Source organism: Candidatus Agathobaculum pullicola, assembly GCF_052117205.1.
Lineage (GTDB): Bacteria > Bacillota > Clostridia > Oscillospirales > Butyricicoccaceae > Agathobaculum > Agathobaculum pullicola.
In genome coordinates this window covers 1-57,671 of the sequence record NZ_JBQKJP010000011.1, presented here as the reverse complement: position 1 = coordinate 57,671, position 57,671 = coordinate 1, and the positions used below count along the sequence as shown (strand labels likewise).

The following is a 57,671-nucleotide window of genomic DNA, read 5'->3' as shown; positions in this document are numbered from 1 at the left end:
CCGGCATGATGCTCCTCAGCAGGAACGCAGCTTTGCGGAGCAGGTCGCAGAGGATGCAGAACGGCTTGCCGCAGAGCAGCCGTCCGCCTATGAGCGGTTCAGCGTGATCGAAACGGACGACGGCTACGCCGTCTGGGACGATATTCGGGACGAAATTTATGTTGACAGCGAGGGCGTCCGTGAGACCTTCCCCAGCGAGTGGCAGGCTGAGGATTATCTGGAGCAGGTCAGAAAGGCGGTCAGCGAAAAGGAAGCGGCGGAATGGCTCTATGTGGAGCGCGCCAAAGACACCGCCGCAGAGCAGCCGGTCGAGCCTGCCACGCAGCCAGCAATCACCGACGCAGAATTTGCGGCACAAAATCTTGTTCCCGGTGAAACGATATTTGAGATCGACGGCAGGACCTTCCTTGTGGATCGCGTGGATACCGCGCACGGCGTTGTCAACTTTCAGGACATCACCTTTGTCCAAAAGGTCGGCTTTCCCATCTTCCGCACGGAACCGATCTCCTTTGTTCGGAAAATTGTGGAGCAGGCGGACCCAGCTGCGCTGGCCCCGCCGCAGCCGCAGACGGACGAGCCGCCTGCGGTACTCACCCCGCCGAAAAAGAAAAAGCAAAACGCGCTTGCCTATCCGCTGGACGCGGATGGCCGGAACTACCGCATCACCGATGACCATATCGGAGAGGGTGCGCCGCTGGAGCGTTTTCAGCGCAATCTGGACGCAATCCGTACCCTGAAAACCGTGGAGGCGGAGAACCGAGCCGCCACAGCGGAGGAACAATCCGTGCTGGCACAGTATGTGGGCTGGGGCGGTCTTGCCGATTTCTTTGACGAAAAGAACCCGCGATACAGTGAGCTGAAAGAGCTGCTGACCGATGCCGAATACGCCGCCGCCCGCGAATCCACGCTGACGGCGTTCTTTACGCCGCCTGTGGTCATCCGCAGCATCTATGCCGCCCTGGGGCAGATGGACTTCACGCAGGGCAACATTCTGGAGCCGTCCTGCGGTATCGGCAATTTTCTCGGTATGCTGCCGGAAAGCATGAGCGGCAGCAAGCTCTATGGCGTGGAGCTGGACGATCTGTCTGGCCGCATCGCCCGCCAGCTTTATCAGAAAAGCAGTATTGCGGTGCAGGGCTATGAGAAAACCGCCTTCCCGGATAACTTTTTTGATGTTGCCATCGGCAATGTCCCCTTTGGACAGTTCCATGTAGCGGATAAACGCTATGACCGGCTGAACTTTCCCATTCATGAGTATTTCATCGCCAAGGCGCTGGATCAGGTCAGACCGGGCGGTGTTATTGCCGTTGTGACCTCCAGCTACACCATGGACAAGCGCACCGCCAGCGCGCGAAAATACATCGCGCAGCGAGCGGAACTGCTGGGGGCCATCCGCCTGCCCAACAATGCGTTCAAGGCCGCGGCGGGTACCGAGGTTGTTTCAGACATTCTGTTCCTACAAAAGCGGGAACGAATGGTGGATATTGAGCCGGAATGGGTGCATCTTGCCACCAACGAGGACGGCATCCAGATGAACAGCTACTTCATCGACCACCCGGATATGATCTTGGGCGAGATGAAGATGGTGTCCGGGCCGTTCGGCCCCACGCCCACCTGTGAGCCGTACCCGGAGCAGCCGTTGGAAGCGCTGCTGGCGGAGGCCGTTCAGAATGTCCACGGTGAGATCACCGCTTATGACCGGGAGGAAGAATTGGAGGGCGAGGATCATTCCATCGAGGCCGATCCCGCTGTCCGCAATTTTTCCTATACGCTGGTGGACGGCCAGATCTACTACCGTGAAAACAGCCGGATGAACCCCGTGGAGGTATCCAAGACGACGGAGAGCAGAATCCGCGGCATGATCGAGCTGCGGGACTGTGTGCGGACGCTGTTGGAATACCAGACCGAGGACTATCCCGATGAAGAAATCAAGGCGCAGCAAGCCAAGCTGAATGCCCTCTACGATGCCTTTACCCGGAAATACGGACTCATCAATTCCCGCGGCAACGCCATCGCGTTTGACCAGGACAGTTCCTATTTTCTGCTGTGTTCACTGGAAATTCTGGACGAGGACCGGAACCTGAAACGGAAGGCTGACCTGTTCACCAAGCGCACCATCCGCAGCCACAAACCCGCTGAAAAGGTAGATACAGCGGTGGAGGCACTGGCGCTGTCCATCGGCGAAAAGGCCCATGTGGATATGGAATACATGGGGAAGCTCACCGGCAAGGACGAGGAGACGCTGTTTTCTGAGTTGACCGGCGTGGTGTTCCTGAACCCCGCTTACACCGGCGAGAACGATGGGCATGAGAAATACCTGCCCGCAGATGAATACCTCTCCGGCAATGTGCGTCAGAAATTGGCGGTTGCTCAAGGCAAGGCGGAGCAGGACACGCAGTATCAGATCAACGCCGAGGCATTGGCGCAGGTGCAGCCCACCGACCTCACCGCCAGCGAGATCTCCGTCCGGCTGGGCGCTACATGGCTGGACACTGAATATGTGCGCCGATTTATTTTTGAAACGCTGGGTACACCCCGCAGCGCACAATGGGGCATGAAGGTCCACTATTCTAAAATCACCGGTGAATGGCGCATCGAGGGTAAGAGCAAGGATCGCGGCAATGTCAAGGCCATTAGCACCTACGGCACACAGCGCATCAACGCCTATGAAATCATCGAAGTTACCTTGAATCTGAAGGATGTCCGCATTTTCGATTATGTGTACGATGACGATGGCAGGAAAACCGCTGTCCTCAACAAGAAGGAAACCGCCATCGCCCAGAGCAAGCAGGAACTCATTAAAGATGCCTTTGCTGAGTGGATCTGGAAAGACCCGGACCGGCGCGAAGCCATCTGTAAGACCTATAATATTCTGTTCAACAGCAACCGCCCCCGTGAGTATGATGGCAGTCACATCAGCTTTTCAGGCATGAACCCGGAGATCACGCTCCGCAAGCACCAGGTCAACGCCATCGCGCACATTCTCTACGGTGGAAATACGCTGTTGGCACACGTTGTCGGTGCCGGCAAGACATTTGAAATGGTCGCGGCGGCGATGGAGTCAAAGCGGCTGGGCCTGTGTCAAAAATCTCTCTTTGTGGTGCCCAACCACCTGACAGAGCAGTGGGCCACTGAGTTTTTGCAGCTCTATCCGGCAGCGAACATCCTTGTCGCTACCCGCAAGGATTTTGAGACCAAAAACCGCAAGAAATTCTGTGGCAGAATCGCCACCGGCGACTATGACGCCGTTATTATCGGGCATTCGCAGTTCGAGAAGATCCCTATGAGCGTAGAGCGCCAGCGGGTCATTCTGGAACAGCAGATCGACGAGATCATGGTGGGGATTTCCGATGCCAAGCGAGAAAAAGCCGAGAACTTCACCATCAAACAGATGGAGAAAACCAAGAAGGGCCTGCAAGCCAAGATCGACAAGCTGAATGACCAGAGCCGCAAGGACGATGTGGTCACCTTTGAGGAATTGGGTGTTGACCGTATCTTCATTGATGAGAGCCATTATTTCAAAAATCTCTTTCTTTACACGAAGATGCGCAATGTGGGAGGTATTGCCCAGACCGAAGCGCAGAAATCCAGCGATTTATTTATGAAGTGCCGCTACCTCGACGAGATTACTGGGGGACGCGGCATTGTCTTTGCCACCGGCACCCCCATTTCCAACAGTATGGTGGAGCTTTACACCATCCAGCGTTACTTGCAGATGTCGGCGCTGGAGGAACAGGGCTTGCAGCACTTTGACGCATGGGCGGCGAACTACGGCGAGACCGTCACCGCAATCGAGTTGTCTCCGGAGGGTACCGGCTACCGGGCCAAGACGCGCTTCGCCAAGTTTTATAACCTGCCAGAGTTGATGTCCGTTTTCAAAAATGTGGCGGACATCCAGACGGCGGATATGCTCAAGCTCCCCGTGCCGGAGGCGCATTACCACAACATCGCCCTGAAACCCTCCGAGTATCAGAAAGAGATCGTGGCGTCGCTGGCGGAGCGCGCTGAGAAAGTCCGCAACCGCGAGGTGGACAGCAGCGTGGACAATATGCTGATGATTACCAACGATGGCCGCAAGCTGGCGCTGGATCAGCGACTGGTCAACCCCATGCTTCCCAGCGATCCCAACAGCAAAGCCGCCAAGTGCGCCGAAAATGTGTTTGAGATCTGGCAGCGCACCGCTGGCCAACGCTCCACCCAAATGATTTTTTGCGACCTCAGCACACCGAAGGATGACGGCACCTTCAGCGTTTATGATGATATTCGCGCGAAATTGCTGGAATTGGGCGTTCCCGAAAACGAGATCGCCTTCATCCACAACGCCAAGAGCGAGGTACAGAAGAAAGACCTGTTCGGCAAAGTGCGGAGCGGTCAGGTGCGTATCCTGCTGGGCAGCACCCAGCGCATGGGCGCTGGCACCAACTGTCAGCAAAAACTCATCGCACTCCACCATCTCGATTGCCCGTGGCGTCCGTCCGACCTTCAGCAGCGGGAGGGCCGCATCATCCGGCAGGGCAATGAAAACCCGGAGGTAGACATTTACAGCTATGTCACCGAGGGCACCTTCGATGCCTACTTGTATCAGTTGGTAGAATCCAAGCAGAAATTTATATCGCAAATTATGACCAGCAAATCGCCTGTCCGCTCCGCCGAAGATGTAGACGAACAGGCGCTTTCTTATGCCGAGATCAAGGCGCTGGCCAGCGGCAACCCCATGATCAAGGAAAAGATGGATCTTGACATTGAGGTGTCCAAGCTGAAGCTGCTGAAAGCCAACCACCTTTCTCAGAAATACGCGCTGGAGGACGCCATCAGCAAGGGCTTTCCGAAGCAAATCGCGGAAGCACAGGAACGGATCACCGGGTATGGCGCGGATATTGCCACGGTCAAGGAGAATACCCATCCCAATGAGGACGGCTTCTCTCCGCTTACACTGGCGGGCGTCACCCATGCCGACAAGAAGGAGGCGGGCGCGGCGCTGCTGACCATGTGCCAAACGATGCTCTCCCCGGAGGCGACACAGATCGGCAGCTATCGCGGCCTGACACTGGAACTGTCCTTTGATACCTTCGCGCGGGAATACCGCCTGACCATGATCGGGCAGCTCCGCCACACGGTCACGCTGGGAACCGATGTGTTCGGCAATTTGCAGCGCATGGACAATGCGCTGGAGGGACTGCCCATCAAGGAGCAAACCTGTCGCGAGCAGCTTTCCAATCTGCAAACGCAGCTGGAAACTGCAAAGGTAGAAGTACAAAAGCCGTTCCCCCGCGAGGCAGAGCTGAACACCAAAACGGCACGGCTGGAGGAACTGAACGCCCTGCTGAACATGGATAATAAAGCGCCAGAACCGGTGCAGGAAGAAAAATGCAAACGCAAGGAGGAACTTGAACGATGAATACGACCGAAGAACGCGCCCAGATGCTTTATGACAAGGCGCTGACCGAACTGAACACCTATCTGGAGGATATGAAAACCAAACCGCCGCAGGAGATTATCAACAGTGCCTATCAAATCGTGAATAAGCAGGACTTGCTGATGATTTTGGAAAGTGCGGAGTTTACGCCAGCGGAACTCAATGTGCTGAACGAACTGGAGCATCCTCTGCAAGTGATGTATGAGGAATGGCTGCCTGTGGAGGACAGGCACATGGAGGAGCTGCGCGACTCTGTACAGAGCTATCTCGACACTCGCCTGCAACATCGGGCAGAGAAACTGTACGCTGACCCGTCTGTGTTCCGTTACGAAGGCTCGTACTCGGAAGCACGCGAAAAGGGCGAGGTACATCTCTACCGTGCCAACCGAAAACGTGACCGTGCGTGTATCGACGCTTTCACAGAGAATATCAGCGATGCCAACGAAGCGCGTAGGATGCGCGAGTTCGTGCAGGAGTGGACACAGGAATTTGGACATGACCGCTGTAAATTTCTTCTTGGATACACGGTGCAGTGCGCCGACTGGGACGGACGGTACTCTGCTGCATCCAAGCGTGAAGCCGCCAAAACGGACTATCACATTACGCCAGAACATGATCCGTTTTCGGAGTTCCACACGAACGCGCATCCCTGCCTGGTAAACTATGCTTATGAATTGCTGATTGAGCAGGAGCGTGACAAGAAAAAAAACGCACCGAAGCACGACGAGCCGGAGAGGTGACGAGATGGGGTATCAAGAAAGCTGGCTGTATGTACAGCCGCAGATGTGTTTTTCTAATCTGATCCGTGCCTACGAAAAGACAGCCAGAACGGATTATTACCGCACGATGGGTGCTGAACCGATGTCCGTTGTCATCCTAAAACGCCCGTTTGGTGAAGTGCCGAAAGGTGTGAAACTTCTCTGGGTATGCGGCGACCGCTGTTTCCATACGCCGGTCGGCGTATTTAACGGCAATCTGAAATCTCCGGCAAAGCTGTGTTTTATTCCGGTGGAACAAGTTCTTGACCCGGATGACTACAGGCTAAAGGGAATCGACCTGAACAGCCGTGCGCCCAGTGAAAACGCCTATATGAAGCGGTACAGTGTGGAGGATTATATTGTGCGAACCAAAGCAGAACGAGAAAGATAGGAGGTTTACCCATGCCCTACGCAACCAAAGCGCAGATCGAGCGCGCCCGTCAGCCTGACCTGCTGACCTTTCTCCGGCGATACAAGCCGGATGAACTCATTCCCACCGGTCCCGGAGCGTACAAGCTCCGTAGCCACGACAGTCTGAAAATCTCCAACGGAAAATGGTGCTGGTGGTCCCACGATAAAACGGGTGGTGTCAACGCGCTGGAGTATCTGATCAAAGTCGAAAATATGAAATTTCCCGATGCCGTACAGCTTGTCAATGAGCAGTGCGGCTTTTTTGATGCTCGCGAAGTGCAGTCTGCGCCCGTCAAACAGAAAGAAACGCCGAAAGCAGAATTTCTTCTGCCGGTACGTTTCCAGAACAACAAGCGTGTGACCGCCTATCTGCTTTCACGCGGCATTGACATGGCGATACTCGACTACTGCTTTCAGCATGGACTTCTGTATGAAGCCGCCGACTATCACAACGCTGTCTTCGTCGGCTATGACGGCAAAACACCACGGTACGCTACACTGCGCGGAACACTCTCCGGCAACGGCTTCAAGCGAGATGTGACCGGCAGCAGCAAGCAATTCTGCTTTTCCATCACCGGAAAAGGCAATGGAAAACTGAATGTGTTCGAGTGTGCCATTGACGCGCTCTCCTATCTCACACAGGTAAAAATGCAGGGTGCGGACTGGCGGCAGGAGTCCGTTCTTTCTCTCGGCGGCGTTTACAAATCCACTCCCAACGAAGTTCCCAAAGTCCCGGTAGCACTGCAAGGCTATCTGAACGCTCATGCCGATGTTTGCGAAATTGTGCTGCGGCTGGATAACGACGCGGTAGGCCGCGGCGCGGCCAGTGCTATCTCGCAGGCAATTACTAACCTGCCCGTATCGGTGGAACTGCCCGCTGATGGCAAGGACTACAATGAATGGCTCATGCGTCAGAAAGGCATCTCTCCGCGACCGAGGGCGAGAAACGAGCCGGAACGGTAAGCCGCAGGCGGCTTGAAATTCGGTGCGGCTCTGTCCGCTCCGAATTTCCTTGCAAGCATAGCAAAATGACAGCATTTTGCGGAATACGCCGTTCGTAACCGAACAGTGCGGCTTGTCAGGGAGCGCCCTGAAACCCCGATTTATTACAATCCCGATAGGAGGAAAACATGAAACTGAGAGAACGAAAAATCACCGTCCGTCTGACGGACGCAGAACGTGGCCACCTGCTGGAGCAGGCAGAGCTGGCTGGACTGAAGATTGAGCCGTTTGTCCGCAATGTGATCCTCGGTGTGCGGATGCAACCGCGTCCCAAAGAGGAGTGGGCGGAGCTGCTGCGGCAGACCTCCGGCATTGCCAACAACATCAATCAGATCACCAAGCGCGTCAACTCCGGCGAGCCGGTGACGGAGGAAACTCTGCGCCTCATCGCAGATATGCAGTCGCAGATCTGGGAAAAACTCAAGGCGTTCTGACATGGCGATTACCAAAGTGTTCGCCATACGAAGCCGATTTGAGAAAACCGTTCAATACGCCGCAAACGAAGAAAAGACCTCCCTTTCCGGCATGATCGAATACGCCGTCAACCCGGACAAAACCGAGAAGCGGCTGTTTGAAAGCTGTCTAAACTGCGTGAGCGTCGAAAATGCCGCACGGGATATGGAACGCACCAAGCGGCGTTACAACAAGACCGGCGGCATACAGGGCTATCACATTATCCAATCCTTTCAGCCGGGTGAGATTACCCCGGAGCAGACCCACGCCATCGGTGTAGAGTTTGCGCGACGGCTGTTCGGAGAGCGGTTCGAGATAGTTGTTGGAACCCACCTCGATAAACACCATCTGCACAACCACATAGCGGTCAATTCCGTGTCCTTTCTGGACGGCAGGAAACTACGCTGCAATATGAAAACCTACTTCAAAGAAATCCAGAAGGTGTCGGACGACCTGTGCCGCGAATACGGTCTGTCCGTCATTCTGCCGAAAGGCAAAGGAAAAAGCCATCAGGAATGGCAGGCGGCGAAGTCCAAACAGCCTACCATCCGGGAGCAGATACGCCGGGACATTGATGATATAGTCGGGCAATCGCTCAACTTTACGACCTTTCTGGACGGTCTGCGAAAAGCCGGTTATCAAATTCACGCTGGGAACCGAAAACACACCGCTGTCAAGCCGCCCTACGGAAAGGGCTTCATCCGGCTGGATAGTCTGGGCGAAAACTACACCGATGGCGCCATCGAGCAGCGCATTTTGTCGCAGCATTGCTGGAGCAAACCGAAAAAGCCGCCTGTACCGCGCCGCTATGTCTGTAAAGGCCACTTGAAGAAGTACCCCAAAGCACATGGCTTCCGTGCATTGTATTTCCGCTATGTCTACCTGCTGCGCGGGGCGGTCAAGGGACGCGGATCGAAAAAGGTCAGCCGGTATCTTTGGGAGGACACGATACGGTTTGAGCAATACCTGAAGCAGCACCGGTTTCTGTGCGAACACCATATCGACACCGCCTCAGACCTGCAAAACACGAAACACACCCTCACAGAGCGGCTTGAAGTCGCGCTGCTTGAGCGAAAACCACTTTATGAAGAAAGAAGGCGCGCCGATGAAACACAAAAACAAGTGCTGTCGCAGGAGATCAGCACGCGCACCGCCCAGATCAAGTCGCTCCGCCGAGAACTGCGGCTCTGCGCGCAGATCGAAGCGGACGCAGAACGGGTGCAGACCCGTGTTCACGAAGCTACATTGATACAGAAGGAGGAACGATACCATGAGTCAAGGCAGCGAAGCCGCCGAGCAGATGACGCGCGAAGCCATCCAGATTTCCGAAGCGGCGGCAAAGTTGGCGGCGCTGGGTGCGAAGAACCTTGCGGCTCTGTGTCTAGCACTGGCCAACGAGAACCAGAAACTGCGCGGCAAGACCCACATGAACGCCCTGCTTCGCAGCGGTAAGGAGCTGCGGGTGTTTGACCTGAAAGAACCGGACTTAGCCATTTTCAAGCAGGAAGCGAAGAAATACGGCGTTCTGTTCAGCGTCATCAAAGACGGCGCAAACGGAAACGGTCATGTGGACATCCTGGCGAAAGCCGAGGATGTGTCCAAGCTGAACCGTATTTTCGAGCGCCTGCACTATGCCGCGCCGGAGCGTGCAAAATCGGAGGACGAGCCGTTAAAAAAAGCCGAGTCCCGTGTTCTGCAAGAGAACAGATCCGCCGAGCGCGGGACTGGCTGGAAGCAAGAGAAAGCGGAGATTGAAGAACCGCTGTCTGTTATCGCACGGATACGGCAATATAAGCGGCAGGAACGGCAGACGCCGCCTCTGCCCGGAAAGGAAAAAGAGAGATGAAGAAAACAATCACGATTCTTGCGGTGTTGCTGCTGCTCAGCACGACTACTGCGTTTGCAGCAGAATACCCATCACAAGTCAGCTATAACCTCTATAACGGCATCTTTGAAGTCCGAAAAACCTATGAGATGCAGGTAAATCAGGAACCGTCCGCACAGGTGAAGCAAGGTTTTGAGCAGGACGGCTATTCGTTTGTCCTTACGGATATGCTCCGGCAAGAGCTGCCCGAACAGCAGAGCAAAGCATACACCGAAACTGTTACGGTCAACAGTGGCAGCAAGGAACTGACGGCCATTCTCCCTTTGCTTGCGGACACCAAAGAAATCACGACTGAGGACGGTTTCACTGGCACACTCAAACTGGATACCAGCACGATTACCGTAGAACCCGCTGGCTACAAGAACAATTCGTGGACAGTTTCGGCCACACGAACCTACCCCAATCTCAGCAGCATGGACTTGGAGTATGTCCCTAAGACTACGACGGAAAACGGGCGTACACTGAACTTCTCGACTGTGGACTGGCAGACGGATAATACGGAAAATGTGGACGATGATACCATCGGCAACCGATTTTCCGCCATCGTCACCTACACGGGAACAGCGTCCAGCCGCAATGTGACCGGCTACACGGTCACGGCGCAATACAGCGGCGAGGTGGAGAAGGTATCACTGGATAAGGTGCAGTATGTGGCGGTTTTTCACGGAACACCGCTTGTCGTGCCGGAGGTGGAAGCCCCCGAAGTTCAGACGATGGACTGGCGGTATCTAGCCATTCCGGGAGGACTGGTCCTGCTCTGCCTGGCAGGTTTTATCGCAGCCAAAATCAAGAACAGAAAGAAAGGACAGAACGAGGATGAAACGATCTATGACGCAGATTACAAGGTTGTCAAAAGCAGCAAGGATGCTGGGACTGACGCTGGTGGCAGCGACAGCGATGAGCATTACCCCGGCGTTAGCTCTTGAGTACACAGAAGCCGATGCTCCGGCAGGCAGCTTTGGTAAGTCCACCAGCATCGAGCCGGTGACGGTGGTTGGGGGAACAAATATCTTTGAAACTGATGTGAGCAAGAACGCCGCCTATATTCCGCCTGCATTTGGCAGTCCGATGGCAGATATGCCCGGTTCTGGTGAGCGGCTGACACCCAATCTGCTGACCGGTGGGTATCTGGAAAGCGGCACGGCAAGTAGCGGCACTACTGGCACTGCTACGGTCATGCCGCCTGCCGCAGAAACGCCCTCGAACAGCGGCACTACTTGGAGCAGCGGTTATACCACTGTGACCAGCAGCCTGTATTACAAGGATGGTTCCCTTGGTACGCTCTCTGCGCCTGCCATTGGACTGAGCGCCAAAATCTATCAGGGGACGGATAGCACCGCAATGAGAAAAGGCGCAGGCCATTTTACCGAAACTTCTATCTGGGACGGCAATGTGGCTTTCGCTGGACATAATCGCGGCGTAAACAACCATTTCGGCAAGATACACACGCTGAAAAATGGTGACACCATCACGCTGACCACCACACTCGGAACACGCAGATATTCCGTCTATTCGGTGCGAAAGGTATCTGTGAATGATGTGAGTGTACTGAATCCGTCCGATGAGAACATGGTAACGCTGGTGACCTGCGTAATGAACCAGCCGGACTACCGCTGGTGTGTACAGGCTCGGCAAAAATAATATCGATGTGAATCACTTTACAGCGGCACAAACCTGAAAAATGGTTTGTGCTGCTACTGTTTTCAGGAGGTATTTATGCGAAAAAGAATGATAGCGATGCTTCTGTGCATCGCAACGATGCTGAGCCTTTGCACGGGCTTCGCATCGGCGGCCAGCAGCACCATCGGCGGTGCGCTGGGCGAGGTGAATATCACCAACGGCGGCTATAAAATGTCCTATCTCAGCATGAACGGCGTTGTCCGATCCCAGTCCTATACCTACTTCAATTTCAAGTCGGCCAGCGGCGCGATCAAGGAAATCCCGGCCTACTGCATCAACCCTACAACAAAGGGTGTGCCGCAGTCGGTCAGTCCCGGCACGAGCATCAAATATATTGCAAACGAGGCCAGCAACGACCCGAAGATCGTCGGAATCATCGCCAATGGCTACCCTCATCGCGGTCTGTCTGAACTTAAGCTGGACAATAAGTATCAGGCGTACTACGCCACGAAGATGGCGCTCTGGTGCTATCTCATCGACGGCTGGAGCATTGACCGGTTGAAGGTCAACCCGTCCCTGTCCGGTGTGGAGAAGGAACGCGGCGAAAAACTGCTGGCGGCGGCAAAGGACATCTACAAACGCGGTATCTGGTGGAACCGTGTGCCGCAGCCTACCATCACAGTGACAGCCGATAAAGATTCGGCCTATCCCGTCACCATAGACGGCAAGGAATACTTGCAGCAGGTGTTCACGGCGGATTCGGAAACATGGGTTTGCGACTATGACATCGACATCGGATTCACCATGCCGGATGAAGTGCCGGAGGGCACCCGTATCGTAGACATGAATAACAACGACATCACCAAAATCAGAACCTCGCCCAACGGGGCCAGCTATGCCGGTCAGTTCAAGGTGCTGTATCCCAAGGACAGCGTAAATGACCAGACCGGCGCGGTGCAGATGTCGCTGCACGCCAATGTCTACAAGTATGCCATCTACTACGCGCTGTGCGCGGAAACCAGCAAATACGGCACCTTGCAGCGGTATATGTGCGACACCGACCCTACCACTGAAATTCGGCAGTCCACTTTCAGCCGCTATTCTTCTACGCCGTCTGATACCCCGGACGAACCGGAAACGTCCACAGAAACTACCCTTATCATTAAAAAGGTAGAAACCGGAACGAATACGCCCCTTTCTGGCGCAACTTTCGAGGTAAAGGCACCGGATGGGACGGTCCTCGGCAGCTTTGTCACGGATACCAGCGGCAAGATCATTATTCCGCTGACCCTCTCCGGCCAGTATGTCATTACAGAGAAAGCAGCGCCCAAGTGGCACCTGCTGGGCACGGAAACTACCAAGACCGTTTCCGTGGACTACGGCAATACCGCGACTGTCACCTTTGAAAACGCACCCTACGGCAATCTGCGCGTGGACAAGATCGACGCGGACAGCGGCGCTTCTCTCGCCGGTGCGACTGTGGAGATCAAGCACATCGAAAGCGGTGTCACCCAGACCGGCACCACCGACCTCGGCGGCAGCGTGTACTTCGACAAGCTAAAACCCGGTGCATATCAGGTGCGCGAGGTGTCTGCCCCCGGCGGCTATGTCAAGGACGACCAGACCTACACCGTGAATGTGACTTCCGGCACGGAAACCAGCTTTGTGCTGAAAAATCAGGCCAAACCGGGTCTTATCATCACCAAGTACGATGAGCAGACCCATGAAGTCCTGCCCGATGTGACCTTTGAAGTTACCCGCGATACTGTTCTCATCGGCTCGTTCTCCACGGACGAGATGGGACAGATCCGCCTGACCGACCTCCAGCCGGGAACCTATCTGGTAAAGGAGGTTTCCACCAGTGCAGGTTATGTGCTGGACAGCACGCCGCAGCAGATCGAACTCACCGCAGGCGGCGGTATCAAAACACTGACTTTCTTCAACACTGTCAAGCCCGGTATCCACATCATCAAGGTGGACAGCCGCACGATGGAGCCGCTGACCAATGTCAAGTTCCGCATTTCTCTGGTAGGCGGCACTTTCTCCAAGGAATATGTGACCGACAAGAACGGCGAGATCGACCTGACCGCGTTGGAGCCGGGCGCATATACCGTGGAGGAAATTACCGCGCCGAATGGTTATCTGATGGATGATGACAAGCGCGTTATCCAGATCAATGCCGGAGAAAATGCTCGTTTCGTGTTCACCAATACGGAAAAGCCGGTCCTGTCCGTGGTGAAATACGACGCGGAGAACGACAGCTATCTTGCTGGTGCAACTTTCCGTATCGCAAAGATCGAGGACGGCAGCCACTACCTCGACCGCGTGACCGACACCAACGGGCGCATCTCCATCTCTGATTTGGAACCGGGCGTGTACTCGGTCAAGGAGATCGCAGCGCCCAGCGGCTATGTGCTGAATGACACGGAATACCATGCAGAGCTGTTTCCCGGCAAGGACAGCACGCTGGTGGTGAACAATGAGAAGAAGCCCAATCTCAAAATCGTAAAGACTGACGCCGTGACGGGCGCACCGCTGGCCAGTGTGACCTTCACCGTCAACAAAGCAGACAGCAGCACGCTCACCACCGTCAAGACCGATGCCAACGGCGAGGCTCTGCTCACCGCCCTTGACCCCGGTGTGTATGTGGTGCGTGAAACCAGTGTGCCGGACGGTTATCTGCTGGACAGCGAGGCGCAGACCATCACCCTCGTTCCCAATAAAACGGGTACGGTGCGTTTCCGCAATTATCCCAAACCTACCCTGACCATCGACAAGGTGGACAGCATTACGAAAGACCCCATCAAGGGCGCAAAGTTCCACATCACCTATGCCAGCAACAACAGCTTCACCGGAGAACTGAACGACCTCGGCACCTATTTCACCGATGAAAACGGTCAGATCAAACTCAGCAAGCTGCGCGACGGCTGGTATCGTGCGACCGAAGTGGAACCGGCTGCGGGCTACGCCATCAAAGACCCGGCCACGCAGGACTGTTTCATTCAGGCAGGCACCGGCAAAGTGCTGACCTTTGAGAACACGCCGCTTTCGGCGCTCATCATCAAAAAGGTGGACGCGGACAGCGGAGCCATGCTGCAAGGCGCAAAGTTCCGTGTGCGCTATCTGGGCGGAACCTCCGGCACCGGCGGCACGGTCATCGGAGAATACACCACCTCGGCCAACGGCACCATCGTCATTACCGGGCTGAAGGCTGGAACCTATGTCGTTGAGGAAACGAAAGCCCCCACAGGCTATGAGATCGACGACACGCCGCAGACCGTCTATCTCTCCGGTAAGGAGCAGGATGTGGTGACGGTGGAGTTTTCCAACGGCAAACACGGCGATCTTATCATCGACAAGATCGACAGCGTGACCAAGCAGCCGCTTCCCGGCGCACAGTTCAAAATCACGACCTCAGATGGTTCGTTTGTCGGAAACTACGGCGGCACGGTCACTTCTAATGGCATTTACACCACGGACAGCAACGGCCAGATCAAGCTGGTGGACCTCAAACCGGATACTTATGTGGTAACGGAGATCAAAGCGCCGGACGGCTATGTGCTGGACAGCACCTCGCAGACCGTTAAGGTCGACCGCAACGACACGCAGACGCTGACCTTTACCAACACGCCCATCGGCGGCGGTCAGATCATCAAGGTGGACGCGGACAGCGGTGAGCGCATCAAGGGTGTGCAGTTTGAGATCGCTAAGATGAACGGCGAGCGCATCGGCACCTACACCACCGACAGCAACGGCGTTATCACGCTCCCGCAGCTTGCGGACGGCTGGTACACCGCCACCGAGATCAAAGCTGCAAAGGGCTATCTGCTGGACAGTACGCCCCACAATTTTGAGGTGAAAGCTGGTAAAACGACCTCGCTGACCATCGAGAACACGCAGGCCAGCTCCATGCTCATCCACAAGATCGATAGTGTGACCGGCAAGGGCATTTACGGCGTGACTTTCCTCGTTTCGGACAGCAAGGGAAATCCCATCGGCCAGTACACCTCCGACCAGAACGGCTATGTCTATATCGACAAGACGCTGACGGACGGAAAGTACCTGGTGCGGGAAATCCAGGCGGCGGACGGTTATGTGCTGGATACCACAGTCAAAACCTTCTATGTGGAATACGGCGGCACTTCTACGATCACATGGAAGAACACGCCCACGATGGGACAAATCCAAATCACCAAGAAATCCGCAGACGATAACCCATTCAATGCGCTTGTGGCCGGAACTCTTTTGCCCGGTGCGACCTTTGAAATTTATAATCGTGCCGGTGATTTGGTAAATACCGTTGTTACTGATAAGAATGGTGTTGCGAAATCGGATACCCTGCCTTTGGGTCGCTACACCATCCGCGAAACCAAAGCACCGGTATTCTACAGCGCCACCACACAGCCTATCGAGGTGGAGATCGAATTCTCCGGCCAGATCGTGCGCGTGGAAGTGCTGAACCAGAGCGTTTACACCAATGTTTCCGTGACCAAGCGCGGCTACAAGCAGGTTACGCCGTCCCAGACTATCCGCTACGACTTCAAGAACATCGCCAACAACTCCACCGTACCGCTGAACAGCTTCTACTGGCGCGACACACTGCCGACTTCGGCGGTACGCCTGACCAAGATCATTACCGGCACATGGAACCAGAAACTCAGTTATAAGGTGGTCTACAAGACCAATCTGCATGACTACCGCACGCTGGCGGACAACCTATCCACTATGAAGAACTATTCGCTGGACGCTTCGCCTGCGGCACTGGGACTGGCCTCCAACGAGTATATGACCGACTTCATGTTTGTTTTCGGCACGGTCAAGGCTGGCTTTGCACAGGTGGATGCACCCTATATTCTCTGCTGGACAAATAGCTGGCTGAACAACGGTTACCAGTTTGCAAATCGCACCGATGTAGGCGGCCTGCACGGCGGACAGTGGATCATGGCGACTGACCGCTGGGTAACAACGGTCTACAAGCCGGGTGTTACTACTCTGCCTAAGACCGGCTACTAAGCCGTGAAGCGCGATTCCAACGGAAGCGCCGTCCTGCTTTGGGCGGCGCTTGCCGTTTTCGTGGTCTGGCTGGCACTGCTGGGCGGTGGGTGCTGTGGTGAAGGTCTTGGGCTGTTTGAATGGCTGAACGCCTTTTCCGCTGCATTGGAAACCCCGTTTTCCATCCACATTACGCCGTACACAAAGAAATTTGTGCTGATTGCGCTGGCGTTCTATGGCTTTGCCGTGGTGTGGTACTACTCCGAAAAGGGCAACCGCCGACCGGGTGAGGAACACGGCTCTGCCTACTGGGGGCGTCCGCAAGAGGTATGCGCCCACTTCCGAACCAAGAAGAACGACCGCTATCTGCTCATTTCCAAGCATATCCGTATCAGCATGAATGTCCGGGCACTGCCGCCGCAGCATCAAGTGAACGCAAACATTCTGGTGATTGGCGGCTCCGGCGCAGGCAAGACACGCTTTTTCATCAAGCCTAATCTCATGCAGGCGGAGTGTTCCTACATTGTATGCGACCCAAAGGGCGAAACCTACCGTGCGGTCGGCGGCTTGCTGGAAAAGATGGGTTATGAAGTGATGATCTTCAACCTTATCGACATGGCGCACTCGGACTGCTATAACCCCTTTGCTTATCTGCACACCGATGTGGACGCATTTCGACTCATCAACACCCTCATTCAAAACACCACGCCGCAGAAGTCGCAGACTTCGGACCCCTTCTGGGACAAGGCCGAAACCGCTTTCCTGTCCGCGCTTATTCTCTACCTGTTCCACGAAGCGCCGGAGAGCGAGCGCAACTTCGGAACCCTGATGTACATGGTCATCAACGCCGAAGCGCGTGAGGAGGATGAAAGCTACCGCAGTCCGGTAGATCTACTCTTTGACGACCTGGAGCGTGTGGACGAAGATCATATCGCGGTGAAAAACTGGAAGGTGTTCAAACAGGCCGGGCCGAAAACCGCAAAATCCATTCTGGTATCTGCATCCACCCGACTGGCGGCGTTCAACACGGAAGAAATGGCGCACCTGACCAGCCGCGATGACCTGTCGCTCGGCACACTGGGCGACCGCAAGCGCGTCATTTTCGCCGTTATTCCCGATGAGGATACCACTTTCAACTATCTTGTGGGTCTGATGTACTCGCAGGCGTTCCGCGAACTGTACCATGCCGCAGACAATAAATACGGCGGTAGACTGCCTGTTCCGGTGCGCGTGCTGATGGACGAGTTCGCCAATGTCGCTTTGCCGGAGGATTTCGAGCGCGTGCTGGCGACCTGCCGCAGCCGTGAAATCTCCATCAACATCGTCATTCAGAATATGGCGCAGCTCAAGAAGCTGTTCAAGGACAGCTGGGAGAATGTGACCGGCAACTGCGACACACTGCTCTATCTGGGCGGCAACGAGGCCAGCACCCATGAATACATTTCTAAGCTGCTGGGCAAGGCCACCATCGACACCCGCACGCGCGGCGTGACGAAGGGACGCAGCGGCTCCAGTAGCACCAATTATCAGAACGCAGGGCGTGAACTGCTCATGCCGGATGAGGTTCGGATGCTGGATAACCGCAAGGCGCTCGTCTTCATTCGCGGCGAACGCCCGGTGATGGATGACAAGTATCCTATCCAAAAACATCCAAACTATCGTTTTTCTGCGGACGGCGGACAGCCGCCGTATGAAAAGCGGTTTGACATTCCCTGCTATGAGCGAAACGACCTGTCCCATGAAATCGACATCAAAAATCTCGAAATACTGGAGGAAACACAATATGAAGAAGAAACCCATTCTGACCTCGGACGAGAGGACGCGCAAGGCAAAGCGCCGCTATTTCACCGCTGCACTGACCTGTGTTCTCGCCTGCGCCATCTGTACGCCCGCTTTCGCCGCCGGTGATGACCCGCTGACTGCCATCAACAACCTGTCCACCTTCGTCTTTTCCGCCATCAAAGCCATCGGCGTGATCTTGCTTGGCTGGGGCGTGGTGCAGATTGGCCTGAGCTTGCAGTCCCATGACCCATCGCAGCGCAGCACCGGCTTCCTGACCTTTTTCGGCGGTCTGGTCATCGCGTTTGCAAAGGAAATTCTGGATCTGATCTTGAAGTAAAACACACAAACAGCTTTCAGCCGCCTGCTTCCAGTGAAACAGGCGGCTGACCTTTTCTGGGAGGTGATAACTTGGACGACAACTGGATCGTAGAAAATCTGGAGGGTGCATTTGCCACATGGAACTCCAAGCTGACCGAGATATGGTCACTGGTAAGCGAAACACCGCAGCATTTCAAAGGCGGTGCAATATGGGAGCTGTGCCAGAATATCAACACCGCATTACAGGCTATCGGCTACGGGCTGCTCATTCTGTTTTTCGCCGTCAGTATTTTCCGCAGCACGGCAAATTTTCAGGACTTCCGTAGACCCGAACAGGCGCTCCGATACTTTATACGCTTTGTCGCAGCAAAAACCGCCGTGACCTATGGCATGGACATCATGACTACGCTGTTTACCATCTGCGGCGGTATCGTCAGTTCGGTAGCGGGCAATCTCGGCAATCTCACTGGCGCATCAGTGGCGCTCCCGGAGGAAATCAAAACCGCCATTGATGAAGTGGGGTTCCTGGCGAGTATACCGCTGTGGCTGGTAACGATACTGGGCAGTGTGTTCATCACGGTGCTGTCCTTTGTGATGATACTGACCGTGTACAGCCGATTCTTCCGGCTCTATATGTATACGGCGCTTGCGCCTATCCCACTGTCCACCTTTGCGGGAGATATGACTTCAAACACCGGGCGTACCTTCATCAAAAGCTATCTTGGCGTGTGCATGGAGGGCGCGGTCATCGTGCTTGCCTGCATGATATTCTCCGCATTTGTCAGCGGCGGTTCACCTGGCATTGCCGACCCGAATGCTTCAGCGGTGACGATGGTATGGAGCTATCTCGCGGAAACAATCTTCAATATGTTGGTGCTGGTGGGATTGGTCAAGGGCGCAGACCGCATTGTGAAGGAAATGATGGCACTGTAAAAGTACAGATTATGGGACAGATATGGCGCTAAACTGATAATGAAGATTTCACAGACCAACATTTTTTGCGGAAACTTCCAAACTGCGCTATGCTGAATTCATAGGAGGTGCTGACTATGTTCCATCAAATTATTTTCCCGCTTTTGCTCATCCTGTTGCTTCCCGTATGGCTTCGCCTGCTCGTCAGACTGAGATTGGGGCCGGCGCTTATCTATGTGGTGCTAGGCAATACGGTGTGGCTGGACTGGGCCGCGCATCATACCGCATTGGCAGACGGTATCCTGTATACCATCTTAGGTATAACGGCACTGAGCTGGGGCGTGACCTTTTACCATCGAATCAGAGAAAACTACATCAAATAAACCGGAGGGGGGTGCATTGTGCATCCCTCTTTTGCTTGGAGGTTACACATGGAAATACGCATCAATCGTGAGGTGCGAAACTATCACGAATCCATCTTCTTCGGACTGTCCGTACGGCAGTTCGGCTGCTCCCTCGGCGCTGTTGCAGTTGCCGTGGGAGCTTATTTTTTACTCAAAGGTACGGTCGGAAAAGAAACGGCAAGCTGGCTCTGTATGCTCTGTGCGGCACCGCTGGCCTCCGCAGGCTTCTTCAAATATAACGGTCTGACCTTTGAGCGCCTGCTTTGGGCGATGTTCAAGACACATATCCTGTGTGCCGGACGGCGGCTCTACAAAAGCGAAAACCTGTATGACAAGCTGCTGCACACGCCGACAAAGAAAGGAAGGAAACGCAAGTGAAGAAAGCACCCTTGAAGCCGAAAAAGGAACGCGCCTCCGTTCGTCTGCCGAAAACTGCCCAGCAGTCTATTCCTATTCGCCGCATCTATCGGGACGGTATCTGGGAGGTGGACAGCAAATTCAGCCGTTGCTGGCGGTTCACCGACATCAACTACGCTGTATCGGACGAGGAAGATAAGAAAGACACGCTCATCAAATACTGTGCGCTGGAAAAGGGCCTGCCCACCGACGCTATCACGAAGATCTCCATCGTCAACAAGCACCTGAACCCGTTGGAATTCCAAAAGGAAATGCTCATGCCCTCCAAACAGGACGGGCGCGACGACTACCGCCGCGAGTACAACCGTATGCTGCTGGACAAGGCCGCTGAGGGCAACGGCATCGTGCAGGATCGCTACATCACGGTTTCGGTGGAGCGCCGCACGATTGAGGAAGCGCGCAGCTTTTTCGCCCGTGTGGGCAGCGACCTTGCAAACAACATGAAAAAACTGGGTTCTCAGCTTTTCGAGCAGGACAACAGTGACCGTCTGCGTGTCCTGCACGACTTCTTCCGTATCGGCGAGGAAGACCGATTCCGCTTCGACTTCGATACCGTAGCAAAGCGCGGCCACTCGTTCAAGGACTCTATCTGCCCGGACAGCATCCAGTTCCATTCTAACTACTTCGAGCTTTCCGACAACAAAGTGGGCCGGGTGTTGTTCCTCAAGGACTATCCGGCCTATCTTGAGGACAGCTTCATCAAGGAACTGACCGAGCTGAACCGCAACCTCATCCTCTCCATCGACATCCAGCCTGTTCCTACGGATAAGGCACTGAAAGAAATTCAAAATCAGGCACTTGCAGTGGAAACCGACATCACCCGCTGGCAGAACAAACAGAACCAGAACAACAACTTTTCTGCCATTCCGCCCATGCAGCTCACCGATGCCCGCGATACCATGCGCTCCATGCTGGACGACCTTACCATGCGCGACCAGCGCATGACGCTGTGTGTGCTGACGCTCGTTCATGTGGCGGACACCAAAGAACAGCTTGACGCGGACACGGATACCATCCGCAGTATCGCAGGCGGCAAAAACTGCGAAATGAACGTGCTGACCTACCAGCAGGAGGACGCGCTGAACACCGTCCTGCCCTACGGTCTGCGCCGCATCGACACCCTGCGGACGCTGACCACTGAGAGCGCCGCCGGACTGGTGCCGTTTTCTTCACAGGAGATACGCCATCGCGGCGGCATTTATTACGGCGTGAACGCCACTAGTCGCAACCTTATCGTCTGCGACCGCAGGCAGCTTCTCAACAGCAACGGCTTTATCCTCGGCGTGTCCGGTTCGGGTAAATCTTTTGCCGCAAAAGAGGAAATAACCTCTATCGCCCTATCCACCGATGATGACATCATCATCGTAGACCCGGAGCGCGAATATGCACCGCTTGTCCGCGCCCTAGGCGGCGAGGTGGTTCAAATTGCGGCAGGCAGTCACAACCACATCAATGCGATGGACATGACCAGCGGTTACGGCGAGGAGGACGACACCGTAAACGGCCCTCTGCTGCTGAAAAGCCAGTTCGTCATGTCACTGTGCGAACAGCTCATGAAACCTTCCCTGATTGACGCGAAAGAGCGTTCTATCATCGCGCGGTGCGTGAAAAGCGTCTATCAGAACTACACGCAGGACGGTACGCCCTCTCCCACACTGAAAGAGTTCCGCGCGGAACTGCTGCGCCAGCCGGAGCCGCAGGCCCAGTCCATCGCGCTGGCGCTGGAACTGTTTGTAGACGGTACGCTGGATGTGTTCGCCTACCAAACCAATGTAGATATGAGCAGCCGCATCATGCTGTTCGACATCTTCGATTTAGGCAGTCAGCTCAAGACCGTGGGAATGCTTGTCATGCTGGACGCGATTTTGAACCGCGTCATTGAGAACCACCGGCGCGGACGGCGCACATGGATCTACATCGACGAAATTTACCTGTTCTTCGCCAACGAGTACAGCACCGGCTTTCTGGAGGAGAGCTGGAAGCGTTTTCGTAAGAAAAATGCCGCCGCGACCGGCATCACGCAGAATGTCACGGACTGCCTGCGCTCTCCCACAGCGAAAAATATGCTGGCGAACTCGGAGTTTCTGCTGATGCTGTCACAGGCTCCCACCGATCAGGAGGAGCTGGTGCGGATGCTCCGCATTTCGGAAGAACAGCTCGGCTACATCAATAACGCTGAGTCGGGACATGGGCTAATCAAGGTTGGCGGCGCACTGGTGCCGTTCATCAACCAGTTCCCGCGGGGTACTGCGTTGTACCGTCTGATGACGACAAAGCCGGGTGAGTCGCTGTGAAAGAGATAAGAACACGCCCCAAAGGCCGGGACATCCAGACCCGGCAGACCACAGCGTTTCTCCCCAAGCAGGCGGCGAAGGTGCTGCGAGAGAACGCAGCCCGTCGTCAGCTCACGGCCAAAAACACAGAGCAGCAGGAAGAAGCGCAGTCTGTGTTCTCGGAACCGGCAAGCCGGTTTGAGACTACCGCACAAAGAGCGGCAGAGATCAGCGCACGGACAGCGTTCCGCTCCGGCAAGGCGCTGGCGCAGAAGCAGTTTGACCGCGCCGTTATTTCCACCAAGCCGAAAGAGAGGGTGGAAAATGCGGCTCCTCTGCGTCAGAGCGATCCGCCGCAAGTCATGCGCGCCAAGCAGCAATTCCGGCAGGAGCAGGCGAAAAAGCAGACTGAACGCCGCCGGGAAACGGTGGTGCGGGAAGCAAAGCAGGAGGCCTTTCGAGTGCAGGACGATTTTGCGTTGCAGGAGCATCGCTTTACGGATACGCCCTCCTCTGTCCCTGTCGATACGCCGAGTATGCATACGCACCGGCGCAGGAAAACCGCATCGACACCGCCCCAAAAAGCAGAAAAGCCGCCCCGTGAACTGATGTTCACAGGGCGGCAAACGCAGTCCATGCGTCAGCAGGCGGCGGCGAAAGCGCAGGCGCAGGTCGCAGCGAAAACAAAAGAGAAAATGCAGCAGCAGTTCGTGCAGGAAACCGCACAAAAGACCGCACAGACGGCAAAACGCACCGCAAAAGGCTTTGTATGGCTTAAAAATGCAGTCATTCGTGCCGGACAAGCAGTGGCACGGGCGGCGGTGGGACTTCTGGGCGGTGCCGGCGCGCTCATTGCGTTGATTTTGGTCATCGGCGGTGCGGCGGCGGTCATCGGGACACCCTTCGGTGTGTTCTGGTCGGGCAATGACAGCGATGCCCAGTCTGTGCCGCAGGCGGTGGCGCGCATCAACAGCGAGTTCGCCGCCGAAATCAGCCGGATACAGGTCGAGAACCCCACCGACAGCGTAGTAATTCACCGGGAGCCGGACGGCGGCAGTGACCTTACCATCCACAACTGGACGGACATCATCGCGGTATTTGCGGTGAAAACTGCCGGTGCGGATGCCGATGCTACAGATGTTGTGACGATAGACGAGGAGCGCATCGACCTCATCCGGCAGGTGTTCTGGGACATGAACGAGGTGAGCTGGTATGTGCAGACCATTGAGCATGAGGACGACACCGAAACCATCCTCCATATCACGATCACAAGCAAAAAAGCAACCGAAATGCCCGACATCTATCATTTCAGCAAGAGCCAGCGCGAAGCACTGACCGAGGTGCTGAAGCCGGAGTACGCACAGATGCTTGCCGAGTTGGTCGGCACCTACGGCGGCGAGGTCAGTCTGGACGAGGCACAGATCCGCGCCATGCTTGCTGCTATGCCGAAAGATGTTTCAGCACAGCGGAAAGCGGTGGTGGAGAAAGCCTACTCCCTGCTCGGCAAGGTGAACTATTTCTGGGGTGGCAAAAGCAGCGCCATCGGCTGGGACTCCCGCTGGGGAACACCCACCCGCGTGACCGCGCCGGGAAGCCGCAGCACGGGGACAGTCCGTCCTTACGGGTTGGACTGCTCCGGTTTTGTGGACTGGGTATTCCACAATTCGCTCGGGTATGTCATCGGTCATGGCGGCGGTGCGGCCAGTCAGCATGGTTATTGCAAACCGATCTCATGGAGCGAAGCCCTGCCGGGTGATCTGGTGTTCTATCCGGGTGACTCCCATGTGGGCATTTTCGTTGGCAAAGACGAGAGCGGCAGCCCGCTCATCATCCACTGCGCCAGTTCACAGAACAATGTGGTGCTGACCGGTTTGCAGGGGTTTACGAGTATCGGCAGACCGGATTGCTTTTCGTAAACGGTTATGAAAGGATTCGAATCAGACCGACTTTTTATGTTACTTATCGTCATCTGCACCGATGCGGGCTTAATATCCGAAGTGACAAGAATTGTTCATCTGTCCCACTGCTCGTGTGTATTTGATTCATGGTTATTCTTCTATGTCATTTACGGTGTTAGATTTGAAAAAACTGTTTGCGTTCGATCACAGAAGAATCTCTTAAATGCTTATTTCGCAGGATCTATCGTGACATAGACAGTCAGCTTGTTTTGCCCCACATCAATCCAATCCATGGACTGGGTACAATCATAATCGTAGTACAGCTGATAGCCCTCCATGGCGTCAAATTCCACCTCCGTGGACTTATCCACCTGGAAAGCCTGTTCCTCGGAATTCTCTTTTCCGGGATTGATGATCACGTTCAGATAGCAGGCGTCCTCCGGGGACAGAATATTCATAGCCGCCTGCTCCTCCATGAGCCGGGGTTCATCGTAGAGAATATTGCTGCGGGTCACGGAGACTACGCTGCCGTCCTCTGCACTATGCTCTGTCACCTCCATGCCGGTGATGAGGCCGGTCGCATCGTCGATAAAGTAAATGACCTCGCTGTTGATCCCTGTCAGACCATTCTGCCTGGCGGCGGTCAGTGTGGTGGTTCCATACTCCGTGCTGTCAGCCTTGTCCGCCACGGTCTCATAGTCATACAGCTGACGCGCCAGCCAGCGGTCAGACACCATGGCTTCATACTCAGACGCCGGGCACAGCGTCATCGTTTTCAGACCGTCTTTTTCGCAGGTATACAGGGCACCGGGAACGTCATCGTTGATGTATCCCGCCTCGCAGTATACGACCTGGTCAGCATCATCGTACTGTTCGTAGTCATACCACAGACGGCCATCGGAACTGACGAATTGACAGACAGTCTTATTCTGCCAGTTGTTTTCTCCGTCCCAGTTCTCGGAAACGCAGGTCACCGCACTGTGTTCCTTCATAATCGTGGGGATGCTGTTGCTGTTTCGAAGGTCTGTGATCTCCGGATCATCCTGCCCACTAATGGGCATAACGGAAGCGTTGGAGACGTCGGCTACTTTTCCATCCTTGCAGGTAACATTCAGCGCCCGGATTTCCTCCAGCGTATCATCCCTGGCATAGGTGAAAGACACAACTGTCTCGCCGTCTCCCAGCGCCCGGAAGCTGGCAACAAAGGTGCCGTCATTGTCCTCCTGCGTGAGCAGTTCCAATAGGGTGGTGTCGTCGATGGTAAAGTTCCAAATGAATCCTTCCTTTTCGGCGGGAAGGCGGACGGTCAGAATGCCTGCTTCCTGATCAATTTCATACCAGGTGTCGGATGTTTGTTCTTCCAAGGAGCTTCCGTCAGCTTTTCCTTCACTGGTGTTCTGTCGGCCGCACCCGGCCAGCATCCCTATCACGCAGGCGAGAGACAGGATCAGGGCAAGTATCTTTTTTGCGTTGTGTTTTTCTTTCTGAATCATATCATGTTACCTCGATTCTATATGTCGATCCATCAGGGAATCCAATAGCGGATGATCTGCACCACCTGCTCCTGCCGGACAGTGATGACCGTGTTGTAGCAGTTGAAGGGCGTTTCGCTGGCCTGAATAGCCGCAGGGACGTCCTCGTACTCATAAACCAGGCCATCAGGTTCATGTTCCAGGTCGGCGTGATCTTCAAAGGTGCAGTCGGTAGATAGGGGCAGGGTGATCGTTCCCAGATCATAGTAGATCGGATGGTCATCCATTGCGTTGGTACGATACAGGCCGTCATCCTCAATCAGCTCTACGCCGCCGCTTTCGATGCCGCCGTTGATGATGACGGTACCGTTATCCCGCCGGATGCTCTCAACGGTCACCGGCTTCCGACAGACCTGGATCTGGTCGCCTTCTTTCAAACCCTGAATATCTTCCAGTTCATAGCGGTCATAGTCATAGATCTCCGCGGTCAGGGAATACCCATCCCCGGTTTTGACAAGGTCCGCTGCCGTGAAGTCCGCAGAGTATCCGCCGTCGGCAAAGGCGTCCTCCGCACTGTCCATTGGATACAGCGGCATAACGTACCCCAGCTTCTCCACAATGGTTTGGGCGGTGTCCAGCAGCACCTGGGCATCGCTGCCGCCGGCAACACACCACTGCACCTCGGCCTCCGGAGCATACCAGCCCACCCAGGCCGCATCCTCGGACTTGCGCAGCTGCACGGAGACATCTTCGCCGCTCCAGTCCAGGCTCTCCGTCCAGTCAGCATAAATACCGGAGATGTCCTGGGGCTGCTCTGCCTTTAAGGCACGACAGTAGTACGACTGTCCGCCCTGCTCAAAATTGACTTCGGCCATTTGCTTGTCGCTTGCCCCTGTGTCGATCAGGTAGTAAGAGGTGCCAGAGGCACTTTCCGGCAGGGGGATGGAGTATCCCAGCCGCTGAAACTCAGCTGCGCTGGATTCGTGCATGGGGTTTGTGATCATGGTGGGCTGGTCAGTGCCTCGGTGGGTCATGGTGACGGCAGTTACAGCCACAGCAAGACAGGCGGCAATCGCCCCGGCGCTGTATAGCCAGGAACGCTTCTTTTTCATAGGCTGCTGCGCTTCCTCCAGCAGGTCATCATCCACGGCGTTCATCCATTTCTGAAAACGAGTTTCGTTCATAGTGTAATCCTTTCCTGTTCCAGTTCCGCGCGCAGACGTTCCCTTGTGCGGAACAGCGATGTTTTAACCTTTCCTTCGCTGGCATGGCATTCTTCCGCGATCTCCCGGATGCTCTCTCCGTACCAGTAGCGGCGCAAAAAGAACACGCGGGCCTCAGCGCCCTGACGGCGCAGGAAGCCGTTCAGCACCCGACGCAGCTCTGATGCATCCAGTTCTGTGTCCGGATCACCCTGCCCGGTAGCAATCCAAGGTTCCAATTCCTCAAAAGCGTCGGTGAGGGCTGTACTGCGTTGGGCAGCAGTATTGTAGTTATAACGGTCCAATGCCAGATTCCGGGTGATGCGGGCCAGATAGGCCCGCAAAGAGCGGGGGCGTTCCGGCGGGATGGCATTCCAGACACGAAGGTAGGTGTCACTGACACACTCTTCCGTGTCCCTGGGGTCAGTCAGGAGCCGCTGGGCCACACTGCGGCACAGCGCACCATATTTCTTCTGGGTCTGGGTAATGGCTTCCTCGCACCGCTGAAAGAACAACTGAATAATCTGCTGGTCTCCCATGGTGGCTGAAAGTTGAGCTTTCTTTGTTTCGATTTGTTCCATAGTGTTTCCCCCGGTACTTGAAGCGGCTTCATCTTATTAGACGGCACCATATCCGTCTTCGTTTCAGAAGTCATGTGGAATATTTTTGGGCTATTCCAAGTTTCATGTAAGATTATGCTGTTCTTGCTTTATCCGTTTCATTTTGCACTGTTAACGTTAAAGCAAAAGACCAGAGTTGTAAAGCCTGTTGGCTAAATAACTCTGGCCTTTTTGTTGGGGCTTGTGCAACAGCCCCTTAAAAGCAGGGATGGTACCGTTCCCGTTCATCTGGAAATGGCGCTGACCGCAAGAAGAACGGCAGAGTACAGCATCATTGGCATCAATAAGATCGACAGTATGCTGCGTACCCCAAATTGTTGCTTGAGAGAAAGGCGCTTATCTGCTACAATCATATTGCAGTAGTACGCTCACTTTGTTGATTAAGCAGGAAAAAGGCATGTCTAACTTGCACGAAAACTGATATTATTAATTTGAAATAAAACAGAGGGTTATCGTAATGGGGGTACCCCCATTACGCAGGAATATATTCCTGCGTAATCTGTTCGGCTGTATGAAAAGAGTGTGGAACCTATGCCAAGCGTTGACAATTTATATTTTCTCAGTGCCGGAGTGGAATTGTTTGCGGCATCTATTATGGCGATCTTATTGCTGGGCTGCTGGGAAGAACGCCAGTACAGGACAAAGACGAACAGGCTGTTTGTCGCCGTTCTTTCCATTCAGACATTGCTTCTGATCGGCGATTCGGCGATATGTCTCCTGCTGAACGAGCCGACATCGGGCAAAATCCCGCTGGTAAAAACGCTCACATTGATTACCGACATCATGGCGGTGGTCCTGACCGTAGCCTATACCTACTTCCTTTCCAACTTCATCTCTCAAAAAAAGCCTATTTCTTTTGTGTTTCCCCACGCTGTATCGGCTATATGCGGTGTGGTCATCCTGCTTTGGATATTCTGTTTGTTCAATGACTGGTACATCTGGTACGACGCAGACGGCAACCAGATCGAGGGCCCGCTTTATAAGCTCATCTGGCTGTTGGGCACACTGCTATTAATTTTCTGCGTTTTATTCACGGTATGGCATCATCGGGTGCTGGGCAGAAGAGATACCTGTATTCTCGCTACTTACGGAATATTTCCACTGATCGGGTATCTGCTGGAATCCTATTGGCCGGTCACGCCATTGCTTCTGGCACCGACTCTTTCGCTGGTGCTGCTGTATGTGATACTTCACACGCAGCAGACTCGCAGCGCTATGGAGCAGGAGATACAGCTTGCACACATGGAAACAAAACTCGCCAAACAGTCGGCAGAACTGTCTGATAGCCGTATCAACATCATGCTCAGCCAGATCCAGCCACACTTTTTGTTCAACGCCCTCACTTCTATCAGCGTACTGTGTGAAAAAAATCCGATGAAAGCGCAAACAGCGCTCAATGATTTTACGGATTATCTGCGCGGGAATCTGGATTCTCTCAGGCGCACCGCCCCCGTTCCGTTTTCCAAGGAACTCAAGCACATCAAAATTTACCTTTCCCTGGAGCAAATGCGCTTCGAGTCGGAACTGAATGTCGTCTATGATATAGAAGCCGACAGCTTTCTGCTTCCTGCATTGACGGTGCAGCCGTTGGTGGAAAACGCGGTGAAGTACGGTGTGGGCAAGAAACCGGGCGGCGGCACCGTCACCATCTCTACGCGAGAGGAAGCGATCTGCTTTTCCATCACCGTGGCCGATGACGGCGTGGGTTATGACCCGCAGGAGACGCAATATGACGGGCGTACCCACATCGGCATCGACAACGTGCGCGCCCGTCTGGCCGCCATGGTCGGGGGGACACTGACGATCCAAAGCGAAAAAGGCCGCGGGACCTCTGCCACAATACAACTTCCAAAGGAGAAACTGACATGAACATTCTGGCTGTCGATGATGAGAGAAATGCGCTGGAGGGACTGGAAACTGTGCTGCGCCGTGCACTGCCGGAGGCGGAGGTCTACCCCTTCCGCACCAGCGCGGACGCGCTGGTGTTTGCTGAAAACACCCCCTGCGCTGTCGCCTTCCTTGATATTGAACTGCGGGACATGAACGGGCTGGAACTGGCCAAACGCCTAAAAGACCAGCACGGCGAGACCAACATCGTCTTTGTGACCGGATACAGCGAATACGCCATCGACGCCTTCGACCTCCACGCCAGCAGCTATTTGCTCAAGCCCGCAACGGTGGAAAAGGTACAGGATGCCATGGAAAACCTGAGAATACCGCCGGAAACCATCGGGCATGGCAAACGCGTCCGCATCCAGTGCTTTGGCAATTTCGAGATCTTTGTGGACGGCGTTCCGATCCGCTTTACCCGCCGACAGACCAAGGAGCTGCTGGCCCTGCTCGTGGACCGCAAGGGCGCGATCATGAATACGGAGCAGCTTTGCGCCACACTCTTCGAGGACGCGATCCCCCTCCTGCAACAGAAAAGCAATCTGCGTAAGCTTGTTTCCGATCTCTCGGCCACCCTGCGGGCGGCGGACGCAGAATCCATCTTCCTGAAACACCGCAACAGCTTTGCCGTGGCAACGGAGAAGTTCGACTGCGACTACTATGACTTTCTGCACGGTCTGCCGTCCGGCGTCAACGCCTATGCGGGCGAGTATATGAGCCAGTATTCGTGGGCGGAGATGACGCTGGCCACACTGGAAGATTGACCCCTTTCCTATCAATATTTGCTTCAAAGAGCCTGGTTTTTCGACCGGGTTCTTTTTTTCGCCCTTGTGGACGCTGCGTGGACGCTTGCTCCTGTATCATAAGATCGACCGGATCAGAAAGCGAGGGATAGAAATCAGGTGATACCAACATGAAGATCATTGCAGTAGACCCGAACCCCGAAAAGCTGATGCGCCTGTCGGCGGAAATCAGAAAGAGTACACCGCCGGGTTCCTCCGTTGAGTGCTTCTGCGACCCGCTATACGCCCATCAGTATTCGTTCTATCATCCCGTTGACGCGCTGTATGCCGTCGCACGGATGGGCCGCCTGACCGGGCTGGAGCTTGCGGAGAATATGCGGTCAAGGTATCCTGCACTGCGTGTGTTCATTCTCTGGCACAACGATGCATTCCGGCAAGAAGCTGAGCAGTTGGAAGTGGACGGCTATCTCATCACGCCGGTCACTGCCGATGCGCTGAAAAAAACGATGGAGGATGCGGAACAATGGGACAGATCATTTTGAAAAAGAAAGGATGTTTTTTTGAAAAGAAGATGTAACACGGAACCATCAGAAAAATCATGATTTGAGGAGGTAATTTGCTGATGAAATGCAAACGAATTTTATCCATGCTGCTGACGCTGTGCATGGTAATGAGCCTGTTCGCCGGGACAACGGTCACGGCAAGCGCGGCAAGCGCGACGGAGGTTTCGACCTGGTCAGAGCTGCAAACGGCCTTTATGAATGGCGGAGATATTCAACTGACCACCGATATTACAGCCGGAGATTCTGACAGCGCATTGACAGTACCTTCTAGAAAAACAGTTACTCTGGACTTAAATGGGCATACCATCGATAGAAAGCTTACATCTCTGGCGGCAAAGGCTGGCGGCAATGTAATCAAAGTTTCGGGAACACTGATTATTAATGACTCGGCAGGCAAGGGCACCATAACGGGTGGAAATTGCTCAAGCAGCCAGTTTTTGGCCGGTGCTGTGTGCGTCTTATCGGACGGATCGTTTACACTAAATGGCGGAAGCATTTGCGGGAATAAGACAAGTGGATCCAACTGCGGCACAGGTGTTGCCGTCTCAGATAGAGCAACATTTATCATGAATGGTGGCAGCATTTGTGAGAATGTTGGGACTGGGAGTGACAGTAATGGCGGCGGCGTAGGTGCGGAATCAGGTTCGACCGTAAAGCTGCTTGGCGGAAGAATCGAAAAGAATACTGTTTCCGGATCTTCCGGCGGCGGATTAATGTTCTATAGCAACAAAGTCACTGTAGGCGGTTCCATTGTGATCAAAGACAATACAGCGAAACAGAAGACAAATAATGTCAAAAGTAGCAGTAAGTACCTCCGTTTGAGTGAAGAGAGGCCGTTGACAAACGAAGCGGAGATCGGCTGGACACTAAATACACGGAATAGCCAACCAAGTGAGACCGGTACACTTGTAGCAAAGGGCAAGAATGCCGCACAGTATGTGGATAACTTCTTTTCCGATCAGGATTCTTCTTATATTATTGGCGTAAAAGAAAACGAATCAGATGCGATTTATATTGCAACAGCCAACAGTACTGTTGTAGCGAAACCGAGCGCACGCAAGGTCGAGATTACTGCGGGTCAGCACATGACAAAAACACAGGATTCCGGTAATGCGAGTCAGACGGTTACGGCATCTGCAATAACAGATATCGTATATACCGCTGATACTGGTCACTATTTCCCTGAGAACTATGTAAGCACTATCAGTAATTTGACTGACGGAGCGCTGAACGGCATCACCGTCACAAGAAACAGTGATTCCACAATCACCGTATCGGGAACACCGACGGCTGATACAACGATCACGCTCAAGGACGCAGCGGAAATTTCCGAGCCGACCTTTAATGACGGCTTCGGCAACGCGAACATTACCTCGGGTAGTTACACGGTTGACAATGAATACGCGGTTGGCAGCGGAAAATATGTATTTGCTGGTTGGTATGCTAGCGCAGATTACTCCGGCGATGCAGTGACCGAATTTACGAACGGAACCACCTACTACGCCAAGTGGACGAAGAACGGCAAGACCGTCCGCACCACTGGCCTCGACCTGACGAAGATCAGTGAGAGCAACACCCTTGGGGCAAAATATGACAATGGCGTTTATGTAAACACAGCCGAGGGCTGGACATGGATGCCTGGTGACAACGGCGGTACGCTGCTCCTCGAAAACTGCACCATTGATGTACCCGGAGTTGCGGACTCTGCTGTGAGCTTGCCTAACGGCGCGACACTTACCACAGCAGCGAACACACAGAATACGCTGTCCAACGTCTCGACGGGTTCGATTGAGGCGCTTTGGGGTGAGGGAGCAGTTACGATTACAGGCTCCGGCAGTTTAAGTCTTAGCGGATATGAGTACGGACTATCTGCGGGCGAAATCACGATCAACGCGCCGATCACCATGATCGCCACCAATAAGCAAAACGGTACGGCTGTCGCTGGAAGCAGCATCACAATTAATTCTGCTTTGAGCATCACGGAGCCTTCCGGTGGTCAGATTCGTGAGAACGACGGATTTCATTATATTGCCGACAGAAATGGGAAGTTCGCGACCAACGTCGTCATCGGCGTAGCAGCTCCCACCTTCAACGACGGTCTCGGCAAAGTGGACTGCGCGTTTGACACCTATACGAAGGGTGCAACCAACGACAAGGGCTACACCTTCGCCGGCTGGTTCAACGGCGAGACCGAACTGACGAGCGCTGACGTTGCGGTCGCCGGCACGACCTATACCGCCAAGTGGACGAAAAACGGCAAGACCGTTCGCACCGCGCCGCTGGATTTCTACGATGATGCTTCCGACGAGTGGCAAACCGGCTGTACGCAGAACGGTACTCTGTGGACAAATGACGCCGAGGGCTGGAGCTGGGATACCGCCTCTCGGACGTTGACGCTGAATGGTGTGACGATCGACACCCAGCTAGACGGAAATACATATGCTGCGATCGGAGTGTTCGGCAATGCGACCATAGAGACAGTGGGTGGTACCGAAAACTTCGTGTGCTCTCGTTCGGAGGACGGGGAAAACGCTGCGATTTTCGTTGAAGGCGATCTTGCGATCATAGGCAACGGAAAACTGACTGTGGTCGGTGAAGAAGCCGGTATCTATGCGGAGGGCGATATCGCGATCAACGCGCCCATCACTGCTACCAGCACCGGTACATCCAAGGGCTGCGGTGCAATTTTGGCTGAAGGCCACAACAACAAGGTCGAAATCAAGATTGATTCCTCTTTGAGCATTGTAACGCCTGCTGACGGACGCACACTGGAGTCTGAAGGAGTGGCGTGGATTGCCGCAGGGAACAATGAGGAACCCGTGTCGAATGTCGTCATCGGCGTTGCCAAGAAATACACCGTCACCTACAACACAAACGGCGGCAGCGCAGTTGGCTCTGCTACGGTTTCTGAAGGCGGCAAGCTGACTGAACCCCAAGCACCCACGAAGGATGGTTACACCTTCCACGGCTGGTATAAGGACGCAGCATTTACCAACGGCTGGAACTTTGATGCGGACACCGTGACTGGCGACCTCACGCTCTATGCGAAGTGGGCGGAAACGGCCAAGACCTACGGCATTTCCGGCACGGTTTATGAATACGGCGGCACAACCAGCGCTTCCGGCGTTACCGTAAAGCTCATGAAGGGTGACACGCAGGTTGCTTCCACCACTTCCGCAACTGACGGTACCGGTACATACAGATTCACCGGCATCGCTCCGGGCGTTTATAACATCGTCGCTGAAAAAGGTGATGTGATGCAGACCACTTTGGTCATCATCACCAACCAAAACGAAACCAATAAAAACATCACGATGCCCGACGGTAATGTGAACTCCAAGTTGACGGTAAGCGGCGCCGACACGCCCGATGTGGTTGCCGGCGGTCTGGCCGAGGAATCGGCGGCAGTGAAGGCGGCAAATTCCAGTGCGATTTCGGTCAAGGTGGAAATGACCGTCGAGAGCAAGAGCAGCGCAGCGGTCAATACTTCGGACAAAACCAAGATCGAAGCCGTGGCGTCCGGCAAGACGCTGGAATACCTTGATATCAAGGTTACAAAGACTGTTGACGGCACCGACAGCGCGATCACCACGACCGCGAACATGATGGAGATCGTCATCCCCTACGACATGACCGGCAAGAGCAACATTACGGTCTATCGTAACCATGACGGTGTGACTGAAGCCTTTGCCGAAAACACCACCAAGGCAGATGGCACCTACTATCTGGACACAGTAAATCACCTGATCTATGTGTATACCCAGAAGTTCTCCACCTACGCCATCGGCTACAACACGCAGTCCGGCGGCGGCAGCGGCAGCGGCGGCTCGTCCTCCAGCAGCGGCAGCTCTTCTTCCGGCAACAGCAGCACCATTTCCACGCCCAGCGCGAAGAACGGTACCGTTTCCGTCAGTCCCAAGAGCGCAAGTAAGGGAACCACGGTGACCGTCACGGTCACACCGGACAAGGGCTATGTGCTGGAAACCCTGACCGTGACGGATGCGAGCGGGAAGAAGCTCGACCTGAAGAATTTGGGCAGTGGCAAGTACAGCTTCACAATGCCTGCAAGCAAGGTGGAGGTCAAGGCGACCTTCATGGAAGATAACACCATGCTCAATTACTTTGTGGATATCCCCGCGTCCGCGTATTACTATGACGCAGTGCTGTGGGCAGCGGAACAGGGCATTACCGGCGGCACCGATGCCACTCACTTCTCTCCCGACGGTGTCTGCACCCGCGCGCAGGCCGTTACATTCCTGTGGAGAGCGGCCGGAAGTCCCGCATCGAGCGCGACGGCAATGCCCTTTACTGATGTGGCCGCTGACAGTTACTATTACAACGCTGTGCTGTGGGCCATGGAGAACGGTATCACAGTGGGAACGAGCAGTACCACCTTCAGCCCGGATCTGAAGTGCTCCCGCGCACATATCATGACCTTCCTGTGGCGTTCTGAGAAATCCCCTGCGGCGGGCAGTGTGAACCCCTTCACGGACGTTTCCGCTGACGCTTACTACGCCGACGCGGTACTGTGGGCTGTCAAGGAGAGCGTCACCAACGGCACCAGTTCTGCTACCTTTAGTCCAGACGCAGACTGCACCCGCGCTCAGATCGTGACCTTTATCTGGAGGACATTAACTCGGTAAGGTTCGTCAAAGCGAAAGCAAGAAATTAATTCAATTGAAAGCTGGACGCAAAAACACAAGAGCAGAGAGCCTGCTTCCTACGAATGGGAAGCAGGCTCTTTCTTTATACAATTATCTGATCTGCACAGTTTTGTAAAGGTTTCTTGCAGTGCGATCTAGAATATTTTTCTGATTTTTCCGGGGAAATTGGCATTTCACTTTTCGGATTCGTATTAGTCAGCATCAGGACAAAAGAGTATCCCCTTCCAATCAAGCGCTGAACGCAGGAAAGGGGTGAATACTATGCCGTGGACAGAGGAAGATATTCGCCGTATCGAGGGTAAATTTGATAGCTTCTGCAAAACCGTTTTGAGAAATTTTGCAAGAGACTGGTATCGAGCCAAGCAACGGCGTGGAAAAAACGAGGTCTTGTTTTCGGAATTGCCGGACAATCATTCGCTGGAGCCGATCCATATCGACCCAATCAGTCCAGCGGAAAAATATTTCTTCGATGATTTAGAACGGTCTATCGCCATTGAGAATGACGCGCTGGCACAAGCCTTACATAGTCTTTCCGGACGCAAACGGCAGATCATTCTTCTGGCGTACTTTCTGGATTGGACAGATCAGCAAATCGGAGAGAGGTTCCATGTTGTGCGGAGTACGATACAAGCCGCCAGAACCAAAGCATTAAAGGAAATGAGGGATTTACTTGAAAAACAAGGCAAAGCATAGGTGCGCCATGATACGCCGTATCTCTGTGGATACCATTTTGAACGCGAAGAAAGGCGACGAGAGTGCGATTCAAACCATTTTGAATTACTACAAGGGATATATGCTGGAGCTGTGCAAGTTCGAACTGTACGATGCCAGCGGGAAAATCTATGTCTGTTATGATGAGGACTTGTATCAGGAACTCCAGTTCAAGCTGATAAAAGAAATTCAGAACCGGTTTGAATTGAGCTAAGCAGATTTGCCTGTCCTTCACAGGGGATAACTGCGCGTTGTCCCTTGTGAAAGGCTGGCAAGCGTTTACCAGTCTTACTGTACTTTGAAAACAAAATGAGCGTCCGTATCAGATACAGCGCAGGGGAAGCAGGCCATGACCTCCGGAGAGGAGGTTTCAGGAGCGAGCGTGCCAATGCGTAGAAAACGGTGTCCTGTCACAACAGGCAGTCCATCAGGAACAGGATACGGGTGATACGCCAATAGGACAAAACAGTGGAGCCGCTGCCTTTGTACAGCGGCTCCACATAATATTGGATATAGGAGTGATCAATATGTCATTATCAGAACAGCGGCAGAAAGCCAATGAAACCGCAATGGAAATCTTGGCTTGCCGCGATATTTTATATACCGTCCCGGAAGCAGCAAAGCTGTTGCGCGTCAATAAAAATCTGGTCTATGACCTGATCCGTTGCGGGTATCTGCGCTCTATCAAGCTGGGCAGCCGCAAAGTAAGCCGTAAGGCTCTGCTGGATTTTGTCGAGCAGTTTGAGGGGCAGACGGTGGAACTACCGGGTGTGCGGTCGGAGTAGTGCTATCCGTATAAATTAAAATCTAATGTCACCAAAACGGTCACGCAAGGTATAAAAACTTGAAATTTATATTGGATACGATGGATTTCGACTTGTTCCCATTTATAACACCTGCTATAATAATAGCAGCTGATGTGATAAAGGGGGCAGAGCAGTGGAATACTCGGATTTGATTTTATGCATTCGCAAACAATGTGCCTTGAGCCAAGAAGAACTGGCAAAGGAATTAGGCGTTAGCTTTGCCTCGGTCAACCGTTGGGAGCGCAAACGAACCAGGCCATCGCAAATGGCAATTCGCTCTATTGAAGAGTTTTGCAAAACACATCAAATCAACTATACAATGAATGGAGGTGTCACCCATGCAGATTAACAGCATCGAAATCAAAAATTTCCGTTGCTTCGAGCGCTTTGAAGCAACGTTCCACCATGAACTGACTGTGATCGTTGGCAATAATGGAAGTGGTAAATCTACGCTTTTGGATGCTGCCTCCATTGCTGTCGGCACATTTTTGGCAGGATTTGATGGAATGAGCAGCCCTGGTATTTCTAAGGATGACGCACTGAATAAGTGTTACGATATGGGCAGTGTGGTTGAACTGCAACCCCAATTTCCTGTTTCTATCAGTGCTTCTGGAGTTATTGGCGGAACGCCTATTGCATGGAAGCGTGAGCTGAGAAGCGCAGAAGGCAAGACCACGGTGGTCGATGCAAAGGAAATTACCGCGATTTCGGCGGCACTGCAAGATCAAGTACGGAATGGAGAAAAACCGGTACTGCCCCTGATTTCCTACTATGGAACAGGACGCTTGTGGGCTCAAAAGCGGGAAAAGAAATCTTCGGAATTGATGAAGTTTAACCGTCAGATGGGTTATGTGGATTGCTTGGATGCAGCATCTAACGAAAAGATGATGCGAAAGTGGTTTGAGAAAATGACCTTGCAGAGTGCCACCAATGGCACACAGGCTCCCGAACTGTCCGCAGTCAAGTCTGCGATCATCCAGTGCTTTCAGGGTATCACAGGATTTAACGATGTAGATGTCCAATTCAACTTGGATACACACGAACTCGATATCCTGTACCGGGATGGTAATTCGGATCGAGAACGCTATCCGATGAAAGAATTGAGTGATGGCTACAAAAACACCCTCAGTATGGTGGCTGACATTGCTTATCGTATGGCCGTCTTGAACCCGTGGCTGCTCGATGATGTTCTCAAGGAAACGACCGGCATTGTGTTGATCGATGAGATTGATTTGCATCTGCATCCCCAGTGGCAGCAGCGGATTATCGGCGATTTGCGGACAATTTTCCCGAAAGTCCAGTTTATCGTATCTACCCATGCGCCGCTGGTCATCAACTCCGTGAAGAAAGAAAATCTGCTCATTCTGACGGATCAGCAAGCAGTCGAACCGCAGAACGAGGTGTTTGGTAGGGATGCAAACGCAATCCTGAGCAGCGTCATGGGAGCCAGTGAGCGTCCATCTGAGATCAAGCAGATGTTCCAATCGGTGTACGATGCCATTGACGAACAGCGCTATGACGATGCTGCTTTGACCTTGCAGCAGATTGAAGATAAAATCGGCTCTGCCGATCCTGAACTGACCAGCGCACAAGTGAGCTTGGAACTGGAACGGATGTAGGTGGATCGCAATGCTGTATATAGAGAAAAAGCAAGAGCCAAATGAACTGATTCAAGAGAAACGGAAAGGACTGACGGACTATAGCAATTTGTCCGGAAAACCCAAAGAAGCGGTTCAAGTATCTTTGCTGGAGGAACAAGGGTGCCTGTGTGCCTATTGTATGCGGCGCATCTCGCTGGAGAATGTGCAAATTGAACACTATCTGCCGCAGCATCCCCAAAGTGAGAATTACGACCCTGCCTTGACGATTGATTACCGCAATATGCTCGCTGTATGTTCCGGCAATAAAAAGCAGGCAGGAAAGTTTGAAAATCTGACTTGTGACCAGCATCGCAAAAATACGCCATTGACGGTAGATCCTCTGGATAGAACCTCAATTGACAAGATCAAGTATAAAACAGATGGAACGATTTATTCTGATGATCCTGCCATCAACAAGGATTTGGACAGTACACTGAATTTGAACTGTCCAGCCTCCTACTTAAAAAACAACCGCAAGGCAGCATTGGACCGTATCAAGCGGGAATTGCATGACAAATTTCCGGGAAAGAAAGTGCCGAAGCAGCAGTTGGAACGAATGCTGAAGCAATTTCAGGTCAAGACGAATGGACGATATGCTGAGTTTGCCGGTGTGATTATCTGGTATCTGAAACGACAGATTGCCAGAGTATGAAGAAAGCGAAAGAGCCCTGACTAAAATTAGGTCTGTAATTTTTTGCGAAATGCTCATGCACCCCCTATACTTTACGGTAGGAGGTGCATACAATGGATGCAAAAACAAGACAGGCAATTCAAGACATTCTGGCCGCCAACTGTGAGTTGCTGACGATCCCGGAAACGGCGGCTCGACTGCGTGTCAACAAGAATACCGTGTACGACCTTATCAAAAAAGGCTACTTGAAGTCAATCAAGCTGGGATGCCGCAAGGTATCTGTTCGGGCGCTGGCAGAGTTCATTGAACGCTGTGAGTCAGGTGAGATTGAATTGTGACCATTGTGGGCCAGTATTCAGACGCTGAGATATGGATATGAACTCTGGATTACTCAATTTGCAGACTAGGTGAAACCCGTGGGCAAAGTGTGGGACGACTAAAAATCTAAGTTCTGTATAGACACGCCTGATAGTGTCTGCGATACACAGTCGGAAAACTGTCACCAGACGAGGCCCGTCACGGCAAGGCTTTCGAGGGCCTGCTGCAGCGCTACTTCGGCTAATAGAAGCTATCAGGAGGGAACCGGATTCGGTTCCCTCTTTTTTGCCAACGATACAAAAGCGGTCTGCTGTTGCAGACCGCTTTTGTTTGTTTTATCCGAAGAATATCGAACCAACCGACACAAGCAGTGCAGTCAGCAGCCCGGCCACACCAATGGCAAGACCGCTCATTGCACCTTCGGTTTCGCCCAGTTCAATGGCACGCGAAGTGCCGACCGCATGGGCAGCGGTACCGATGGACAGGCCCATTTGTACCGGGTTGCGCACACCGATACACTTGAGAAACGTAGGTAACAGGATGGCGCCCACGATACCGGTGAATACCACGGCAATCGCGGTAATTGGCGCCAGACCGCCCAGCATCTCGGAAAGTGCAACGCCAATCGGCGTGGTGACCGATTTGGGAACCAGCGAACGGGTTGTCGCGTCGGACAGACCGAACAGGCGGCAGAACAACAGCACGCTCACGATGGATGTCAGCGAACCGACCAAAGCACCGGCAAGGATGGGAACCAGATTCTTTTTTAGAACATCCAGTTTGCGGTAAATCGGCACGGCGAGCGCCACGGTCGCCGGGGTCAGAAAAAAGGAGATAAGTTGGCCGGCGTTCTCATAGGTCTGGTAGGTGGTGCCGGTCACGACCAGCAGCGCCCCCACCAGTATGGCGGAGATCAGCAGCGGATTGCACAGCGGTGAGCCGGTTTTCTGCTGGATTTTAACGCCCAGCGCATAGCAGCCGATGGATAATGCCATCCAGAAGGTGGAGGAGGAAAACAGATCAGTCATGGTCAAACGCCTCCTCGCTCTCACGGTGCTGCAAACGGAACACGATGTGTACGGTGAATGCAGTGGCCGCGGCAGTGAACAGCGTGGTCAACACGCACACCGCAAGTATCGCCAGAATTTCACTCTTGATTTGTGCGAAAATCTCCAGCACGCCCAAACAGGCGGGAAGAAAGAAAAACGCCATGTTTTGCAGCAGAAAGTCTGCGGAATGTTCGACATGATCCATACGGACCGGGCCGAAAATCAATAGCAGAAGCAGCAGTGTCAGGCCGAGCACATTGCCGGGCAGCGCGCCGTGCAGCAGGATGGATAGCGCGTCGCCTGCGACGCAGCAGGCGATTAGAACGCCCAGTTGCCGAATGTAGTTCAAGGGGTTTCGTCTTCTTTCTCGGTTTCGTAGTCTGCGGTCATGGCGCCCAGAAGGGTCTGGTAGATCGCCTCCGCGTTGTTTTTGAAGGTGCGCTCAAGCATCGCGGCTTGTCCGCGGCTGACCACATCCATCTCGATAGCGAACACCTGCTCCATTTCCATGCGAATGGTCAGGTCGTTGGCGGCGCGCTCAGTCACCGTTGTATGAATCGCGGCATCCCGGCGGATTTGACGCACGACACGCAGCGCCGAGCGCTGTGCGGCTTCGCGCACCGGATAGGGAAGCTGCTTTTCAAACACGCGGATGGCCTCACGGCCCTTGTCAGTAATGTGGTAGGCGGGTTCCCCGTCGCCGGGGACCTCTTCGATGTGGCCGGTCGGCACCATCTCGTAGAAGGCTTCACTTAGCTCAAAATAGCCGAAGCCCTCGTCGCACCAGGTCGTCAGGTCCACGACCGTGCTGAAGCTGACAGGAAAGGGCAGCAAATCCATGGCAAACAGAATGAGAAATTTGATGTCCTCTTTGGAATGGATAAAGCCGTGACGGACCATAATGCGAAGCCTCCTTTGTTGACAAAATCGCTTAAAGTAGTATACCCCAAAAAGTCGGAAAATGCAATCGGCTGAGCGGACAAGGATATAGGTTCCTAAACGGTTGGTGTTTGTTCGTTTTTGCTGGAAAAGCGCACAAAGAACAGACGAACGCATGTACGATTTTTTGGCGATGGAAACGGTAAAAATCGGTTGAACAACAAAGGCACGCGCGGTATAATGAAAAAATGGAAACTATCGCAACGGGAGAGAAATACTATGCCGGAAGTTGTTTTGCGCGTCGCTGCGGAGAGTGATGCGGCCGATATGCTGGCGCTGTACGCGCCGTATGTGCTCCAGACCACGGTATCGAGCGAGTACACGCCGCCGTCGTTGGAGGAGTTCGTCGGACGCATGCGCACCTATGGCGAACGCCTGCCGTGGCTGGTCTGCACGGTAGATGGGGCAGTGGTCGGCTATGGCTACGCTTCGCCGCACCGTACCCGCGCGGCGTATCAGTGGTCGGTTGAGACGTCCATCTATGTTGCGCAGGAATGGCACCGGCACGGTATTGCAGGCGCAATTTACGCGGCGCTGTTTGAGCTGCTGACCATGCAGGGATACTATAATATCTATGTCGGCATCACCTCGCCCAACGAGCGGTCGATGAAGTTCCATAAGGCAATGGGCTTTATCATCTCGGGCGCGTATCAGGAGAGTATGTACAAGTTCGGTCAGTGGCGGGATGTGCTGTGGATGGGAAAAAGCCTGCGTCCGCATGAGGGAGAGCCACAGCCGACCGTCCCGTTCCCCGACATCAAGGACAGTCCGCTGGTTGCCCGTGCGCTGCGGCAGGCGGAGCAGCGGATTCATTTATAAAACACAAAGGAGGCCGGGCGCATGGCGGACAAACTGCATCAAAACCACCGGGAGCGTGTGCTGGAGAAGTTCCGCCGATTCGGGCTGGATGTGTTCAGCGACCACGAGGTGCTCGAACTTTTGCTGTTTTTCGCCATTCCGCGTGTGGATACCAACCCGACTGCACACCGTCTGCTGGCGCGTTTCGGTTCGCTGCACGCGGTGCTCGAAGCGCCGGTCGAGCAGCTTTGCGAGGTGCAGGGCATCGGGCCGCGCTCGGCCGATCTGCTCAAGCTGTCGTTTGCGCTGTGCGCGCGGTATCAGCAGGATGTGGTCAAGAGCGAGCGGCACAGCGACAAGCTCAACAGCTATGAAAAAATCGGAGAGTATTTCATGCCGCAGTTTGCGGGCGAACAGGATGAGGTGCTGCTTGCCGCCTATCTGGACGGGGCGGGGCGTGTCATCAAGTGCGAGGAGATTGCCCGCGGCGGACACGCGCATGTGCCGATGGACGCGTACAAAATTGCAAGCGGTGCGCTGATTTGTCGTGCGGCAGGTGTTGCGGTCGCACATAATCATCCGAACGGGACGGCCACACCGTCCGAAGCGGATATGCTTGCCACGCGTCGGCTTGAGCAGACCCTGTCGGGATTGGGATTGCAGTTGGTTGATCACTGCGTGGTCGCTCGTGGGAAGTACATATCCATTTGCCGGCTGCGTGCCGGTCAGATGGGGCAGAGGAGGTAGGATATGCCGGATTTTCAAATTGTCAGCAACTATAAGATGGCGGGCGATCAGCCGCAAGCGGTCGCAAAGTTGGTCGAGGGGATCAACAATGGCCTGACCGAGCAGACCCTGATGGGTGTAACCGGCTCGGGCAAGACCTTCACCATGGCCAATATTATCGAGCAGACCCAGCGGCCCACGCTGGTGCTCGCGCATAATAAAACGCTCGCCGCGCAGCTCTGCACCGAGCTGCGGGAGTTTTTTCCGAATAACGCGGTCGAGTATTTTGTTTCGTACTATGACTACTATCAGCCCGAGGCATATATCGCCTCGACCGACACCTATATCGAAAAGGATTCGGCCATCAACGATGAAATCGACCGCCTGCGTCACTCCGCGACCTCGGCGCTTTCCGAGCGGCGGGACGTGATTATCGTCTCGTCGGTGTCGTGCATCTACTCGCTGGGCGACCCGATAGATTATAAGAAAATGGTCATTTCGCTGCGTCCCGGCATGGAAATCAGCCGCGAAACGCTCATTCACCGACTTATCGATATCCAGTATGAGCGCAACGACATTGCCTTCGAGCGTAACCGCTTCCGCGTGCGCGGCGACACGGTTGAGATTTGGCCGGTATATTCGGATGAGGATGTGGTGCGCATCGAGTTTTTCGGGGATGAGGTTGACCGCATCAGCCGCATCAATCCGCTGACTGGCGTGGTGTTGGGTGAACTGGGTCACACGGCTATTTTCCCCGCCAGCCACTATGTCACGCCGAAGGATAAATTGCAGGCCGCCATCAAGGATTTGGAGGAGGAGCTGGAGCAGCGTATCCAATATTTCGAGGAAAACGGCAAGTTGATTGAGGCGCAGCGCATCGGTCAGCGCACGCGGTATGATATCGAAATGCTGCAGGAAATCGGCTTTTGCAGCGGCATTGAGAACTATTCGCGCGTGTTGTCGCGCCGCGCGCCGGGAAGCTCGCCGTTTACCCTTATCGACTACTTCCCGGAGGATTTTCTGCTGATTGTGGACGAGAGCCACGTTACGCTCCCGCAGGTGCGCGCCATGTACCACGGTGACCGCGCCCGCAAGGAAAGTTTGGTCGAGAACGGGTTTCGCCTGCCTTCGGCTTATGATAACCGCCCGCTCAACTTCGACGAGTTCAACGAGCGCTTAAACCAGATTGTTTACGTTTCCGCTACGCCCGGCGAGTACGAGCTGTCGCGCTCGGGTCAGGTGGTGGAACAGGTCATCCGCCCGACCGGCTTGCTTGATCCTGAGGTGGTCGTGCGCCCGGTCGAGGGGCAGATTGACGACCTGATTGGCGAAATCAACGCGCGCACCGCCAAGGGCGAGCGTGTGCTGGTCACGACGCTGACCAAAAAGATGGCCGAGGATTTGACCGGCTATCTCGAAACTGCGGGCATCAAGGTGCGCTATATGCACCACGATGTCAAGACCATCGAACGGCAGGAGTTGGTGCGCGATTTGCGGCTGGGCGTATTTGATGTGCTGGTCGGCATCAACCTGCTGCGTGAGGGCCTGGATATCCCGGAGGTGTCGCTCGTCGCCATCCTCGACGCGGACAAGGAGGGCTTTCTGCGTTCCGAGACCTCGCTTATTCAGACCATCGGCCGCGCCGCGCGCAATGAGCACGGTATGGTCGTGCTGTACGCGGACAGCATCACGCCCTCGATGCGCCGCGCGATGGACGAGACCGAGCGCCGCCGCGCCTTGCAGGATGCGTTTAACAAAAAACATGGTATCACCCCCAAATCAGTCAAAAAGAAGGTGCAGGACGTTATCGAAATCACGTCCAATGTACCGACGAGCAGCAAGAAGAAGCTGCGCACCAAGGGCGAAAGACAGCAGGAGATTGCCCGCCTGACCCGCCAGATGAAGGAAGCGGCCAAGATGCTGGAATTCGAGATTGCCGCGCAGCTGCGTGACCAGATTCGCGCGCTGGAGGAAGGAAAATGAGGATTTTCACACTCATGGAGAATACTGCGTGCGCGCCGGAGTATGCCTGTGAGCACGGGCTGAGCTTTTGTATCGAAACGGGCGGCCGCAAGCTGCTGTTTGATATGGGGCAGAGTGATTTGTTCGTGAAAAACGCCTGCGCACTCGGCATCGACCTGTCCGAGGTAGACATGGCCTTTGTCTCGCACGGGCATTATGACCACGGCGGCGGACTGGCGGCATTTTTGGAAATCAACGACCATGCGCCTGTTTATGTGCACGAAAAGGCGTTTGCGCCGCACTTTTCCCGCAAACCGGAGGGCATCAAGGACATCGGACTGGACACGGCGCTGGCGGAGAATCCGCGTCTGCGGCGCGTCAGTGGCGTGACGCAGATAGACAGATGCCTGACGCTGTTTTCCGATATCACGGGAAAGGACTGTGTGCCAACTGGCAACCGCACGCTGTACGAGCGGGAAAACGGACAGTTTGTTCCCGACCGTTTTACCCATGAGCAAAGTTTGATCGTGCGCGAAGGGGATACGGCGGTGCTGTTTACGGGCTGTGCGCACCGAGGCGTTATCAATATCTGCGCACGGGCAAAGGAACTGCTCGGCCGCGACCCGGATGTCGTTATCGGCGGCATGCACCTGTTCAGCCCCTCGACCGGCAAAAGCGAGCCGGATGAAAATATCCGCGTGGTTGCCGCGCGGCTCGCGGAGACGGAAAGCCGCTACTATACCTGTCACTGCACCGGCCCGCACGCCTATGACGTGTTGCGGGAAACGCTCGGCGAGCGCATCGCGTTTTTGCCCGCGGGCAGTATGATAGAAGTCTGAATGAGACATGCTATCAGGATAAAGAAACCCGAAACAAAAGTGAGGATGAAGCAGAGAAAGCTATGCACGAATATATTCATGTCAAGGGTGCGCGTGAGCACAACCTGAAAAACATTGATATCAAGATTCCGCGCGATAAGCTGGTGGTGCTGACCGGTCTGTCCGGATCGGGCAAGTCGTCGCTGGCGTTTGACACCATCTATGCCGAGGGTCAGCGCCGCTATGTCGAGTCGCTGTCCAGCTACGCGCGGCAGTTTTTAGGGCAGATGGACAAGCCGGACGTGGACTACATCGACGGCCTGTCGCCCGCGATTTCGATTGACCAGAAAACCACCTCGCAGAACCCGCGTTCCACGGTCGGCACGGTCACGGAGATTTACGATTACATGCGTCTGCTCTGGGCGCGCATCGGCACGCCGCACTGTCCGAAGTGCGGCAAGGAAATCCATCAGCAGACCATCGACCAAATCATCGATCGGCTGATGATGCTCGAGGAGAAAACGCGCGTGCAGATTCTCGCACCGGTCATCCGCGGCAAAAAGGGCGAGCACGTCAAGGTGCTTGAGGACGCCAGACGGCAGGGCTATGTCCGCGTGCGGGTGGATGGCGAAATGCGCGACCTGTCCGAGGAGATTAAGCTGCAAAAGACCAAAAAGCACAACATTGAGATAGTCGTCGACCGCATTGCCATCCGCGCGGATGTACGCAGCCGCTTGACCGATTCGGTCGAGACGGCGGCGGCGTTGTCGGGTGGTCTGGTGATTGCGGACGTGGTCGACGGCGAGCCCATTACCTTTTCGCAGAACTATGCCTGCGAGGACTGCGGCATTTCCATTGAGGAACTTACCCCGCGCATGTTCTCGTTCAACAATCCCTACGGCGCGTGTCCGGTGTGTACGGGACTCGGCATGCAGATGCGCGTCGACCCGGATCGTATTCTGCCCAACCGCAAGCTGTCCATCCGCAAGGGCGCCATCCGCGCCTCGGGCTGGAGCAGCGCCGAGCCGGGTACGATTGCGGGCATGTACTTTACCGCTCTGGGCAAAAAGCACGGCTTTACGCTTGACACCCCAATCGAGGAGATGAGCGACGCGGCGGTACACGAGCTGCTGTACGGCACGGGTGACGAGCCGCTGGAGCTGTCGGTTAGCCGCGTGTCGGGCGGCGTGATGCGCCAGCCGTTTGAGGGCATTGTGGTCAATCTGGAACGCCGCTACAAGGAAACCTCGAGCGACTATGCACGCAGCGAAATCGAAGAGTGCATGAGCGAAATCCCCTGTCCCGCGTGCCACGGCCGCCGCCTGCGGCCCGAGGTGCTGGCGGTCACGGTCGGCGGACTGAATATCGCGGAGTTTTCCGAAAAGTCGGTCGTCAAGGCGATGGAATTTTTGCATACCTTGCAGTTGACCGAGATGCAGCACAAAATCGGTGACCGCGTTATCAAAGAAATTATGGACCGATTGGGCTTTTTGCAGTCGGTCGGTTTGGAATACCTGACGCTTTCGCGCTCGTCCGGCACGCTGTCGGGCGGCGAGAGCCAGCGCATCCGGCTTGCCACCCAAATTGGTTCGTCGCTGATGGGTGTGCTGTATATTCTGGATGAGCCGTCCATCGGCCTGCACCAGCGCGACAATGACAAGCTGCTTGCCACCCTGAAGCGTCTGCGCGACCTCGGCAACACGCTGATTGTGGTCGAGCACGACGAGGATACCATGCTTGCAGCTGACTACATTGTGGATATCGGTCCGGGCGCGGGACGAGGTGGCGGCGAGGTCGTGTTCGAGGGCCGGGTGGACGATTTGCTGAAAAGCGAAACCTCCATCACCGGACAGTATCTTTCCGGCCGCAAGTTCATTCCGGTGCCTGCGGTGCGCCGCAAGGGCAACGGTAAAAAACTGACGGTCAAGGGCTGCGCGGTCAACAACCTAAAGCATACGGACTTTACCATTCCGCTTGGCACGTTTACCTGCGTGACCGGCGTGTCCGGTTCGGGAAAATCGTCATTTGTCAATGAGATTCTTTATAAAAAACTCGCCGCCGAGCTCAACGGCGCCAAGACGCGCGCGGGCGCGCACGATAAATTTATCGGCCTTTCTCATCTTGATAAGGTCATCGATATCAACCAGTCGCCCATCGGGCGCACGCCGCGTTCCAACCCCGCGACCTATACGGGTGTGTTCAACGATATCCGCGACCTGTTCGCCAAAACAGCGGACGCTAAGGCGCGCGGCTACGGGCCGAGCCGGTTTTCCTTTAACGTCAAGGGCGGACGGTGCGAGGCCTGTGCGGGCGACGGTCTATTAAAAATCGAGATGCACTTTTTGCCGGATGTGTATGTGCCCTGCGATGTGTGCAAGGGCAAGCGGTACAACAAGGAAACGCTCGAGGTGCGCTACAAGGGCAAGAATATCTATGAAGTGCTCGATATGACGGTGGACGAAGCGTGCGAGTTTTTCGCCAATGTTCCTAAAATTGCCAGACGACTGGAGACCATGCGTGAGGTTGGTCTGGGGTATGTCAAACTCGGCCAGTCATCCACCACGCTGTCGGGCGGTGAAGCGCAGCGCGCCAAGCTCGCCACCGAGCTTTCCAAGCGCTCGACCGGAAAGACCATCTATATCCTTGACGAGCCGACCACCGGCCTGCATGTTGCGGATGTGCACAAGCTGGTCGATGTGCTGCAAAAGCTGGTCGATGCGGGCAATACCGTGGTCGTTATCGAGCATAATCTGGACGTGATCAAAACCGCGGATTATATCCTTGACCTCGGTCCGGAAGGCGGCGACGGCGGCGGTCGACTGGTTGTGGCCGGCACGCCGGAGGAGGTCGCAGCCTGCCCGGATTCCTACACCGGACAGTACCTCGGACGGGTATTGGAGCGGCAAAATACGGCGAAAACAGAAGAATAAAGCGGCTTTTTGCGCGAAAAAAGCGGGCATTTCCCTGTGAAATGCCCGCTTTTGACAATTTGCATAAAAATGTTGAGCTTTGTGGCGTGTTTTGGTATAATAATGGTAATATAAAATAAATGAGGGAGACATATGAAAACAAAGCGATGGGTGATCGCCGACCCTGCCGAGGCGCGCGTGTGCGCGCTATCCGACGAGGGCGGGTATGCCCCGCTGGCTGCAGCCGTTCTGGTGGCGCGCGGCATCGACACGCCCGAAGCCGCAGCCGATTACCTGAGCTGTGACACATCCGGTCTGTACGACCCGTTTCTGCTGACGGATATGGACAAAGCTGTCGCGGTCATACGAGGCGCAATCGCGCGCGGCGAGCATATTGTGGTATACGGTGACTACGATGTGGATGGCGTGACCGCCACCTGCACACTGGTGGATTATCTGCGCAGCTGCGGCGCGGCCTGCGAATATTACATCCCCAACCGTCTGCGCGAGGGCTACGGTCTGTCCCGCGCGGCGATGGAGGAGCTGTATGAGAAGGGGACTCGTCTGCTCATCACGGTCGACTCCGGCATCACCGCTGGCGAGGAGATTGCGGTCGCGCGTGAGCTTGGCATGCAGGTGGTCATCACTGACCACCATGAGTGCCACGACGTACTGCCCGCAGCGGACGCGGTGATTGATTACAAGCGGCCGGATTGCACTTATCCGTTTGACAGCCTTGCCGGTGTGGGTGTGGCGTTCAAGCTGATTTGCGCGCTCGAAGGCAACGCGGAAACCGTACTTGAGCGATACGCCGATCTGGTGGCGCTGGGCACGGTCGCAGACGTAATGCCCATCACGGGTGAAAACCGTATTATCGTGGCGGCGGGCCTGAAGAAAATGGCCGCGACCGGAAACGTCGGTCTGGAGATGCTGCTGCGCGAGGCGGGGATGAAACACAGGCGACTGACCTCGTCTACCATCAGCTTTGTGCTGGCACCGCGTATCAACGCGGCGGGCCGTATGGGGCGCGCGGAGCTTGCCGCCGAGTTGTTTCTCACGCACGACCCGGTGCGGGCACAGTCTCTTGCCGCGCAGCTTTGCGAGCAGAACAAGCTGCGGCAGAATGAGGAAAACCAGATTTTAACGCAGGCGCTTGCCCGTCTGCGCAAGGAATACAATCCCCTTGAGGATAAAATCATCGTGCTGGCGGAAAAAGGCTGGCACCATGGCGTAATCGGCATTGTCTGTTCGCGCCTGTGCGATCGGTACGGCTGTCCGGTTGTGCTGATTTCACTCGATGAGGACGGCACGGGCAAAGGCTCGGGCCGCTCGGTGGGCGGGTTTAACCTGTTCGACGCGCTGACCTCGTGCGAGGACTTGCTCGAGCGCTACGGCGGGCACGCGCTGGCCGCGGGTCTGACCGTGGATGCGGATAAGGTGGATACGCTGCGCGAGCGGCTGCGCGCCTATGCCGAAACGCACGTTACCATGGCGGAATTGGTGCCGCAATTGCACATCGACTGCATGGTGCGCCCCGAATGGCTGACCGAGGAGAATATCCAGGCGCTGAACGTCCTCGAGCCGTATGGCATGCGTAACGCCGAGCCGGTGTTCTGCATGAAGGACATGGTGGCGGAGGATATCACGCCCATTTCGTCCGACCGGCATGTGCGCATGACGCTGGTGAAAGATGGCGTGCGCTTTTCCGCAATCTGGTTCGGCACGGGCGCAGGCGGACTCGGCTTTGTCGAGGGCAACTACGTCGACGCTGCTTTTCATTTGGAAATTAACGAGTTTCGCGGCCGCCGCACGGTGCAGCTGACGCTGTGCGACGCGCAGCTGAGCGACTGCGAGCATCTGGCGGACCAGAAGCTGCTCAATGTGTACAATACCTATATGGCCGATGGGCCGCTGACCGCGCGCGAGGCGCGCCTGCTGCTGCCCGACCGCAAGGATTTGGTGGCGGTGTGGCGGCATATCGTGTGCCGCGCGGAGGACGGCCGTTTGTCCGTGCCGGATGGTGCGCTTTCGCGCCGCGTGGCGTGGGAGAGCCGCCGTGATATCAACATCGGCAAGCTGTTTGTCTGTCTGGACGTGTTTTCCGAGTCCGGGCTGATCAGCTATCATTTCAAGGAAGGGATGCTTAACATCCTGCTCAAGCCTTACGAGGGTAAGGCGGATATATCCGGTTCGGTCGTTCTGGCCACGCTGCAAAGCATGGCGGGCTAACGGAATGGGGGAACGAAGTATGCAAAACAAACTGGATTTTTTAATCGAGCGCGTGCAAAAACAAAATCCGCAGGCCAATGTCCGCAAAATCCGTGCGGCGTATGAGTGCGCGGCTGCCGCGCATGAGGGGCAAAAACGCAAAAACGGCGAGCCGTATATCATCCATCCGGTTTCGGTTGCGGAGATTGTGGTCGAGATGGGGCTGGACACCGACTCGATTTGCGCAGCGCTGCTGCATGACTGCATCGAGGATACCAACTTCGGCTACAAGGAAATCGAAAATAAATTCGGCACGCCGGTTGCCGAACTGGTTGACGGCGTTACCCGTCTGGGCATGCTGCGCTATTCCAAGGAGCAGGAGCAGTTCGAGGACCTACGCAAGATGTTCCTCGCCATGGCGAAGGATATCCGCGTCATTCTCATCAAGCTGGCCGACCGCCTGCACAACGCGCGTACCTTCCAGTACCTGCCCGAGCGCAAACAGCGCGACAAGGCGCTGGAAACCATGGAGATTTATGCGCCGATTGCCCATCGTCTGGGCATGAGCCGCATCAAGTGGGAGCTGGAGGACCTCTCGCTCAAAATCCTCGACCCCATCGGCTACAATGAGATTGTCGAGGGCCTGAAAAAGCAGAGCGAGCAGCAGGAGGAGTTCCTCAAGGGGATTCAGGAGCGCATCAGCGCTAAGCTGGCGGAGGCGCATATCAAAAACACGATTTCGGCGCGTGTCAAGCACATTTATTCGATTTACCGCAAGATGTACGCCCAGCATAAAACAATCGACGAGATTTACGACATTTGCGCGGTGCGCGTGATTGTGGATACCGTCGCGGACTGCTACAATGTGCTCGGCTATGTGCATGACCTCTATAAGCCGATTCCCGGGCGTTTCAAGGACTATATCTCGACACCCAAGCCCAACGGCTACCAGTCGCTGCACACGACGGTTATCGGACGGGCGGGCGTGCCGTTTGAGATCCAGATTCGCACCACCGAAATGCACAAAATGGCGGAATACGGCGTGGCGGCGCACTGGAAATACAAGCAGGGCTTGACCAAAAAGGGCAATGAGGAAGCCTTCGCATGGATTCGCCAGCTGCTCGAAGCGCAGCAGGACACCGAGGCCGAGGACTTCATCAAGAACATCAAGGTCGATTTGTTTGCCGACGAGGTGTTCGTCTTTACGCCCAAGGGCGACGTGGTGAACATGCCCGCGGGCGCGACCCCGATTGACCTTGCCTACGCCATTCACTCGGCGGTCGGCAACCGTATGACGGGCTGCAAAATCAACGGCCGCATCGCGCCGATTGACAGCCAGCTGAAAAACGGCGATATTGTCGAAATTCTGACCTCCAAGGAGGCGCACGGGCCGAGCCGAGACTGGCTGAAAATCGTCAAGACCACCGAGGCGCGCAATAAGATTAAGCAGTGGTTCAAAAAAGAGTGCCGCGAGGAGAATATCATCAACGGCCGCGAGGATCTTGACCGCGAGCTGCGTGCCAATCTCTTGTATAACGGCTTTTATGAGAACGAGGAAGTGCGCAAGAACACGCTTAACAAGTTCTCCTTCAATACGCTCGATGAGCTGTATGCTGCTATCGGCTACGGCGGCATCACACTGACCAAGGTCATCAACAAGGTGAAGGACGATGTCGGCAAGCTGCGCCGTCAGCGAGAGCTGGCCGAGCGCGCGGCGCATCCCCAGCCTGAGCAGCCGCCCAAGCGCGTCACCCGTTCCACGACCGGCGTGGTGGTTGAAGGCATCGACAACTGTCTGGTCAAGTTTGCGCGCTGCTGCACGCCGATTCCGGGCGATGAAATCGTCGGCTTTGTTACGCGCGGCTACGGCGTGTCTATCCATCGGTGCGACTGTGTGAACGTCCATATACAGGAGGACCCGGATCGCTGGGTGCGCGCATGGTGGGATGAGGATTTGTCTATTGCCGACCGCACCAATCGATTCTCCACCGGCTTGCAGATTTCCACGCGCAGCCGTATCGGTGTGCTGAGCGACGTGACCACAGTGCTTGCCGCCTGCAAAATCAATGTGCATGAGATTTCCGCGCGCGATCTTAACGACGGCTACGGCGTCATCAACGCGATGGTGGACGTGGCCGGCGTGCATCAGCTTGACAACCTCATCAGCCGTCTGCGCTCGATTAAGGGCGTGGTGGACGTGACGCGCACGGTGGACACCAACTGACCAATTCAAACCCAAAAGGAACAACCATGCAGAAGAAATATTTCTTTTTTGATATCGATGGCACGCTGAGCGTCGGGCAGACTATGGTTATGCCGCAGAGCGCGGTGCGCTGTCTGGAACAGCTGCGCGCCAATGGGCATTTCACCGCGCTTGCTACCGGCCGCTTACAGGCGTCGGCGGCGGGATTTGCCGCGCAGCACGGTTTTACAGATTTCGTCGCGGATGGCGGGTACAGTCTGACCGTTGGCGGTGAGATCATAGAGATGAAAAGCCTGCCAACCGCGGACTGTATCGCGCTGATTGACCGTCTGGAAGCGGCAGGCATCCCGTGGGCGGTCACGCCGGTAAACGAGAGCATCTGCGTGACGAGCGATAAACGCTATCTGGATGTTGCGCCGCCCGAATATTTTCCGACACGATATGAGCCGGCGTTCGATTACCGGACGTTACAGGTGCTGTATAAGGTCAACATCGCGTGCACAGCGGAGCAGGAGCGCGATATTGATTGCGGTACGCTGCCAAGTGTGCGGTACAATCGCGATATCCTACTCATTGAGCCAACCGAAAAGCAAAACGGCATCCGCCGCATGGTGGAGCGGCTTGGTATTCCGAATGAGGATGTGGTCATCTTTGGAGACGGCACAAACGATGTGTGTATGTTCGGACAGGGCTGGTTTTCGGTCGCGATGGGCAACGCGCACGACGCGCTCAAGCGCATGGCGGATTATGTGACCGACCCGGTCGACCGGGATGGCCTGTGGAATGCTTGCCGCCATTTCGGATGGATTTAAGGAGAGACGTACATGCTGTTTGATACCCATGCACATTACGATGATAAGCGCTTTGACGAGGACCGCGACGCGCTTTTGTCCGCTATGCCGGAGCACAACGTCGGGTTGATTCTCAATCCGGGCTGTGATGTGGAGACTTCACGCAAGGCAGTAAGCTATGCACAAAAATACCCGTTTGTCTACGCTGCAGTCGGTATTCATCCGGAAAATATCAACGAAAACTGGAATAATGACCTTGTGGTCATTAAACAATTGGCTGAGACCGAGCCGCGTGTGCGCGCCATCGGGGAGATTGGGCTGGACTATTATTGGGAAAAGGACGAGCACGCCCGTGCGCGTCAGCAGGTCGTATTTGCGCATCAGATGGAACTGGCGCGTGAGCTGGACAAGCCGGTAATTGTGCATGACCGTGACGCACATGCGGACTGTTTGGAGATTGCGCGGCGGTACGCCGGCGTGCGGGGCGTGTTCCACTGTTTTGCGGGCAGTACCCAGATGGCACATGACCTGCTGGACTTAGGTTATTATCTCTCGTTTACAGGTGTAATTACCTTCAAGAACGCACGCCGCGCAATTGAGGTGATCCGTGAGGTACCGCTGGAGCGACTGATGGTGGAGACGGATGCACCCTACATGGCGCCTGAGCCGTTCCGAGGGCGGCGTAATTCGTCACTGTATGTTTATCGTATGGCTGAAACGATTGCGCAGATTAAGGAAGTCGATGTCAGCGAGGTGGAGCGTATAACCACCGAAAACGGCAAGCGACTGTTTGGCATTGACTGATGCAGAAAAAGACATAAAAAAGCCCGCCATTAGCGGCGGTGAATTAGGAAAACAGCAAAGTAAGGAATGGTATAGTCAAACGGCTATACCATTCTTTTCTGTTTTAGCAGTTTTTGTTTTGGTCATTGCGTGTTCAAAATCAAATGCACCAATAAAATTATAAACGATTTTGATCTTCCGTGTTTTCGTTTGCTTATCCATCTGGGAAACTTCAATATGGTCTATAAACTCCCTAAGAACGGAAGCGGTGAGCTGTTGCATATCGGTATACTTTCTAACCGCCGCAATAAACTGCCGAATATTGACTTTTTGCTGTTCCTGCTTTTTGATTTCCTGTCGAAGCGTCTCGACAATATTCGTAAGGTTCGTTTGTTCCAGCTCATAGTCACGGGATAGCTTAATAAAACGTGTAGAAGTACAATACATCTTGGACAGTTGAATAAAAAAGGATGAAGGATAGAGCCTCATCGGTTAAAGTTGAGTTGCGACACTTAACTTGACGAAAAGGGGGCCATATCCTTCATGAGCAAGAGTATAACACAGGACATGGCGTATCGGCAATCTCTAATGAAGTACGCAGAGAAATACGGCGTCAGTCGCGCCAGCCGGAAGTACAACAAAAGCCGGTCGTACATTTACTTCTGGAAAGCTCGATGGGATGGCACGGTGAAATCTCTGTCCTGCCAGTCCCGGCGGCCGCACGGCCATCCCAATCAGCACACAGATGCAGAACTGAAACTAATCCGCAATATGCGCCGCCGCAATCCAGATCTGGGCATGGTGGAGCTGTGGCACCGACTGCGGCTACGGGGTTATACTCGCCGTCCGGAGAGCTTGTTCCGATTCATGCGCAAATTGGGCCTATTTCCTGCTGTTTCAAAGAAAAAAGTGTATAAACCAAAGCCTTACGAGCAGATGACCTATCCAGGTCAGCGTGTTCAAGTGGATGTGAAGGTGGTGCCCCGCAAATGCATTGCAGACTCGCAATTCCGCCTCTACCAGTACACCGCCATTGACGAGTTTACCCGCCTGAGATTTCTGGCTGCTTACCCAGAGCAGAGCACCTATTCCTCTGCCGACTTCCTGAAAAAGTTGCTCAAGTGGTATGCCCGCCGAGGCATTCAGGTGGAATGCGTCCAGACGGACAATGGTTTTGAGTTCACCAACCGCTTTTCCAACAGCAAACGGAATCTGCCCACCCTGTTTGAGACTATCGCCGCTGCGTTAGGTGTCCGGCATAAACTCATTCGCCCTTACACCCCCGCCACAACGGCAAGGTGGAGCGTAGTCACAGGGAGGATCAAAAGCGTTTTTATTCTTCCCACTGCTTTTACTCCCTTAAAGACTTCACAAGACAGCTTGCCGTCCATAATCGCCGCTCGAGCAACTTTCCCATGAGGCCTCTGAGTTGGCTATCTCCTTTAGAGTTCTCTGTCCAATATGTTTGACAAACCTACAATAGTCACGGGATAGCTTAATAAAACGCTCGTCAGAGAGTTTTCCGGAAATATTATCCTCATATAGCCGCTTTATGATAACATCCAGTTCGACAATGCGTTTTTGTGATCGGCTTAGGTCGTCTCTTTTCTGTACGAGTTCCTTGTTTTGTTCCCTTAGACTTTGGTCTGCTGCCTGCTGGATAAAATCGTCCTCATACTGTGACACATAGGCAATCGCTTCCCGCAAATTACGCAGTACAATTTCCTCAAGGACAACGCGCCGGATAGAATGTGTTGTGCACAAAGCACGGTCTTTCCGGTAAGTAGAGCAAAGATAGTATTCCTGTTCCGGCTTGTAACGGTTTGCCCGGCACAGATACATTTTACCGCCGCAATCCGCACAGAACAGCAGGTCGGAGAACATCCCCATGTCGCCCATTCTGGTGGGGCGGCAGCGGCCTTGCCGAATTTTCTGCACAATCAGGAACACGCTTTCCTCAATGATCGGTTCTTGTGTATTCTCAAAGATTACCCACTCGGACGGGTCGTTCCACAGTTTTTTCTTACTTTTGAATGATTGCTTGTGGGTTTTGAAGTTTACCGTATGTCCTAAGTATTCCAGCTTTTCCAGAATACGAGAAACCGTCTCGTTTGACCATTTATAAGGATGAACCGGGGGCTTGTTTGCAGTTGGCAGCCCTTTTGCGTGTGCGTAAGCGGCAGGGTCAATACCCTGTTCTCTTGCAGCCATCGGGCAATCTGGCTCGGCCCCATGCCGGAAACACACAAGGCAAAAATCTTCTGGACAACGGCTGCGGCTTGCTCGTCAATAACCCACTTCTTTTTGTTGTCCGGGTCTTTCTTATACCCGTAAGGCGGGATAGTCGCAAGGTGTTCACCGGAACGTCCTTTGGATTGCCATGTTGCCCGGATTTTTTTGCTGGTGTCCTTGGCATACATTTCGTTAAATACGTTGCGGATGGCGGTAAACTCACTGTCCCCACGCACACTGTCCACACCGTCATTGACGGCGATAAAGTGAACACCATACTCTGGGAACATCATTTCGCTAATATAGACAAGGGCACAAAAGGATAAGGTACGGCGGGGGTTAGCCCGTCAGATTTTCCATTCGATTTCTACCTTTTCGTTTGTCGCCCGGATAACGGTTATCAATGCGTCCACCACCTGCCGCTTGTCCTCGAAGCTGACATTCTCCCAGTC

The 57,671-nt window shown here is 54.5% G+C and carries 46 protein-coding genes (1 of these 46 running past the window's edge); 38 read left to right on the top strand and 8 right to left on the bottom strand.

The genetic code is table 11. The features are described 5' to 3' along the window. The 17 genes from ACTQ3V_RS06095 to ACTQ3V_RS06015 form a co-directional block, all read left to right on the top strand. Positions 1-5,398, top strand: the 3' portion of a protein-coding gene (locus ACTQ3V_RS06095) for a helicase-like domain-containing protein (RefSeq protein WP_441466755.1). The gene continues 2,198 nt to the left of window position 1, outside the view; only the last 5,398 of its 7,596 coding nucleotides appear in the window; its start codon lies beyond the left edge, outside the window; it ends in the stop codon at positions 5,396-5,398. Then, positions 5,395-6,156, top strand: coding sequence for a DUF3849 domain-containing protein (locus tag ACTQ3V_RS06090; protein WP_441466754.1), 762 nt, complete (start codon positions 5,395-5,397; stop codon positions 6,154-6,156). The genes ACTQ3V_RS06095 and ACTQ3V_RS06090 overlap by 4 nt, the downstream gene beginning before the upstream one ends. Positions 6,157-6,160: 4 nt before the next feature. Next, a complete protein-coding gene (locus ACTQ3V_RS06085) occupies positions 6,161-6,565 on the top strand; it encodes a hypothetical protein (RefSeq protein WP_441466753.1) in 405 nt (134 codons plus the stop codon). A gap of 11 nt (positions 6,566-6,576) precedes the next feature. Further along, entirely contained in the window at positions 6,577-7,548 is a 972-nt protein-coding gene (locus ACTQ3V_RS06080; RefSeq protein WP_441466752.1) for a DUF3991 domain-containing protein, read from the top strand. 167 nt (positions 7,549-7,715) lie between these two features. Continuing rightward, the gene (locus ACTQ3V_RS06075; RefSeq protein WP_441466751.1) at positions 7,716-8,021 is read left to right on the top strand and encodes a plasmid mobilization protein; all 306 of its coding nucleotides are present in this window, start codon (positions 7,716-7,718) and stop codon (positions 8,019-8,021) included. A 1-nt stretch (position 8,022) separates the two neighbouring features. Beyond that, positions 8,023-9,492: a relaxase/mobilization nuclease domain-containing protein gene (locus tag ACTQ3V_RS06070; RefSeq protein ID WP_441466750.1), complete on the top strand. Its 1,470-nt coding sequence runs from the start codon at positions 8,023-8,025 to the stop codon at positions 9,490-9,492. Continuing rightward, positions 9,383-9,886 (top strand): PcfB family protein, encoded by a 504-nt coding sequence (locus tag ACTQ3V_RS06065; protein WP_441466766.1) that lies wholly within the window; start codon positions 9,383-9,385, stop codon positions 9,884-9,886. Before ACTQ3V_RS06070 ends, ACTQ3V_RS06065 begins: the two co-directional genes overlap by 110 nt. Then, positions 9,883-10,851 carry a cell wall anchor protein gene (locus ACTQ3V_RS06060; protein WP_441466749.1) on the top strand — a complete coding sequence of 323 codons (969 nt, stop codon included), beginning with the start codon at positions 9,883-9,885 and terminating at the stop codon, positions 10,849-10,851. Before ACTQ3V_RS06065 ends, ACTQ3V_RS06060 begins: the two co-directional genes overlap by 4 nt. Further along, entirely contained in the window at positions 10,823-11,566 is a 744-nt protein-coding gene (locus ACTQ3V_RS06055; protein ID WP_441466748.1) for a class D sortase, read from the top strand. The genes ACTQ3V_RS06060 and ACTQ3V_RS06055 overlap by 29 nt, the downstream gene beginning before the upstream one ends. Before the next feature lie 75 nt (positions 11,567-11,641). Next, on the top strand, positions 11,642-16,558 hold the full coding sequence (locus ACTQ3V_RS06050) for a SpaA isopeptide-forming pilin-related protein (RefSeq protein WP_441466747.1): 4,917 nt from the start codon (positions 11,642-11,644) through the stop codon (positions 16,556-16,558). Between the two features lie 3 nt (positions 16,559-16,561). Continuing rightward, complete coding sequence (locus ACTQ3V_RS06045; protein WP_441466746.1) at positions 16,562-18,445, top strand: VirD4-like conjugal transfer protein, CD1115 family; 1,884 nt, start codon at positions 16,562-16,564, stop codon at positions 18,443-18,445. Next, on the top strand, positions 18,336-18,656 hold the full coding sequence (locus ACTQ3V_RS06040; RefSeq protein ID WP_441466765.1) for a TrbC/VirB2 family protein: 321 nt from the start codon (positions 18,336-18,338) through the stop codon (positions 18,654-18,656). The genes ACTQ3V_RS06045 and ACTQ3V_RS06040 overlap by 110 nt, the downstream gene beginning before the upstream one ends. Positions 18,657-18,727: 71 nt before the next feature. Next, positions 18,728-19,570: a VirB6/TrbL-like conjugal transfer protein, CD1112 family gene (locus tag ACTQ3V_RS06035; protein ID WP_441466745.1), complete on the top strand. Its 843-nt coding sequence runs from the start codon at positions 18,728-18,730 to the stop codon at positions 19,568-19,570. 116 nt (positions 19,571-19,686) lie between these two features. Next, positions 19,687-19,932 (top strand): hypothetical protein, encoded by a 246-nt coding sequence (locus tag ACTQ3V_RS06030; RefSeq protein ID WP_441466744.1) that lies wholly within the window; start codon positions 19,687-19,689, stop codon positions 19,930-19,932. 48 nt (positions 19,933-19,980) lie between these two features. Next, positions 19,981-20,331, top strand: coding sequence for a PrgI family protein (locus tag ACTQ3V_RS06025; protein WP_441466743.1), 351 nt, complete (start codon positions 19,981-19,983; stop codon positions 20,329-20,331). After that, positions 20,328-22,664 (top strand): VirB4-like conjugal transfer ATPase, CD1110 family, encoded by a 2,337-nt coding sequence (locus ACTQ3V_RS06020; protein ID WP_441466742.1) that lies wholly within the window; start codon positions 20,328-20,330, stop codon positions 22,662-22,664. The genes ACTQ3V_RS06025 and ACTQ3V_RS06020 overlap by 4 nt, the downstream gene beginning before the upstream one ends. Beyond that, complete coding sequence (locus ACTQ3V_RS06015) at positions 22,661-24,559, top strand: C40 family peptidase (protein WP_441466741.1); 1,899 nt, start codon at positions 22,661-22,663, stop codon at positions 24,557-24,559. The genes ACTQ3V_RS06020 and ACTQ3V_RS06015 overlap by 4 nt, the downstream gene beginning before the upstream one ends. 209 nt (positions 24,560-24,768) lie before the next feature. On the opposite strand, the gene ACTQ3V_RS06010 is transcribed toward ACTQ3V_RS06015, so the two are convergent. The 3 genes from ACTQ3V_RS06010 to ACTQ3V_RS06000 are packed head-to-tail and all read right to left on the bottom strand — an operon-like array spanning position 24,769 to position 27,796. Then, a complete protein-coding gene (locus tag ACTQ3V_RS06010) occupies positions 24,769-26,034 on the bottom strand; it encodes a hypothetical protein (protein ID WP_441466740.1) in 1,266 nt (421 codons plus the stop codon). Between the two features lie 32 nt (positions 26,035-26,066). Beyond that, positions 26,067-27,197, bottom strand: coding sequence for a hypothetical protein (locus tag ACTQ3V_RS06005; protein WP_441466739.1), 1,131 nt, complete (start codon positions 27,195-27,197; stop codon positions 26,067-26,069). Further along, a complete protein-coding gene (locus tag ACTQ3V_RS06000) occupies positions 27,194-27,796 on the bottom strand; it encodes an RNA polymerase sigma factor (protein ID WP_441466738.1) in 603 nt (200 codons plus the stop codon). The genes ACTQ3V_RS06005 and ACTQ3V_RS06000 overlap by 4 nt, the downstream gene beginning before the upstream one ends. A gap of 633 nt (positions 27,797-28,429) precedes the next feature. Between ACTQ3V_RS06000 and ACTQ3V_RS05990 the strand changes: the two genes are divergently transcribed. From ACTQ3V_RS05990 to ACTQ3V_RS05940, 11 genes are all read left to right on the top strand, one after another. Further along, entirely contained in the window at positions 28,430-29,704 is a 1,275-nt protein-coding gene (locus ACTQ3V_RS05990; RefSeq protein ID WP_441466736.1) for a sensor histidine kinase, read from the top strand. After that, the gene (locus ACTQ3V_RS05985) at positions 29,701-30,489 is read left to right on the top strand and encodes a LytR/AlgR family response regulator transcription factor (RefSeq protein ID WP_441466735.1); all 789 of its coding nucleotides are present in this window, start codon (positions 29,701-29,703) and stop codon (positions 30,487-30,489) included. Before ACTQ3V_RS05990 ends, ACTQ3V_RS05985 begins: the two co-directional genes overlap by 4 nt. A gap of 149 nt (positions 30,490-30,638) precedes the next feature. Beyond that, positions 30,639-31,010 (top strand): response regulator, encoded by a 372-nt coding sequence (locus ACTQ3V_RS05980; RefSeq protein WP_441466734.1) that lies wholly within the window; start codon positions 30,639-30,641, stop codon positions 31,008-31,010. A gap of 80 nt (positions 31,011-31,090) precedes the next feature. Beyond that, the gene (locus tag ACTQ3V_RS05975; protein ID WP_441466733.1) at positions 31,091-35,674 is read left to right on the top strand and encodes an S-layer homology domain-containing protein; all 4,584 of its coding nucleotides are present in this window, start codon (positions 31,091-31,093) and stop codon (positions 35,672-35,674) included. A gap of 282 nt (positions 35,675-35,956) precedes the next feature. Next, the gene (locus tag ACTQ3V_RS05970) at positions 35,957-36,388 is read left to right on the top strand and encodes a sigma-70 family RNA polymerase sigma factor (RefSeq protein WP_441466732.1); all 432 of its coding nucleotides are present in this window, start codon (positions 35,957-35,959) and stop codon (positions 36,386-36,388) included. Then, positions 36,366-36,620: a helix-turn-helix domain-containing protein gene (locus tag ACTQ3V_RS05965; protein WP_441466731.1), complete on the top strand. Its 255-nt coding sequence runs from the start codon at positions 36,366-36,368 to the stop codon at positions 36,618-36,620. Before ACTQ3V_RS05970 ends, ACTQ3V_RS05965 begins: the two co-directional genes overlap by 23 nt. A gap of 313 nt (positions 36,621-36,933) precedes the next feature. Further along, positions 36,934-37,191, top strand: coding sequence for a helix-turn-helix domain-containing protein (locus ACTQ3V_RS05960; RefSeq protein WP_243129000.1), 258 nt, complete (start codon positions 36,934-36,936; stop codon positions 37,189-37,191). A 154-nt stretch (positions 37,192-37,345) separates the two neighbouring features. Then, entirely contained in the window at positions 37,346-37,561 is a 216-nt protein-coding gene (locus tag ACTQ3V_RS05955) for a helix-turn-helix domain-containing protein (RefSeq protein WP_118748396.1), read from the top strand. Further along, on the top strand, positions 37,551-38,831 hold the full coding sequence (locus ACTQ3V_RS05950; RefSeq protein ID WP_441466730.1) for an AAA family ATPase: 1,281 nt from the start codon (positions 37,551-37,553) through the stop codon (positions 38,829-38,831). The genes ACTQ3V_RS05955 and ACTQ3V_RS05950 overlap by 11 nt, the downstream gene beginning before the upstream one ends. 10 nt (positions 38,832-38,841) lie before the next feature. Beyond that, complete coding sequence (locus tag ACTQ3V_RS05945) at positions 38,842-39,504, top strand: retron system putative HNH endonuclease (protein WP_441466729.1); 663 nt, start codon at positions 38,842-38,844, stop codon at positions 39,502-39,504. A gap of 92 nt (positions 39,505-39,596) precedes the next feature. Continuing rightward, positions 39,597-39,821 carry a helix-turn-helix domain-containing protein gene (locus tag ACTQ3V_RS05940; protein ID WP_206671881.1) on the top strand — a complete coding sequence of 75 codons (225 nt, stop codon included), beginning with the start codon at positions 39,597-39,599 and terminating at the stop codon, positions 39,819-39,821. 315 nt (positions 39,822-40,136) lie between these two features. Here the strand turns inward: ACTQ3V_RS05940 and ACTQ3V_RS05935 are convergent, their stop codons facing one another. Genes ACTQ3V_RS05935 through ACTQ3V_RS05925 form a run of 3 tightly spaced genes read right to left on the bottom strand, consistent with a single transcriptional unit; the run spans position 40,137 to position 41,750 of the window. Continuing rightward, entirely contained in the window at positions 40,137-40,829 is a 693-nt protein-coding gene (locus tag ACTQ3V_RS05935) for an LrgB family protein (protein WP_441466728.1), read from the bottom strand. After that, positions 40,822-41,199, bottom strand: coding sequence for a CidA/LrgA family protein (locus tag ACTQ3V_RS05930; RefSeq protein WP_441466727.1), 378 nt, complete (start codon positions 41,197-41,199; stop codon positions 40,822-40,824). The genes ACTQ3V_RS05935 and ACTQ3V_RS05930 overlap by 8 nt, the downstream gene beginning before the upstream one ends. Then, the gene (locus ACTQ3V_RS05925; protein ID WP_441466726.1) at positions 41,196-41,750 is read right to left on the bottom strand and encodes a DUF4364 family protein; all 555 of its coding nucleotides are present in this window, start codon (positions 41,748-41,750) and stop codon (positions 41,196-41,198) included. Before ACTQ3V_RS05925 ends, ACTQ3V_RS05930 begins: the two co-directional genes overlap by 4 nt. Positions 41,751-42,008: 258 nt before the next feature. Between ACTQ3V_RS05925 and ACTQ3V_RS05920 the strand changes: the two genes are divergently transcribed. From ACTQ3V_RS05920 to ACTQ3V_RS05880, 9 genes are all read left to right on the top strand, one after another. Continuing rightward, on the top strand, positions 42,009-42,608 hold the full coding sequence (locus ACTQ3V_RS05920; protein WP_441466725.1) for a GNAT family N-acetyltransferase: 600 nt from the start codon (positions 42,009-42,011) through the stop codon (positions 42,606-42,608). A 21-nt stretch (positions 42,609-42,629) separates the two neighbouring features. Further along, a complete protein-coding gene (locus ACTQ3V_RS05915) occupies positions 42,630-43,334 on the top strand; it encodes a JAB domain-containing protein (protein ID WP_441466724.1) in 705 nt (234 codons plus the stop codon). 3 nt (positions 43,335-43,337) lie between these two features. Further along, positions 43,338-45,296, top strand: coding sequence for an excinuclease ABC subunit UvrB (gene uvrB / locus ACTQ3V_RS05910; RefSeq protein WP_441466723.1), 1,959 nt, complete (start codon positions 43,338-43,340; stop codon positions 45,294-45,296). Continuing rightward, positions 45,293-46,114 carry an MBL fold metallo-hydrolase gene (locus ACTQ3V_RS05905; protein ID WP_441466722.1) on the top strand — a complete coding sequence of 274 codons (822 nt, stop codon included), beginning with the start codon at positions 45,293-45,295 and terminating at the stop codon, positions 46,112-46,114. The genes uvrB and ACTQ3V_RS05905 overlap by 4 nt, the downstream gene beginning before the upstream one ends. 62 nt (positions 46,115-46,176) lie before the next feature. Beyond that, on the top strand, positions 46,177-49,023 hold the full coding sequence (gene uvrA, locus ACTQ3V_RS05900; protein ID WP_441466721.1) for an excinuclease ABC subunit UvrA: 2,847 nt from the start codon (positions 46,177-46,179) through the stop codon (positions 49,021-49,023). A 132-nt stretch (positions 49,024-49,155) separates the two neighbouring features. Then, positions 49,156-51,231 (top strand): single-stranded-DNA-specific exonuclease RecJ, encoded by a 2,076-nt coding sequence (gene recJ / locus ACTQ3V_RS05895; RefSeq protein WP_441466720.1) that lies wholly within the window; start codon positions 49,156-49,158, stop codon positions 51,229-51,231. A gap of 19 nt (positions 51,232-51,250) precedes the next feature. Further along, positions 51,251-53,434, top strand: coding sequence for a RelA/SpoT family protein (locus ACTQ3V_RS05890; protein WP_441466719.1), 2,184 nt, complete (start codon positions 51,251-51,253; stop codon positions 53,432-53,434). 26 nt (positions 53,435-53,460) lie between these two features. Continuing rightward, the gene (locus ACTQ3V_RS05885; protein ID WP_441466718.1) at positions 53,461-54,225 is read left to right on the top strand and encodes an HAD family hydrolase; all 765 of its coding nucleotides are present in this window, start codon (positions 53,461-53,463) and stop codon (positions 54,223-54,225) included. 12 nt (positions 54,226-54,237) lie between these two features. Beyond that, on the top strand, positions 54,238-55,008 hold the full coding sequence (locus tag ACTQ3V_RS05880; protein ID WP_441466717.1) for a TatD family hydrolase: 771 nt from the start codon (positions 54,238-54,240) through the stop codon (positions 55,006-55,008). 75 nt (positions 55,009-55,083) lie between these two features. On the opposite strand, the gene ACTQ3V_RS05875 is transcribed toward ACTQ3V_RS05880, so the two are convergent. Further along, a complete protein-coding gene (locus ACTQ3V_RS05875; protein WP_441466716.1) occupies positions 55,084-55,434 on the bottom strand; it encodes a DUF4368 domain-containing protein in 351 nt (116 codons plus the stop codon). A 96-nt stretch (positions 55,435-55,530) separates the two neighbouring features. Between ACTQ3V_RS05875 and ACTQ3V_RS05870 the strand changes: the two genes are divergently transcribed. Continuing rightward, positions 55,531-56,406 (top strand): DDE-type integrase/transposase/recombinase, encoded by an 876-nt coding sequence (locus ACTQ3V_RS05870; protein WP_441466715.1) that lies wholly within the window; start codon positions 55,531-55,533, stop codon positions 56,404-56,406. On the opposite strand, the gene ACTQ3V_RS05865 is transcribed toward ACTQ3V_RS05870, so the two are convergent. Then, positions 56,356-57,198 (bottom strand): recombinase zinc beta ribbon domain-containing protein, encoded by an 843-nt coding sequence (locus ACTQ3V_RS05865; RefSeq protein WP_441466714.1) that lies wholly within the window; start codon positions 57,196-57,198, stop codon positions 56,356-56,358. The two genes, ACTQ3V_RS05870 and ACTQ3V_RS05865, sit on opposite strands and share 51 nt — an antisense overlap. Positions 57,199-57,671 lie beyond the last annotated feature (473 nt).

Excerpts from the sequence above, each read along its gene's own strand:
- ACTQ3V_RS06000 (WP_441466738.1), bottom strand. The coding sequence starts at position 27,796 with ATGGAACAAATCGAAACAAAGAAAGCTCAACTTTCAGCCACCATGGGA.
- ACTQ3V_RS05880 (WP_441466717.1), top strand. The coding sequence starts at position 54,238 with ATGCTGTTTGATACCCATGCACATTACGATGATAAGCGCTTTGACGAG.
- ACTQ3V_RS06075 (WP_441466751.1), top strand. The coding sequence starts at position 7,716 with ATGAAACTGAGAGAACGAAAAATCACCGTCCGTCTGACGGACGCAGAA.
- ACTQ3V_RS05975 (WP_441466733.1), top strand. The coding sequence starts at position 31,091 with ATGAAATGCAAACGAATTTTATCCATGCTGCTGACGCTGTGCATGGTA.
- ACTQ3V_RS05940 (WP_206671881.1), top strand. The coding sequence starts at position 39,597 with ATGGATGCAAAAACAAGACAGGCAATTCAAGACATTCTGGCCGCCAAC.
- ACTQ3V_RS05870 (WP_441466715.1), top strand. The coding sequence starts at position 55,531 with ATGAGCAAGAGTATAACACAGGACATGGCGTATCGGCAATCTCTAATG.
- ACTQ3V_RS06030 (WP_441466744.1), top strand. The coding sequence starts at position 19,687 with ATGTTCCATCAAATTATTTTCCCGCTTTTGCTCATCCTGTTGCTTCCC.
- ACTQ3V_RS05890 (WP_441466719.1), top strand. The coding sequence starts at position 51,251 with ATGCAAAACAAACTGGATTTTTTAATCGAGCGCGTGCAAAAACAAAAT.
- ACTQ3V_RS06080 (WP_441466752.1), top strand. The coding sequence starts at position 6,577 with ATGCCCTACGCAACCAAAGCGCAGATCGAGCGCGCCCGTCAGCCTGAC.
- ACTQ3V_RS06070 (WP_441466750.1), top strand. The coding sequence starts at position 8,023 with ATGGCGATTACCAAAGTGTTCGCCATACGAAGCCGATTTGAGAAAACC.
- ACTQ3V_RS05915 (WP_441466724.1), top strand. The coding sequence starts at position 42,630 with ATGGCGGACAAACTGCATCAAAACCACCGGGAGCGTGTGCTGGAGAAG.
- ACTQ3V_RS05865 (WP_441466714.1), bottom strand. The coding sequence starts at position 57,198 with ATGGCTGCAAGAGAACAGGGTATTGACCCTGCCGCTTACGCACACGCA.
- ACTQ3V_RS05980 (WP_441466734.1), top strand. The coding sequence starts at position 30,639 with ATGAAGATCATTGCAGTAGACCCGAACCCCGAAAAGCTGATGCGCCTG.
- ACTQ3V_RS06060 (WP_441466749.1), top strand. The coding sequence starts at position 9,883 with ATGAAGAAAACAATCACGATTCTTGCGGTGTTGCTGCTGCTCAGCACG.
- ACTQ3V_RS05950 (WP_441466730.1), top strand. The coding sequence starts at position 37,551 with ATGCAGATTAACAGCATCGAAATCAAAAATTTCCGTTGCTTCGAGCGC.
- ACTQ3V_RS05925 (WP_441466726.1), bottom strand. The coding sequence starts at position 41,750 with ATGGTCCGTCACGGCTTTATCCATTCCAAAGAGGACATCAAATTTCTC.
- ACTQ3V_RS06010 (WP_441466740.1), bottom strand. The coding sequence starts at position 26,034 with ATGATTCAGAAAGAAAAACACAACGCAAAAAAGATACTTGCCCTGATC.
- ACTQ3V_RS06025 (WP_441466743.1), top strand. The coding sequence starts at position 19,981 with ATGGAAATACGCATCAATCGTGAGGTGCGAAACTATCACGAATCCATC.
- ACTQ3V_RS05885 (WP_441466718.1), top strand. The coding sequence starts at position 53,461 with ATGCAGAAGAAATATTTCTTTTTTGATATCGATGGCACGCTGAGCGTC.
- recJ (WP_441466720.1), top strand. The coding sequence starts at position 49,156 with ATGAAAACAAAGCGATGGGTGATCGCCGACCCTGCCGAGGCGCGCGTG.
- ACTQ3V_RS05985 (WP_441466735.1), top strand. The coding sequence starts at position 29,701 with ATGAACATTCTGGCTGTCGATGATGAGAGAAATGCGCTGGAGGGACTG.
- ACTQ3V_RS06005 (WP_441466739.1), bottom strand. The coding sequence starts at position 27,197 with ATGAACGAAACTCGTTTTCAGAAATGGATGAACGCCGTGGATGATGAC.
- ACTQ3V_RS05875 (WP_441466716.1), bottom strand. The coding sequence starts at position 55,434 with ATGTATTGTACTTCTACACGTTTTATTAAGCTATCCCGTGACTATGAG.
- ACTQ3V_RS05945 (WP_441466729.1), top strand. The coding sequence starts at position 38,842 with ATGCTGTATATAGAGAAAAAGCAAGAGCCAAATGAACTGATTCAAGAG.
- ACTQ3V_RS05905 (WP_441466722.1), top strand. The coding sequence starts at position 45,293 with ATGAGGATTTTCACACTCATGGAGAATACTGCGTGCGCGCCGGAGTAT.
- uvrB (WP_441466723.1), top strand. The coding sequence starts at position 43,338 with ATGCCGGATTTTCAAATTGTCAGCAACTATAAGATGGCGGGCGATCAG.
- uvrA (WP_441466721.1), top strand. The coding sequence starts at position 46,177 with ATGCACGAATATATTCATGTCAAGGGTGCGCGTGAGCACAACCTGAAA.
- ACTQ3V_RS06055 (WP_441466748.1), top strand. The coding sequence starts at position 10,823 with ATGAGCATTACCCCGGCGTTAGCTCTTGAGTACACAGAAGCCGATGCT.
- ACTQ3V_RS06090 (WP_441466754.1), top strand. The coding sequence starts at position 5,395 with ATGAATACGACCGAAGAACGCGCCCAGATGCTTTATGACAAGGCGCTG.
- ACTQ3V_RS06085 (WP_441466753.1), top strand. The coding sequence starts at position 6,161 with ATGGGGTATCAAGAAAGCTGGCTGTATGTACAGCCGCAGATGTGTTTT.
- ACTQ3V_RS05970 (WP_441466732.1), top strand. The coding sequence starts at position 35,957 with ATGCCGTGGACAGAGGAAGATATTCGCCGTATCGAGGGTAAATTTGAT.
- ACTQ3V_RS05920 (WP_441466725.1), top strand. The coding sequence starts at position 42,009 with ATGCCGGAAGTTGTTTTGCGCGTCGCTGCGGAGAGTGATGCGGCCGAT.
- ACTQ3V_RS05935 (WP_441466728.1), bottom strand. The coding sequence starts at position 40,829 with ATGACTGATCTGTTTTCCTCCTCCACCTTCTGGATGGCATTATCCATC.
- ACTQ3V_RS06050 (WP_441466747.1), top strand. The coding sequence starts at position 11,642 with ATGCGAAAAAGAATGATAGCGATGCTTCTGTGCATCGCAACGATGCTG.
- ACTQ3V_RS05990 (WP_441466736.1), top strand. The coding sequence starts at position 28,430 with ATGGCGATCTTATTGCTGGGCTGCTGGGAAGAACGCCAGTACAGGACA.
- ACTQ3V_RS05960 (WP_243129000.1), top strand. The coding sequence starts at position 36,934 with ATGTCATTATCAGAACAGCGGCAGAAAGCCAATGAAACCGCAATGGAA.